Annotated in this window: 56 protein-coding genes (2 of these 56 cut by a window edge); 19 read left to right on the top strand and 37 right to left on the bottom strand. The window is 69.8% G+C overall.

What is annotated here, in order from left to right:
• Together FK267_RS12600 and FK267_RS12595 are read left to right on the top strand one after the other, a co-directional pair.
• Window positions 1-1,265, top strand: the final stretch of a protein-coding gene (locus FK267_RS12600) for an FtsK/SpoIIIE domain-containing protein (RefSeq protein ID WP_141407404.1). It extends 2,458 nt beyond the left edge of the window; 1,265 of the gene's 3,723 nt are visible here — the last part of the coding sequence; the start codon falls outside the window, past its left edge; its stop codon occupies window positions 1,263-1,265.
• Window positions 1,266-1,471: 206 nt separating this feature from the next.
• Entirely contained in the window at window positions 1,472-1,720 is a 249-nt protein-coding gene (locus tag FK267_RS12595; protein WP_003779481.1) for a WhiB family transcriptional regulator, read from the top strand.
• A gap of 98 nt (window positions 1,721-1,818) precedes the next feature.
• On the opposite strand, the gene FK267_RS12590 is transcribed toward FK267_RS12595, so the two are convergent.
• The gene (locus FK267_RS12590; protein ID WP_070511887.1) at window positions 1,819-3,294 is read right to left on the bottom strand and encodes a sensor histidine kinase; all 1,476 of its coding nucleotides are present in this window, start codon (window positions 3,292-3,294) and stop codon (window positions 1,819-1,821) included.
• 176 nt (window positions 3,295-3,470) lie between these two features.
• Here FK267_RS12590 and FK267_RS12585 point away from each other — a divergent pair, with 176 nt between their 5' ends.
• The 5 genes from FK267_RS12585 (at window position 3,471) to FK267_RS12565 (ending at window position 6,820) form a co-directional block, all read left to right on the top strand.
• Window positions 3,471-3,965, top strand: coding sequence for a DUF2505 domain-containing protein (locus tag FK267_RS12585; RefSeq protein WP_141407403.1), 495 nt, complete (start codon window positions 3,471-3,473; stop codon window positions 3,963-3,965).
• Between the two features lie 164 nt (window positions 3,966-4,129).
• Window positions 4,130-4,570, top strand: coding sequence for an OsmC family protein (locus FK267_RS12580; RefSeq protein ID WP_060956517.1), 441 nt, complete (start codon window positions 4,130-4,132; stop codon window positions 4,568-4,570).
• 74 nt (window positions 4,571-4,644) lie between these two features.
• Entirely contained in the window at window positions 4,645-5,343 is a 699-nt protein-coding gene (locus FK267_RS12575; RefSeq protein ID WP_009747504.1) for a hypothetical protein, read from the top strand.
• A complete protein-coding gene (locus tag FK267_RS12570; protein ID WP_141407402.1) occupies window positions 5,340-6,233 on the top strand; it encodes a thymidylate synthase in 894 nt (297 codons plus the stop codon). The genes FK267_RS12575 and FK267_RS12570 overlap by 4 nt, the downstream gene beginning before the upstream one ends.
• Entirely contained in the window at window positions 6,230-6,820 is a 591-nt protein-coding gene (locus FK267_RS12565) for a dihydrofolate reductase (protein ID WP_141407401.1), read from the top strand. Before FK267_RS12570 ends, FK267_RS12565 begins: the two co-directional genes overlap by 4 nt.
• 40 nt (window positions 6,821-6,860) lie before the next feature.
• On the opposite strand, the gene FK267_RS12560 is transcribed toward FK267_RS12565, so the two are convergent.
• The 10 genes from FK267_RS12560 to FK267_RS12515 form a co-directional block, all read right to left on the bottom strand.
• On the bottom strand, window positions 6,861-7,268 hold the full coding sequence (locus tag FK267_RS12560) for a winged helix-turn-helix transcriptional regulator (protein ID WP_141407400.1): 408 nt from the start codon (window positions 7,266-7,268) through the stop codon (window positions 6,861-6,863).
• Window positions 7,269-7,404: 136 nt separating this feature from the next.
• Complete coding sequence (locus FK267_RS12555) at window positions 7,405-8,028, bottom strand: NADPH-dependent F420 reductase (RefSeq protein WP_141407399.1); 624 nt, start codon at window positions 8,026-8,028, stop codon at window positions 7,405-7,407.
• Between the two features lie 158 nt (window positions 8,029-8,186).
• Window positions 8,187-9,197 (bottom strand): ABC transporter substrate-binding protein, encoded by a 1,011-nt coding sequence (locus FK267_RS12550; RefSeq protein WP_141407398.1) that lies wholly within the window; start codon window positions 9,195-9,197, stop codon window positions 8,187-8,189.
• Window positions 9,194-9,874 (bottom strand): ABC transporter permease, encoded by a 681-nt coding sequence (locus FK267_RS12545; RefSeq protein ID WP_141407397.1) that lies wholly within the window; start codon window positions 9,872-9,874, stop codon window positions 9,194-9,196. Before FK267_RS12545 ends, FK267_RS12550 begins: the two co-directional genes overlap by 4 nt.
• On the bottom strand, window positions 9,871-10,575 hold the full coding sequence (locus tag FK267_RS12540) for an ABC transporter permease (RefSeq protein WP_141407396.1): 705 nt from the start codon (window positions 10,573-10,575) through the stop codon (window positions 9,871-9,873). Before FK267_RS12540 ends, FK267_RS12545 begins: the two co-directional genes overlap by 4 nt.
• Window positions 10,572-11,441, bottom strand: a complete 870-nt coding sequence (locus FK267_RS12535; protein ID WP_141407395.1) for an ABC transporter ATP-binding protein — start codon at window positions 11,439-11,441, stop codon at window positions 10,572-10,574. The genes FK267_RS12540 and FK267_RS12535 overlap by 4 nt, the downstream gene beginning before the upstream one ends.
• Window positions 11,442-11,732: 291 nt before the next feature.
• Window positions 11,733-12,119, bottom strand: a complete 387-nt coding sequence (locus FK267_RS12530; protein ID WP_141407418.1) for a DUF1304 family protein — start codon at window positions 12,117-12,119, stop codon at window positions 11,733-11,735.
• Between the two features lie 103 nt (window positions 12,120-12,222).
• Window positions 12,223-14,052, bottom strand: coding sequence for a subtype A tannase (locus FK267_RS12525; protein ID WP_141407394.1), 1,830 nt, complete (start codon window positions 14,050-14,052; stop codon window positions 12,223-12,225).
• Window positions 14,053-14,283: 231 nt separating this feature from the next.
• Entirely contained in the window at window positions 14,284-15,720 is a 1,437-nt protein-coding gene (gene fumC, locus FK267_RS12520; protein ID WP_070511858.1) for a class II fumarate hydratase, read from the bottom strand.
• 95 nt (window positions 15,721-15,815) lie between these two features.
• Window positions 15,816-16,409 (bottom strand): TetR/AcrR family transcriptional regulator, encoded by a 594-nt coding sequence (locus FK267_RS12515; protein ID WP_075377737.1) that lies wholly within the window; start codon window positions 16,407-16,409, stop codon window positions 15,816-15,818.
• A gap of 84 nt (window positions 16,410-16,493) precedes the next feature.
• On the opposite strand from FK267_RS12515, the gene FK267_RS12510 reads away from it, so the two are divergent.
• On the top strand, window positions 16,494-16,874 hold the full coding sequence (locus FK267_RS12510; RefSeq protein WP_020991835.1) for a nuclear transport factor 2 family protein: 381 nt from the start codon (window positions 16,494-16,496) through the stop codon (window positions 16,872-16,874).
• Window positions 16,875-16,913: 39 nt separating this feature from the next.
• Here the strand turns inward: FK267_RS12510 and FK267_RS12505 are convergent, their stop codons facing one another.
• Window positions 16,914-17,798, bottom strand: a complete 885-nt coding sequence (locus FK267_RS12505) for a purine-nucleoside phosphorylase (RefSeq protein ID WP_141407393.1) — start codon at window positions 17,796-17,798, stop codon at window positions 16,914-16,916.
• On the bottom strand, window positions 17,795-19,243 hold the full coding sequence (locus FK267_RS12500) for a purine-cytosine permease family protein (protein WP_141407392.1): 1,449 nt from the start codon (window positions 19,241-19,243) through the stop codon (window positions 17,795-17,797). Before FK267_RS12500 ends, FK267_RS12505 begins: the two co-directional genes overlap by 4 nt.
• Before the next feature lie 263 nt (window positions 19,244-19,506).
• Between FK267_RS12500 and FK267_RS12495 the strand changes: the two genes are divergently transcribed.
• The gene (locus FK267_RS12495; RefSeq protein WP_020991836.1) at window positions 19,507-19,695 is read left to right on the top strand and encodes a CsbD family protein; all 189 of its coding nucleotides are present in this window, start codon (window positions 19,507-19,509) and stop codon (window positions 19,693-19,695) included.
• 74 nt (window positions 19,696-19,769) lie between these two features.
• Here FK267_RS12495 and FK267_RS12490 read toward each other — a convergent pair whose 3' ends face one another.
• The 3 genes from FK267_RS12490 to FK267_RS12480 form a co-directional block, all read right to left on the bottom strand.
• Window positions 19,770-20,981: an RCC1 domain-containing protein gene (locus tag FK267_RS12490; RefSeq protein ID WP_141407391.1), complete on the bottom strand. Its 1,212-nt coding sequence runs from the start codon at window positions 20,979-20,981 to the stop codon at window positions 19,770-19,772.
• Window positions 20,982-21,019: 38 nt separating this feature from the next.
• Window positions 21,020-21,670 carry a hypothetical protein gene (locus FK267_RS12485; protein WP_003789699.1) on the bottom strand — a complete coding sequence of 217 codons (651 nt, stop codon included), beginning with the start codon at window positions 21,668-21,670 and terminating at the stop codon, window positions 21,020-21,022.
• A gap of 167 nt (window positions 21,671-21,837) precedes the next feature.
• Window positions 21,838-22,518, bottom strand: a complete 681-nt coding sequence (locus tag FK267_RS12480; RefSeq protein ID WP_198498172.1) for a ferritin-like fold-containing protein — start codon at window positions 22,516-22,518, stop codon at window positions 21,838-21,840.
• A gap of 264 nt (window positions 22,519-22,782) precedes the next feature.
• Between FK267_RS12480 and FK267_RS12475 the strand changes: the two genes are divergently transcribed.
• Window positions 22,783-24,462 carry a DEAD/DEAH box helicase gene (locus FK267_RS12475; protein ID WP_141407389.1) on the top strand — a complete coding sequence of 560 codons (1,680 nt, stop codon included), beginning with the start codon at window positions 22,783-22,785 and terminating at the stop codon, window positions 24,460-24,462.
• Window positions 24,463-24,529: 67 nt separating this feature from the next.
• Here the strand turns inward: FK267_RS12475 and FK267_RS12470 are convergent, their stop codons facing one another.
• On the bottom strand, window positions 24,530-25,159 hold the full coding sequence (locus FK267_RS12470; protein WP_070511836.1) for a MarC family protein: 630 nt from the start codon (window positions 25,157-25,159) through the stop codon (window positions 24,530-24,532).
• 56 nt (window positions 25,160-25,215) lie between these two features.
• Window positions 25,216-26,061, bottom strand: coding sequence for a PHP domain-containing protein (locus FK267_RS12465; RefSeq protein ID WP_141407388.1), 846 nt, complete (start codon window positions 26,059-26,061; stop codon window positions 25,216-25,218).
• 57 nt (window positions 26,062-26,118) lie between these two features.
• On the opposite strand from FK267_RS12465, the gene FK267_RS12460 reads away from it, so the two are divergent.
• The 4 genes from FK267_RS12460 (at window position 26,119) to FK267_RS12445 (ending at window position 30,316) form a co-directional block, all read left to right on the top strand.
• Window positions 26,119-27,219, top strand: a complete 1,101-nt coding sequence (locus tag FK267_RS12460) for a Gfo/Idh/MocA family protein (RefSeq protein ID WP_141407387.1) — start codon at window positions 26,119-26,121, stop codon at window positions 27,217-27,219.
• Window positions 27,220-27,283: 64 nt separating this feature from the next.
• A complete protein-coding gene (locus tag FK267_RS12455) occupies window positions 27,284-28,909 on the top strand; it encodes an aminopeptidase P family protein (protein WP_141407386.1) in 1,626 nt (541 codons plus the stop codon).
• 64 nt (window positions 28,910-28,973) lie between these two features.
• The gene (locus FK267_RS12450) at window positions 28,974-29,345 is read left to right on the top strand and encodes an ArsR/SmtB family transcription factor (RefSeq protein WP_070511825.1); all 372 of its coding nucleotides are present in this window, start codon (window positions 28,974-28,976) and stop codon (window positions 29,343-29,345) included.
• Window positions 29,342-30,316, top strand: a complete 975-nt coding sequence (locus FK267_RS12445; protein WP_141407385.1) for a cation diffusion facilitator family transporter — start codon at window positions 29,342-29,344, stop codon at window positions 30,314-30,316. The genes FK267_RS12450 and FK267_RS12445 overlap by 4 nt, the downstream gene beginning before the upstream one ends.
• A gap of 6 nt (window positions 30,317-30,322) precedes the next feature.
• Here FK267_RS12445 and FK267_RS12440 read toward each other — a convergent pair whose 3' ends face one another.
• The gene (locus FK267_RS12440; RefSeq protein WP_070511819.1) at window positions 30,323-31,171 is read right to left on the bottom strand and encodes a sugar phosphate isomerase/epimerase family protein; all 849 of its coding nucleotides are present in this window, start codon (window positions 31,169-31,171) and stop codon (window positions 30,323-30,325) included.
• Between the two features lie 29 nt (window positions 31,172-31,200).
• Window positions 31,201-32,007, bottom strand: coding sequence for a YflT domain-containing protein (locus FK267_RS12435; RefSeq protein ID WP_141407384.1), 807 nt, complete (start codon window positions 32,005-32,007; stop codon window positions 31,201-31,203).
• Window positions 32,008-32,087: 80 nt separating this feature from the next.
• On the opposite strand from FK267_RS12435, the gene FK267_RS12430 reads away from it, so the two are divergent.
• The 3 genes from FK267_RS12430 (at window position 32,088) to FK267_RS12420 (ending at window position 35,157) form a co-directional block, all read left to right on the top strand.
• Entirely contained in the window at window positions 32,088-33,380 is a 1,293-nt protein-coding gene (locus FK267_RS12430; RefSeq protein WP_075377748.1) for a magnesium transporter MgtE N-terminal domain-containing protein, read from the top strand.
• Entirely contained in the window at window positions 33,373-33,945 is a 573-nt protein-coding gene (locus FK267_RS12425; RefSeq protein ID WP_141407383.1) for a DUF1003 domain-containing protein, read from the top strand. Before FK267_RS12430 ends, FK267_RS12425 begins: the two co-directional genes overlap by 8 nt.
• Before the next feature lie 69 nt (window positions 33,946-34,014).
• On the top strand, window positions 34,015-35,157 hold the full coding sequence (locus FK267_RS12420) for an Mrp/NBP35 family ATP-binding protein (protein WP_075375215.1): 1,143 nt from the start codon (window positions 34,015-34,017) through the stop codon (window positions 35,155-35,157).
• A gap of 93 nt (window positions 35,158-35,250) precedes the next feature.
• On the opposite strand, the gene FK267_RS12415 is transcribed toward FK267_RS12420, so the two are convergent.
• Entirely contained in the window at window positions 35,251-36,195 is a 945-nt protein-coding gene (locus FK267_RS12415; RefSeq protein WP_141407382.1) for a twin-arginine translocase TatA/TatE family subunit, read from the bottom strand.
• 159 nt (window positions 36,196-36,354) lie between these two features.
• On the opposite strand from FK267_RS12415, the gene FK267_RS12410 reads away from it, so the two are divergent.
• Entirely contained in the window at window positions 36,355-36,990 is a 636-nt protein-coding gene (locus FK267_RS12410; protein WP_009406302.1) for an O-methyltransferase, read from the top strand.
• Between the two features lie 148 nt (window positions 36,991-37,138).
• On the opposite strand, the gene FK267_RS12405 is transcribed toward FK267_RS12410, so the two are convergent.
• Both FK267_RS12405 and FK267_RS12400 read right to left on the bottom strand, forming a co-directional pair.
• Window positions 37,139-37,306, bottom strand: coding sequence for a DUF3117 domain-containing protein (locus tag FK267_RS12405; protein ID WP_009396029.1), 168 nt, complete (start codon window positions 37,304-37,306; stop codon window positions 37,139-37,141).
• A 105-nt stretch (window positions 37,307-37,411) separates the two neighbouring features.
• On the bottom strand, window positions 37,412-38,167 hold the full coding sequence (locus FK267_RS12400) for an LOG family protein (protein ID WP_070511805.1): 756 nt from the start codon (window positions 38,165-38,167) through the stop codon (window positions 37,412-37,414).
• A gap of 300 nt (window positions 38,168-38,467) precedes the next feature.
• Here FK267_RS12400 and FK267_RS12395 point away from each other — a divergent pair, with 300 nt between their 5' ends.
• Window positions 38,468-40,207 carry a phospho-sugar mutase gene (locus FK267_RS12395; RefSeq protein ID WP_075375217.1) on the top strand — a complete coding sequence of 580 codons (1,740 nt, stop codon included), beginning with the start codon at window positions 38,468-38,470 and terminating at the stop codon, window positions 40,205-40,207.
• Window positions 40,208-40,274: 67 nt separating this feature from the next.
• Here FK267_RS12395 and FK267_RS12390 read toward each other — a convergent pair whose 3' ends face one another.
• The 14 genes from FK267_RS12390 to FK267_RS12315 form a co-directional block, all read right to left on the bottom strand.
• The gene (locus FK267_RS12390) at window positions 40,275-41,165 is read right to left on the bottom strand and encodes a metal ABC transporter permease (protein WP_141407381.1); all 891 of its coding nucleotides are present in this window, start codon (window positions 41,163-41,165) and stop codon (window positions 40,275-40,277) included.
• Complete coding sequence (locus FK267_RS12385) at window positions 41,162-42,181, bottom strand: metal ABC transporter permease (protein WP_141407380.1); 1,020 nt, start codon at window positions 42,179-42,181, stop codon at window positions 41,162-41,164. Before FK267_RS12385 ends, FK267_RS12390 begins: the two co-directional genes overlap by 4 nt.
• Window positions 42,178-42,996, bottom strand: a complete 819-nt coding sequence (locus tag FK267_RS12380) for a metal ABC transporter ATP-binding protein (protein ID WP_141407379.1) — start codon at window positions 42,994-42,996, stop codon at window positions 42,178-42,180. Before FK267_RS12380 ends, FK267_RS12385 begins: the two co-directional genes overlap by 4 nt.
• Window positions 42,997-43,004: 8 nt before the next feature.
• Window positions 43,005-44,207, bottom strand: a complete 1,203-nt coding sequence (locus FK267_RS12375) for a metal ABC transporter substrate-binding protein (protein ID WP_141407378.1) — start codon at window positions 44,205-44,207, stop codon at window positions 43,005-43,007.
• Window positions 44,208-44,353: 146 nt separating this feature from the next.
• On the bottom strand, window positions 44,354-45,007 hold the full coding sequence (gene deoC, locus FK267_RS12370; protein WP_075377758.1) for a deoxyribose-phosphate aldolase: 654 nt from the start codon (window positions 45,005-45,007) through the stop codon (window positions 44,354-44,356).
• A 355-nt stretch (window positions 45,008-45,362) separates the two neighbouring features.
• Window positions 45,363-46,166, bottom strand: coding sequence for a hypothetical protein (locus FK267_RS12360; protein ID WP_141407376.1), 804 nt, complete (start codon window positions 46,164-46,166; stop codon window positions 45,363-45,365).
• The gene (locus FK267_RS12355) at window positions 46,163-47,521 is read right to left on the bottom strand and encodes a thymidine phosphorylase (RefSeq protein WP_141407375.1); all 1,359 of its coding nucleotides are present in this window, start codon (window positions 47,519-47,521) and stop codon (window positions 46,163-46,165) included. Before FK267_RS12355 ends, FK267_RS12360 begins: the two co-directional genes overlap by 4 nt.
• 24 nt (window positions 47,522-47,545) lie before the next feature.
• Complete coding sequence (locus FK267_RS12350; protein ID WP_003789641.1) at window positions 47,546-47,980, bottom strand: cytidine deaminase; 435 nt, start codon at window positions 47,978-47,980, stop codon at window positions 47,546-47,548.
• Window positions 47,977-49,269 carry an ABC transporter permease gene (locus tag FK267_RS12345; RefSeq protein ID WP_141407374.1) on the bottom strand — a complete coding sequence of 431 codons (1,293 nt, stop codon included), beginning with the start codon at window positions 49,267-49,269 and terminating at the stop codon, window positions 47,977-47,979. The genes FK267_RS12350 and FK267_RS12345 overlap by 4 nt, the downstream gene beginning before the upstream one ends.
• A gap of 3 nt (window positions 49,270-49,272) precedes the next feature.
• A complete protein-coding gene (locus FK267_RS12340; RefSeq protein ID WP_141407373.1) occupies window positions 49,273-50,592 on the bottom strand; it encodes an ABC transporter permease in 1,320 nt (439 codons plus the stop codon).
• A complete protein-coding gene (locus FK267_RS12335) occupies window positions 50,589-52,118 on the bottom strand; it encodes an ABC transporter ATP-binding protein (protein ID WP_141407372.1) in 1,530 nt (509 codons plus the stop codon). Before FK267_RS12335 ends, FK267_RS12340 begins: the two co-directional genes overlap by 4 nt.
• Window positions 52,119-52,175: 57 nt before the next feature.
• The gene (locus FK267_RS12330) at window positions 52,176-53,276 is read right to left on the bottom strand and encodes a BMP family lipoprotein (RefSeq protein ID WP_141407371.1); all 1,101 of its coding nucleotides are present in this window, start codon (window positions 53,274-53,276) and stop codon (window positions 52,176-52,178) included.
• Window positions 53,277-54,068: 792 nt separating this feature from the next.
• Window positions 54,069-55,310, bottom strand: coding sequence for a mannose-1-phosphate guanylyltransferase (locus FK267_RS12320; RefSeq protein WP_141407369.1), 1,242 nt, complete (start codon window positions 55,308-55,310; stop codon window positions 54,069-54,071).
• 66 nt (window positions 55,311-55,376) lie between these two features.
• On the bottom strand, window positions 55,377-55,935 hold the 3' portion of the coding sequence (locus FK267_RS12315; protein WP_075377767.1) for a YihY/virulence factor BrkB family protein. The gene runs 464 nt beyond the window's last position; only the last 559 of its 1,023 coding nucleotides appear in the window; its start codon lies beyond the right edge, outside the window; the stop codon is at window positions 55,377-55,379.

Below are 55,935 nucleotides of genomic sequence, written 5' to 3'. Positions count from 1 at the left end.
CAGGACTGTCCGGGTGCGAAGACGACCATCTTCTCCTGGCCGTGACCGACCTTCCTCGCCAGCAGAGCCTGGGGCTGTGGCACTGGCGGGTCACACGCCCGCTGCTGGTCCTCGGGGCCTCAAGGTCAGGGCGGTCCACAGTCATCGCCTCAGCCGCGACAGCGGCACTGGGCGCGGGCCGAGGGGTGCACCTGTGCGGTTTCGCTTCCCCGACCTTAGACGCCTCCGGCCAGGCCCCGGACGAGGCCTCACCCATGCGCGAGCTCCTCACCCACCCCGGGGTGGGCACGGTGGTCGGCACGGAGGACCCGCGACGCCTGGCCCGGCTGTGGGGACTCGCCGCCAGTGGGCACCTCGGCACGGACCTCCTGTGCCTTGATAACGTCGACGCGCTCGTCGTGACCATTGATGAGGTGCTGGGCCCCGGCCAGGGCAACGCCCTGCTGGAGGCCGTTATCCGCACCACGTCCGCAGCGGGCACTCCCCTGCTGCTGACCGCCCCTTTGGTCGCCTCCACCGCCCGGTGGGCCGGATCCATGGGCCTCAGGCTGGTTCTCGGTGCGGCCACCGGCACACAGGCCGCTCTCGCTGGTCTTCCACGCGGGGTGGTCACCGGCGGCGCCCCGGGGCGTGGTGTCATCCTGGACGGGGCGACGACGACCGCCTGCCAGATCCTGCTCCGTGAGAGCTGCCCGGGATCCGCCTGCGAGCGCAACGTCGGCCACGCGCTACGACTCGAGCCGCTGCCGACCCGGCTCACCTGGGAGGACGTCCCGGAGGGCACCTGGGCTGTGGGAGGAGACGCGGCGGCACCGGTCACGCTTCCGGCTCACACCAGCGTCCTGGTCGCCGGGCCTCCCGGCTCAGGACGCTCCACGGCACTGCGGGCTCTGGCCCAGGCGATGGCCTCCGACCCCCTCGTCGTTGACGACCTGGACCTGGCGGACATCGCCACCGCCACTCAGGTGGAGGCCGCGCTAGCGCGCTCCGAGGTGGTCCTGGCCTCCGCCTCGACGGAGAAGGTCGCCACGACCTTCCGCGGCGCGATCTCCACCATGCGTGAGCGTGAGGCACTCGTCGTGCTGTGGCCCGGTATGCGCCCTGCCGAGCAGGCCACCGGCATCTCCCTGCGGTCGGTCACCGACCCCAGAGCGATGACGCTGCCCGGTCGTGGGGCACTCGTCTATCGCGGAACGTGCCTGCCCATTCAGATCGTGCAACCCCGACCCGAAGACAATGATCGTCCTATTGAACACCCTGTTTAACAGGCATTCTCAATGAAGGAAAGTGGTGTTATCTCAACAGCTCAGCATCCTGTGAGGATCACGACAGGGTATCGGCACAGGTCTCATGATCGAGGTCTTGCCCACCGCCCCCCGTCGTGTGAAAGTTGTTCTCGGACGCGGCCGCCGTTCCCTGACAAGTTGGGTCGGCGCCAACCGCATGACCGATGACCTTGTAGGGGGCCCTTATGGACTGGCGCAGCCAAGCCGCATGTCTCACCGTTGACCCGGAGCTCTTCTTCCCCGTGGGGAACACCGGTCCCGCCATTGCCCAGATCGCCAAGGCAAAAGAGGTGTGCGGCCGCTGCGAGGTGGTGGACACCTGCCTGAAGTGGGCACTGGAGAACGGCCAGGACGCCGGCGTCTGGGGAGGCATGAGCGAGGACGAGCGCCGTTCTCTCAAGCGCCGGGCGGCCAGGGCCCGCCGGTCCTCCTGAAAACTGATCGAGTTCTTGACACTGCGGTGTTCGCACGGTTAATCGTGCGAACACCGTTTTGTTGATCCAGTGGTTCTCTACAGCGGGAAAAGGAAAGGTCAGGCTTCAGCCCTGGCAGCCCGCTGATGAAGGCGAGCATGAATGACGACGTCGGTGCCCCCTCCGCTCAGAGGCTCCCAATCAATGACCCCGCGCAGCTCTCCTCGCACGAGCGTGGTGACGATCCGTGTTCCCAGTCCGGTCATGAGGGTGTCCGGCGCCAGGCCCGCACCGTTGTCCATGACGTGGACCTCGAGCCGGTCCTCGTCACGGTGGGCCGTGACCGTCACGCGGCCGTCGCGGCCATCGAGGCCGTGCTCGACAGCGTTGGTCACGAGCTCGGCCAGCACCGTGGCCAGCGCCTGCGCCGTGTCAGCGTCGACCACCCCGAAGGAGCCCTCCAGCTTGGTGCTGACCTCGCCCGTGGGCGTGGCCACGACCGCGGCCATGCGCAGGATGGAGGAGAAGACCTCATCGAAGTCCACATGCTCATTGACGTTGTGGCTCAGGGCGTCGTGGACGGTGGCGATAGTGGTCACCCGGCGCTCGGCCTCGGACAGGGCCTGACGGGTCTCCTCGTTCGAGGCGCGGCGGGCCTGCATACGCAGCAGCGCCGAGACGGTCTGCAGGTTGTTCTTGACCCGGTGGTGGACCTCCCGGATGGTGGCGTCCTTATTGAGCAGAACCTGCTCACGCCGACGCACCTCGGTGACGTCACGTACCAGGAGCACCGCCCCGGAACGGCGCCCCTTGAGCGTCAGCGGGATGGAGCGCACAGACAGGAACACTCCCCCGACCTCGACCTCGGTGAGCCAGGCCTGCCTGCCCATGAGAACCACGGCCAGCGTCTCATCGACGGGGGTACGAGCAGGAATGATCGAGGTGACAGCCTCAGCCAGCAGGATCCCCTCCAGCTCGCCCTCAATCCCCAGGCGGTGGAAGCAGGAGCGCCCGTTGGGGCTGACGTAGACGATCCGCCCCTCCTCGTCCAGGCGCAGGACGCCGTCGGCCACGCGCGGCGTGCCGTGGCGGATCGTGGTGCCGGCCCCCTGGATGGGGAACTCGCCCGAGGCGGTCATCTGGCACAGGACCTCGGCGATCTCCTCCATCTCCCGCTCAACGATGCGCCCGCCCCGGATAACACCCACCGAGGTCTCCCGAGTCACGACGGCGATCGGCGTGCCGGCGTGAACAACCGGGATGTACTCCTCCTGGACCGCGGCGGTGCCGGTCCAGTAGGGCTCGGCGGCGTCCTGGATCTGGGCGGTGGACAGTGACTCCATGGCCATGGCCTCACGCGAGGCCGGCATGCGCCGCCCGACGACGTCCTCGAGGTGAACGGTGGTTCCCCCCGAGGGGCGGGTGTGGCCCGCGGCAATGAAGCGCCCCGCACGAGTACGCACCCACAGGACCAGGTCAGAGGTGGATAGGTCCGCAATCAACTGCCAGTCGGCCACCAGCTGGTGGATCCAGTCGAGGTCGGCCTCAGCGAGGTCGACTGCGTCTCTCAGGGCGCTAGGCAGAAGATTAGGCACCTCTCAAGGTTATCGGCAGTGAGCGGAACCGGCTCGTTGAGCCGGCTAATTGCCAAGCAGGACACATGTTCGGGATCTGAGCGATCCCGCATTCAACCGCACGAGCACGCCTTGGCTTCCGTCCCCGCGGAGGTCGGAACATGCCCCGGACCGGCGAAACATGACAGGATCGCACCATGAGGAAGACCATCACCATCACCTATCCCGCCACTCCGGCACGCACCGCGCAGATGCTCGCCGACCCCGCCTACCAGGAGGCACGGGTCTCGCGGGCCGGGCTCGACAACGCCTCGGTGGACGTCGCCCAGCGCGGCCAGGGCTTCGTGGCCACCATCGCCGGAAGCATCCAGCCCTCCCAGCTGCCCTCGGTCGCCTCGAGGTTCGTGCGCTCGGCGGTGTCCTTCTCCGTGGCCGAGTCCTGGGGCGAGCCGAAGGATGACGGCTCACGCTCCGGCGGCTACGACGTGACGATCAAGAACGCCCCGGTCAAGGTCAGCGCCACCTCCACCATGTCTCCCGCCGGTGAGGCCACCACCGTCACCGTCGACGTCGACCTCAAGGTCACCGTGCCGTTGGTCGGCAAGACCATCGAGGAGAAGGCGATGGGCATGGTGGGCCGAGTCGTGGCGGACGAGGAGCGCCGGGCCGCCGCCTGGTTGGCCGAGCACTGATTCGCGTTTCATCACGCCCCGATCACGCACGGATCACTAACTGTGCGCTGCGTCGCCCAGCGGCGTTATTCCCGTGCTGCGCCCTTGTCCGCCAGTGGCGCAGCACGGGGCTGTACGCCGATTCCACCGCCGAGTCTCGCCCGGTTTCATGGCACGATCAGGCCATGAGCACTTCCAACACAGCCGCCTCCGCCCCTAACGCCGTGTGGGCCGAGCGCGCGGGCACCCGCCAGTACATCGGTCGCAACTCCTCGGGCGCTGAGGTCCGCATCGGCATGGGCCCGGGCGAGTTCTCCCCCGGTGAGCTGATGAAGATCGCCCTGGCCACCTGCAACACCCTGTCCGCCGATCACCGTCTGGCCAAGGCCCTGGGCGAGGACTTCGAGGCCACCGTGGGCTGCTCGACCGTCAAGAACGACGCCGAGGAGCGCTACGAGTCTTTCCAGGTCGAGATCGTCACCGACCTGTCCTCGCTCGACGCCGAGCAGCGCGAGCTGCTCAGCCAGCGGGTGGCCGGCGCCGTCGACCGTCACTGCACCGTGGGCCACACCATCGAGCACGGCGCTTCCTACACCACGACGATCGTCGACCCCAACGAGGACTGAGCCCTCAAGCACTCCGGTCCTTGAACCGGCCGCGCTCCCCGAGGCCCCTGCGTCACTCAGGTAAGGAGACCACTGTGAACACCTCCCGCTCCGGGCGCTCCACAGCGCTGGAACGTGCCCTCGACAAGGCCATCGCCATCCCGGCCTCCCGCATCGAGGAGCGCGTCGCACGGATGCGCCGGGACCGCCCCGGGGCCGACGCCGCCGAACTCGTCGAGATGGCCGGCGCCCGCTTCCGGCGGGACGCAGGGTTGTCATCGGGGGCGGTCGGGGCCTCCGCGGCCATCCCGGCCATCAGTACGGGCGCGGCCGCTGCCCTGACGGTCGGCCAGAGCGCCGCATTCATCGCCTCGGCCGTCACCTACGTTCTGACTGTCGCGGAGATCCAGGGGGTCCACGTCGTCGACACCGAGCGCCGTCGGGCCCTGGTCCTCTCCGCCCTTCTGGGCAAGGAGGGATCCGAGGCGGTTCAGGGCCAGCTGGGTCTGTCCTCGATGTTCTGGGCGGCTCAGCTGCTCATGCAGATGCCCCTGCCGTCGGTGAAGTCGATCAACGCCCACCTCATCAAGCGGGTGGCCAAGCGCTCGGCCGCCAAGGGCGGAGCGCTGGCACTGGGGCGCCTCCTGCCCTTCGGGATCGGGGCCGCCATCGGCTGGAAGGGGGGCCGGGCACTGGCCAACCAGGTCATCGAGGGAGCGCAGGCGGCGCTGGGGCCCCAGCTCGCTCTGAGCGACTACGTCGACAGCTCCCACGTCGAGGTGATCGAAGCGTGAGCGGTATCGGCAGCGGCAGCGATCCCTCACCGTCAGCCGCTCAGTACCCGGCCCTGGCGCAGATGGGGCTCGTCCCCCCACCAGGTGTCGACGTCGCCTACGAGAACCTCCTGGCCGAGGTCCTGACCAACGGGACTGCGAAGTCCGACCGAACCGGCACCGGGACGCGTTCGCTCTTCGCCCGCCAGCTGCGCTACGACCTGTGCCGCGGCTTCCCGCGCATCACCACGAAGTTCGTGGCCATGAAGGCCGTCAAGGGTGAGCTGCTGTGGTTCTTGCGCGGGGAGACGAACGTGCGCTGGCTCCAGGAGCGGGGCATCACCATCTGGGACGAGTGGGCCGATGACTCCGGTGAGCTGGGACCGGTCTACGGCTCGCAGTGGCGCTCCTGGCCCACCCGGGACGGGGGCGCGATCGACCAGATCACCGGACTCATCGACACGCTGCGCACCGACCCGGACTCGCGGCGCATGCTGGTGTCGGCCTGGAACGTCTCCGAGCTGGGATCCATGGCGCTGGCCCCCTGCCACGCCTTCTTCCAGTGCTACGTGGCCGACGGCCGCCTGAGCCTGCAGATCTACCAGCGCAGCGCCGACCTGTTCCTGGGGGTGCCCTTCAACATCGCCTCTTACGCGCTGCTGGCCCACATGCTCGCCCAGCAGGCGGATCTGGAGCCCGGTGAGCTCATCTGGACCGGCGGGGACTGCCACATCTACGACAACCACGTCGAGCAGGTCCGCACCCAGCTCTCCCGGGTACCCAGCGCCCACCTCTTCCCCACGCTGCGCCTGGAGCGGGCCGAGTCCATCGACGCCTACGACATGGACGACATCGACGCCTCCCAGGGTTACGAGCACCACCCCACGATCAAGGCCCCGGTCGCGGTATGAGTGGCCTGGGGATGATCTGGGCTCAGGACGTCACCGGTGTCCTGGGGGCCGACGGCGGCATGCTGTGGCGCGTGCCGGCGGATTTCGCCCACTTCAAGGCCACGACCATGGGCTGCGGGCTGGTCATGGGGCGCACCACCTGGGACTCACTGGGAGGCCCCCTGCCCGGGCGGCGCAATGTGGTTCTCACCCGTGACCGCTCCTGGCGGGCCGAGGGGGCGGTCCGCGCCGGCTCGCTGCGCGAGGGGCTCTCGCTGGCGGCACGGGGCCTGGCCGCTGAGCTGGGGCACGATCCCCGTGAGGGGGATGCTGCGGGGCTGCCCCGCCTGTGGGTCATCGGTGGCGGGAGCGTCTACGAGCAGGCGCTGGCTGATGGCCTGCCTGATGTGCTCGTCGTCAGCGTCCTGGACCTGGATGCCACGCAGCGGGCCCGCGAGCGCGGCCTGCCCGACTCGGCGCTCGTGCGCGCGCCGGGGATCAGCACTCAGGAGTGGGCTATCGATCCGGCCCTCTCCGACCCGCGGGGGCAGTGGCGCCCCGCATCCGGGGACGCGCGCTGGCGCGTGGAGACCTGGCGGCACCTGTAGACGCGCTTGAAACGCCCTTGGTGAGCGTTTCAGCGGATGCTCAGTGCTCGGCGTCGTAGCGCGCCCGGGCCTGGCTGACAGCGCCGAGGTGCTCAGTGGCCCAGGCCTCGACGTGAGCCAGCGCCTCCGCCAGCCCCTTGCCTGAGTCGGTGAGCTCGTAGGTCACTCGCGGTGGGATCTCAGGGTATTGATGGCGCTCGATGAGTCCATCGCGCTCAAGGCCCCTGAGGGTCTGGGTGAGCATCTTGGTGGAGATACCGTCGACGCGGGTCGCTATCTCCTTGAAGCGTTGCGGCTGGTCCGCTTCGTGGAGCGCCCCGACGACGAGCACGGTCCACAGGTCGCCGAGCGACTTGAGCAGGCCGCGTGAGGGGCAGCTGCGGCTATAGGGGTTGGGAGCCATCTCCCCCGCCTGCTGCGTGCCGGTCGGCTGCTCAGTGTCGGCCACGTCGTCTCCTCGTGTGCTTGGTCGCTGATCCGTCGTCGGCCTCCCACGCGTGTGTGCGGCCGACGACGGGCGTAGGCGACAGGTTACCTGCGAACCGGGAGCCTTACTCGAGGCTCACTCGGGGCTCACTCGGGGCTCACTCTGACACGACGGCGAGGCCGCCGGTCCAACCGACCTGCTCCGTGACACCCAGGGCGATGTTCAGTGCCCCGAGTGCCTCCAGACGCTCTGCCCGCTTGAGCTCGCCGGCGTCGGCCCACGTCAGTCCGGCGGCCTCGACGAACGAGCGCAGGCTCGCCTTGGCCTCTGCGGAGTCGGAGGCGGCCAGGACAGTGGCCGGGCGGGCGCCGATGGTGCCGCTTGCCAGGACGGCGGCGAAGACGGTGTTGAAGGCCTTGACCACCTGGGCGTCCGGGAGCTTCGCTGCGAGCTCGGCGCTCGCGGAGCTGCCGGCCGGGACGAGAGAGTCGAGGGTGGTGAAGTCCAGGGGGTTGGTCGGGTCGACGACGACCTTGCCGGCGAATGCCTGTGCGCCGTAGGTGGCGATGACCTCGTCGATGGCGGCGTAGGGCAGGGCGAGGACGACGATGTCACCGGTCAGGGGTGAACCGATCTCGGCGACGTCGACGCCCGACAGGTCGGTGGCCTTGGAGGCGTCGCGCACCAGGACCTGAGTACTGGCACCGGCCTTGACCGCCAGACCCGCGACCGCCGATCCGATGTTGCCGGCGCCGATGATGGAGATGGAGGGGACAGACATGAGAGCTCCTTGAGCGTCAGTTGTTGAACGAACAACCAAACTCTCTCACGCGCACCCACTTTCCGAAAGAGAGTGACTGTATGCAAGAGATCAATAACTGTCGTCGCGCACCCTCCCCGCCATCACTGACAGGCCGGACACCTCGGTCCTTTCGCGGCTCAGAACAGCTTCTTGGAGGTGAGCCAGTCGGTGGCGATGGTCTTGGAGCTGAGCTTCTCGCCGGTGGAGCGCTGATTGAGGGAGCGCAGCTCGTCGGGGGTCAGCAGGGCCGAGACCCGGTTGATGGCGGTGGCCGCGATGGCCGGCAGTGAGGCGGAGACCAGCGGGGTGACGTTCTGCGGGAGGATGAGCATCTGGGGGTCGGACAGGATGACGAGGTTCTTGGCCCCGATGGCGGGATCGGAGGAGTAGATGTCGGCAACATCGACGGTGCCATCGGTGAGGGCCTTGACGGTCAGAGGCCCGCCGGAGTCCTCCACCGGCGTGACGGAGACGTCGACGCCGTAGACGGCCTTGAGGCCCTTGGGGCCGTAGGGGCGGGTGGTGAACTCCGAGTTCGCGGCGATCGTGACGGACCGCCCCAGCGAGGCCAGGTCGCCGATGGAGGTCAGGGAGTGGGCCTGGGCGGTGGCCTTGGTGACGGTCAGGGAGTCCTGGTCCGTCGCCTCGGCCGGGTTCAGGACGGTCAGCGAGTGCGGCAGAGTCCTCAGCAGGGTGTCCTGGATGGAGGCGGTATCGCCGGCGGCGCGGGAGGGGGCCGCGGTGGCAGTCGCGGTGGCGGTCGTGGCAGTCGGGCCGCCTGAGGCGGAGGTCTTGCTGTAGTACTCCAGCAGGTTGCCACCGTACTCGGGGATGACGTGGATCTTGCCGGCCTCGAGCTCGGGCAGGTAGACCTCCCGCTGGCCGATCTGGTACTGGCGGGTGACGCTCAGGCCCGTCTTCTCCATCATCTGGGCGTAGAGCTCGGCGATGATCTCGTTGGAGTAGTACTGCTGGCTGCCGATGATGATCGGGCCGCCGGAGTAGCCTCCTGAGGCTTGGTCGACGGCGAAGGGATCGGTGTCGGAGCAGGCGCTCAGGGCGAGCAGGCCTGTGGTCGCACCGACGCCGGCCAGCAGGCCGCGTCGCGTCAGCTGCTTGCCGGGGCGCGGGTGGGACGGTGCAGTCATGCTGATTCCTTCCGGTGCTGCCGGGCACCTGGGGGCGTGACCCCCCATTGGATGAGGGCAAAGATGGCCTCGGAGGCCAGGGCCAGGGAGATGACCAGGAGCGCCGAGGCCAGCATCATGACGTAGTCCTGGGTCTTGAGGCCCAGGAACATGAGTCGGCCGAGCCCACCGGCGCCGGTGTAGGCGGCCAGTGTGGCGGTGGAGATGACCTGGAGGCTGGCCGAGCGCAGCCCGCCGACGAGCAGCGGCGCCCCCAGGGGAATCTCGACCCGGCTCAGCACCTGCAGCTCACTCATGCCGCTGGCCCGGGCGCCGTCGACGGCCATGGCTGAGGCCGCCCGCACCCCGCTCATGGCTCCGGCCAGGACACTGGGCAGGGCCAGGATGACGAAGGCGATCATGGGGGCGCTCAGGCCGACCCCGAGAACGAGGCCGAACAGCGTGATGAGGCCGAGGGTGGGCAGGGAGCGGGCCGTACCGCTGAGCGGTTGCACCCAGGTGCGCCCGCGTCCGGTGTGCCCCACCCACCAGCCGGCGGGGACCCCGATGAGGGCGGCGATGAGGACACCGGCCAGGGAGTAGAGGACGTGCTGGACCAGCAGCGGGCCGATCCCCATGGCCCCGCTCCAGTGAGCGGGATCGGCGATGTAGGCCAGGGCGGCCAGAACGAACCTCACGCCTTGCCCTCCTGACTGTTCGCGGCGGCTGCGCAGGCTCCGGCAGGGACTGCCCCGGCGTCGCCGGCGCGCTTCCAGGTCCAGGGCAAGCACAGCCGCCCCAGCGCGAGGACGAGCCCGTCCAGGATGAGGGCCAGGGCCGCGGTGGCGACCAGCCCAGTGACGATCTCCGCGGTGATGCCGCGCTGGAAGCCATCGGTGAACAGCCAGCCGAGGCTGCGCACACCGAGGACCGCCCCGACAGTGGTCAGTGAGATCGTCGAGACCGTCACCACGCGCAGGCCGGTGAGGATGGCAGGGCCCGCCAGCGGCAGCTCGACGGTGAGGAAGCAGCGCAGGCGCCCCATGCCCATGGCGGTGGCGGCGTCCAGGACGCGGGCGTCAACAGCGTCGAGTGCGTCGGCGGTGGCCGGAACCAGGAGCGCCAGCCCGTAGAGGGTCAGGGCCACGATGACGTTGAGCGGGTCGCGGATGCCGGTGGCCAGGATGATGGGGAGGATGACGAACAGGGCCAGGGAGGGGACGGCGTAGAGCAGCGAGGAGCCGGTTACCAGCACGGCTCGCAACGGCCGGGCCACGCGGGCCAGCCGGGCGATGGGGATCGCCAGGACGAAGGAGGCGACGATCGCAGGAACCGCCTGGAGCAGGTGGGCCAGGAGGTGCCCGGCGATGGTGGGCAGGTTGGCCAGGACCCAACTCATGCCCGTTCCTCCGCCTCCGTGGAGGCATCGTCGGCCAGGCGCCCGACGGCGCGGCCGGCCCGGTCCAGGACGATCCGGGACTCGGCGACGTCCGTGAGCTGAAGCTGGCGGGCGGCGTCATCGAGGCCGAGGAAGCGGGCGACGAAGTCGTCGGCCGGGTCGGCCAGCAGCTGGGGACCGCTGCCACGCTGGGCGACCTGGGCGCCTTCACGCAGGAGGATGATCTCGTCACCCAGGGCCAGGGCCTCATCGACGTCGTGGGTGACGAAGATGATGGTCTTCCCCAGCTCGGCCTGGATGCGGACCATCTCGCGCTGAAGATCGCGGCGCACGAGCGGGTCGACGGCGCCGAAGGGCTCGTCCATGAGGAGCACCTCGGGATCGGCGGCCAGTGCCCGGGCCACACCGACCCGCTGGGCCTGGCCGCCGGAGAGCTGGTGGGGGTAGCGCCCGGCCAGGTCGCGGTCGAGGTCGAGCATGTCCATGAGCTCGAGGGCCCGGCACCGGGCGTCGTGGCGGTCGGCGCCTTGGAGGCGGGGTACGAGGGTGATGTTGTCGATGACGCGCCGGTGCGGCAGCAGCCCCGCGTTCTGCATGACGTAGCCGATGGAGCGACGCAGGGCCACGGCGTCACGGGTGGCGACGTCCTCGTCATCGATGAGGACCCGTCCGCTGGAGGGCTCCACCATGCGGTTGACCATGCGCAGCAGGGTCGTCTTGCCACAGCCGGACGATCCCAGCAGGACGGCGGTGGTGCCAGCCTCAATGCGGGCGGTGAAGGAGTCGACGGCGGGGGAACCTGATTCGGCGCCCCTCCCGGCCGGGTACGACTTGGTAACGGCATCGAAGGTAATGGTGCTGCTCATTGCGGGTGCCGGGTGTCCTCTCATGGCCTTAGGCGGCGCGGCCCGATGGCGTATTGCCACCGTACCAGCCACCATCTGCCGATCTGCCAGGTAGCAGCCTTTCCCAAGGCGATTGGTGCAGGATTGAAAGCAAACACCCAGGTGCTCACCATCGACACGTCGAAGGCATCGACGAGCTGCACCCACTCAACACCGCAGCGGTGCGCACCATTCCCGCACTGCGTGGCTGGGGCGCTCAGACCGCCAGGAACACGGCCTCATCGATTCATCATCCCGGTGTCTCATGCCGACTCAGCCCAGGAGCGTCACGATAGTGCAGCAGATAGCCAGCAGCGGGAGGATGCCTTGCTTGGCAGCTGCGCCACGGTGCGGCGCCGAGGCCAGGGCCAGGACCACGGCGGCCGCCAGCATGGCTCCAGTGCCAGCCAGGATGAGGGCGGTGCCGAGCGCCACGTGTCCCAGGGCCGCCAGGGCGACTCCAGCCAGCGCCTGGAGGGCCAGGAAGAGGTTGTAGAAGCCCTGGTTGAAGGCGTAGAAGGCGTGTGGCCTGGCCTCCTCGGGCGTGCCTCCGAAGGTCTTGCGGGCCAAGGGCCCCTCCCAGGCGATGGACTCCATGTAGAAGATGAGGACGTGGAGGGCGGCGGCCAGGACAGCGAGGACCATTGCGGCGGTCAGCATGAGCACTCGATTCATGAGACGGATGGAATCCGGCCCCTCAACCACCCCGACGGAGTCGTTATTCCCCGGATTCGCAGGGCGCAGTCTCCTGAGCCTACCGGGCTCAGGAGGCCGCCTGCTTGGTCACCCAGGCGATGAAGTTCTCCTCGCCGGTGCCGGTCAGCTCGGCCATCGTGTGCCCCTGCCCCCAGATGGTGGCGAAGTCGACGCTGCCGGCTCCGGCCTGCTGGAGCGCCAGGGCAAGGTTCACCTCGACGGTGGAGGCCGTGTCGCCCTGGGCGATGCCGGTGCGGATGCGCCAGGCCGGGGCGACGGTGGAGCTGCCCCGCCCCTTGGAGTCCTGGGTGAGGTAGTACAAGGGGTCGTACATCGCCACGCGCGTGACCATGTCGGTGCCGACCGAGTCCTTGGCACCCAGGTCCTTCTCGTAGGCGGCGACGCCGTAGTCCTTGTTCCAGCCGGACAACCCCGAGTACCTGGACTGCCCCTTGGAGATGACCTCCCGACTCAGGGAGGAGAAGTGCTGCTTGTTCTCTCCCGAGCCCATGACGAGGTTCTCGGTCTGGGCGCGGCCCACGCCGTCGAAGGCCCCCACGTCCTTGGAGGCGTTCTTCTGGGAGGTGACGAAGCCCTGCAGGCCGGTGATCGTCGCGGTCTTCTTGGAGGCGTCGTAAGCGACCCACTGCGAGGAGGAGTTGAGGAAGGCGATGTACTCCTCCACCGTCTTGTAGGTGGTGGACTCGGCGCTGCCCTGACTGCCGCCTCCGGGTTTCCCACCCTTGGGGGGCGTGCCGCCACCGTCGCTGGGTGGGGTTCCCGACGGCGCCCCGCCGCCACCGCTGGGCTCCATCCCCGCCATCTCGGTGGAGGAGGGCGTGTAGGGGAAGGTGGTGGCCGCCAGGAAGTCGTTGAGGGACTTCTGGATGACCGCCACGAGGTGGTCGTAGTAGGAGCCCGACAGGAAGGTGCCCTGGGAGGAGGACTCCAGGGTCAGCGGCTTGCCCTGGGAGTCGGTGAGCTTCAGCCCGTTGAGGTAGGTGGGGAAGGCGGCCGCGAGGTCCTGGGAGTAGGCCCGCGTCCAGGTGCCCTCGGCCCGGGTGTCGGAGGAGGCGAACTGCCCCATGTTCCACTCGTAGGCGGCGTTGGCGCTGTCCAGGCTGGTGATCGGGCACCAGCACATGGCTCCGGCGACGGCGTCGGACAGCGCCTTGCCGCTGGTGTCAGTGGTGGCGGCCCCCAGGACGGCCAGGTAGGGGGCGAACAGCTCACTGTCCCCCGAGGCTCCGGCGACGGCGCTCTGCGCCCCTCCCCCGCTGTGCCCGAAGACGTAGACCTTCGCGGCGTCGCCGGGCACGGCGGCGGAGTTGTAGCGCCGGTAGCGCACGGCGGCCTTGAGGTCGGCGACGCCCCAGGGCGCATTGCCGGAGTAGGTCTGGGAGTTGGAGTCCTTGCCGCGCAGACCGGCGAGGACGTAGATGAAGCCGGCCTCCATGTAGGCCTTGATGGTGTCGTAGGAGTACTCGGTGGGCGGCTTCTGGGCGGAGTATCCCGGGGTGTTGACCGGGAAGACGGTGGGTGCGGTGGCAGCGGTGAAGCTGCCGACGGCGCCCGAGGCGTTGACGGTGACCGTGTAGGTGCCGTTGCCGTTGTCCTTCCCAGTGAAGTAGGCACCGGGCACGTAGATGCCCAGGGTCTCGTAGTCCGAGGCCTGGGGCGTGGCCACGTAGCGCAGACCCAGCTGGTAGTAGACCTTGTTGTCGGCGTCGTAGCGCCAGGCGGCGCTGTCCAGGGCGAGCTTGGCATCGGTGGGAGCCTGCGAGGACGCCGTGGAGGATGCCTTCGCAGCGGATCCTGAGGTGGAGCAGGCCCCCAGGCCCAGGAGTCCCGCCGTGGCGGGCAGGGCGGCAAGGATGGTGCGTCGTGGCAGGTTCATCGTGGTTCCCTCCGGCACGCTCAGTCGCGTGCCTCGCTCGGGTGTCTGCGTACGTGGCTAGCACATCACCTTAAGGCACGGACGATCCCAGGACGGGGCTGTGCCGCTTCTGTGAGTCGGCATCCGCATGCTGGCGAGCAAGCCAGAATGTGGGCTCGGCTCGTACGACGACGGCGCCGCCTTCACGTGAAGGGCGACGCCGTCGTCAGCTATGAGGGACAGTCCTGAGGATCAGTCCTCAGCAGCACTGGGGTGAGTCATGTCCATGGGCACGACCCACTTGTCGAACTCCTCAGCGGTGACGAAGCCGAGCTCGAGGGCGGACTCGCGCAGGGACAGGCCCTTGTGGTGCGCGTTCTTGGCGATCTTGGAGGCCTTGTCGTAGCCGATGTGGCGGTTGAGGGCGGTGACCTGCATGAGGTTGGTCTCCAGGTTGGCCTTGATCCGCTCGGTGTTGGGCTCGATGCCGTAGGCGCAGTTGGTGTCGAAGGAGACGCAGGTGTCACCCAGGAGCTGGATGGACTCCAGAACGCACCAGGCCATAACCGGCTTGAAGACATTGAGCTGGAAGTTGCCCTGGGAGCCGGCGAAGCCGACGGTGGCGTCGTTGCCGAAGACCTTCGTGGCCACCATGGTCATGGCCTCGCACTGGGTGGGGTTGACCTTGCCGGGCATGATCGAGCTGCCGGGCTCGTTCTCGGGGATGATGAGCTCGCCGATGCCGTTGCGGGGGCCGGAGGCGTACCAGCGCACGTCGTTGGCGATCTTCATGAGAGCGTCGCCCAGGACGCGCAGGGCGCCGGAGACCTGAACCAGGGCGTCGTGGGCGCCCAGGGCGGCGAAGAGGTTGTCCGCCTGGGTGAACTCGATGCCGGTCTCCTCGGAGATCTTCTTGGCGCACAGGGCCCCGAACTTCGGGTGGGCGTTGAGGCCGGTGCCGACGGCGGTCCCGCCGATGGCGAGCTCACGGGCGCGGGAGTCGGCGTAGCGGATGCCGTCAAGGGCGAAGTCGATCTGGGCGACCCACCCGCTGATGACCTGCCCCAGGGTGATGGGGGTGGCGTCCTGCAGGTGGGTGCGGCCCACCATGACGACGTCGGCGTAGGCCTTGGCCTTGGCGTCCAGGGTGTCGCGCAGCTGCTGGACACGCGGATACATGGCGGCCAGCTCGTTGACGACGGCGATGTGCATGGCCGTGGGGAACGTGTCGTTGGAGGACTGGCCGCGGTTGACGTGGTCGTTGGGGTGAACCGGGGTCTTGGAGCCGCGCTCGCCACCGGCCAGCTCGATGGCGCGGTTGGAGATGACCTCATTGGAGTTCATGTTGGACTGGGTACCCGAGCCGGTCTGGAAGACCACGAGCGGGAACTCGGCGTCGAGGTCACCGGCGATGACCTCGTCGCCGGCCTTGGCGATGAGCTCGGCGATGTCGGCGGGCAGCTCGCCGAGCTCGGCGTTGGCCAGGGCGGCGGACTTCTTGAGGATCCCCAGGGCCTTAATCATGGGGCGGCCCCACACGAAGGTCTCGCGGCCGATGTCGAAGTTGTGCAGGCTCCGCTCGGTCTGGGCCCCCCAGTAGCGGTTGGCGTCCACCTCGATGGTGCCCATGGAGTCGGATTCGGTGCGGGTCGTGACAGCCTGGTTGGGCGTCTTTGCATCAGTTGTCATAGGTGCAAGGTTAGGCGCTCGTGCTCGCCGCCGTGCGGGGACGGGCGTCCCAGACACGTCTCAGATCGCTACCGGCCGACATCGCCGAAGGCGCATCACACGGGTCGCAGCTGCTCCAGGGCCAGGTCCAGCAGATCCGCAAGATGCTCATTGCCGTCAATGGTCCGGGGCTCATGGAGATGACCCGTGATCTGCAGGGCAGCGAGCCCATGAAGTAGAACCCAGACGACGGTGGCGATCTCACGGGTGGGGCCGGGTCGTAGTAGACCGGCTCCCTGGGCCTGGGCAACGAGCTCGCCGACGGCGGCCATGGCGTCGTCGGCGGCCTCCTCCAGCCCGGGGTCCGGCTCCGCAATCGGGGCGTCCCCGAAGACCAGCTGGTAGTGATGGGGGCACTCGACTGCGTAGTCGATGTAGGCCCAGCAACCGGCGCGCAGCCGCTGTCGCGCCCCCCGGTGCCGCTCCGCACCGTGACGAATCCGCTCTGCGATCTGCCGCAGGGTCCGTCCCGCCAGGGCACGCATGAGCGCAGCCTTGTCCGCGTAGTGACGATAGGGCGCCGAGCGAGACACGCCGGCAGCCTCACCAACGGCGCGCAGCGTCACCGATTCAGGTCCCCTGTCCTCGAGCAGCGTTGCAGCGGCGTCGAGGATGGCGGCGCGCGTCGGACCTGGATCACGAGGGCTCATGACCCAAGCCTACCCACATGTTGACACAGTCAACTTTCCGGTTATGCTGACATTGTCAACTTAATCTGAGGAGAGGAACGACTCATGACCGACACCACCCGTACCGGCGCCGACTTCGACGCGAGCTACCTGCGCACCTGGACTGAGCCCGACGCCGGTCAGCGCCGTGCACTCATCGAGCAGATGTGGGCCCCGCACGGGTCGCTGCACATCTCCTCACCCGCCTTGACCGTCACAGGAACAGCCGACATCGCTGAGCACATCAACCGCGTCCACAACGACCGCATTGCGGGTCAGGGCCTGACCTTCAGCTACGACCAGCGCATGGAGTCCGGCGACGCGCTATTGCTGCGCTGGTCAATGACCGCCCCAAGCGGCGACGTCGTCGGGCGCGGAGTCGACACCGTCTTCCGCGACGTCGACGGCAAGGTGACGCGTGCCTATATGTTCATGGGCGTGAACTGACCCGAGCGATCCCCTGCGACTCGCCTCGACGTCGGCAGCTCAGGACATCGCCGCCAGCACCGCCTCGGTGCCGGCGGCGATCGTCGTGTGCGCACCGGCCGCGAGTCGGACGACCTCGTCGGGATCGGTGGGCGCCTGGGCGAAGGACAGGTCGGAGACGACGCTCATGCCGGCCACGCGCACCCCGAGCTGGTGCAGGGCGATGGCTTCCAGGACGGTGGACATGCCGACACAGTCGGCACCGGCGGACTCCAGCATTCGCGTCTCCGCCATGGTCTGATACTCCGGCCCGCGCACAGCGGCATAGACGCCTGACCTCTCTGTGACACCGCGCAGGACGTCAGCGAGCTCGTCGTCCCACACACTGCGAACGTCAGTGAAGACCGGGCCGTCGAAGGGTGAGGAGCCGGTGAGGTTGAGGTGGTCGGTGATCGTCATGACCTCGCCGATGTGCCAGCTGCGCAGGCAGCCGCCGGCGTTGACCAGGACGGCCTCACGTACGCCGGCTGCGGCCGCGATACGGGACAGGGCGACCACGGGTCCGGGCCCGTGCCCCTCGTAGAGGTGGGTCCGTCCGCGGGCCACGAGGACGCGCCGACCTCCCCCGACCTCCTGTCCGGTCACCTTCCGGCCACGAGCGACGACATAGGAGTCGAGGCGGTCCTCATGTCCCGGCGCGACCGGGACCATGACCCCGGGCAAGTCGGACAGGCGCATGCTCGCAGCCGGCTCACCCCAGGACGCCAAGGCGTCAGCGGCGCCGGATCCCAGGACCACCAGGAGGTCGTGGCGAGGCGCGCCGGTGCGTCGGGCGATCTGGTGGGCGCCCTCCACGGCCGGGCCCGGGCCTTCTGCGCCGGCAGAGGCGCTCAGGGCCTCCAGACGCTCAGGCTCGAGGGCGAAGCCTGTGGCCTTGTCGTTCACGAACGGGCCTCCTGGCGGGTCACCCGGCCTCGGCCGAGGACGAGGTGCCCGAGCACACCGATGAGCAGAGCGGCCAGCACACCGAGGTTGGCTCCGGCCCAGGCCCCGTCGCGGCCCCCGAGAGGCCCGAGCAGGTAGCCCTGCCAGGACAACCAGGAGGCGGCCGAGTTGACGACCAGCCCCCAGCCGACGACGGAACCGGCAGCCACGAGGGCGATGGCCTCCCAGTTGACTGAGCCGTAGACGCCGTCGGGTGTGAAGAGGGCCTCCTCGTCGTAGTCGCGCTTGCGCAGAATGACCTCGGCGACCATGACTCCGGCCCAGGCGGCGATGACGACTCCCAGGGTGGTGAGGAACCCTTGGAAGGGGCCGAGGAAGTCATCGGCACCGAAGATGACGGCGATGGTGCCCACGGTCATGATGGTGGCGTCGATGGAGGTGGCCACGTGTCGGCGCACGGGCAGGCCGGTTGCCAGGAGCGACAGGCCCGAGGAGTACAGGTCCATGATGATGCCGCCAGCCAGCCCCAGGATGGCGACGACCGCGAAGGGGATGAGGAACCATGTGGGCAGGATCGTGGTCAGGGCGCCGATGGGGTCGGTGTTGATGGCCTGGCCGAGCTCGGCGTCGGAGCCCACCAGGAGGATGCCGAAGAAGACGAGCACCACGCAGGGCAATGCCGATCCCAGCGTGGTCCAGCCGATGACGCCGGCCGTCGAGGCCTTGCGGGGCAGGTAGCGGGAGTAGTCGGCGGCGGCATTGACCCAACCGAGGCCGAAGCCGGTGGCCACCATGACCAGGGCTCCGATGAAGGCCGCGGGGCCACCCGACGGCAGGGCCAGGAGTGTGCGGAAGCTGATCTGAGGAGCGACGAGGACAAGGTAGATGACGGTGAGGACACCGGTGGCCCAGGTGATCCAGGTCTGGACCCTCATGATCGCCTCGAAGCCGAGGATGCCAGCGCTGGCGGCCAGGCCGACGGTGAGCAGGAAGCCCAAGATCTGGGCGCCGACCTGGTTGTGCCAGCCCAGGGCCTGGAACACCGTCGCAGAGGCCAAGGTGGCGGAAACGCACAGGACGGTCTCCCAGCCGACCGTGAGGATCCAGGACAGGGCCGCGGACAGGCGGTTGCCGTTGTAACCGAAGGCCGCTCGGGACAGTGCCAGGGTGGGGGCGCTGCCTCGTTTGCCCAGGACGGCCACGACGCCGCACAGGAGGAAGGAGACGATGACACCGACGCTGCCCGCGACGACCGCCTGCCAGAAGGACAGTCCGAATCCGAGGACCCAGGCACCCCAGGACAGTCCCAGCACGGAGATGTTGGCCGCGAACCAGGGCATGAAGAGATCGCTCGGCCGTCCCTTGCGATCGGACTCGGAGATGACGTCAAGACCGGCGTTCTCGACGCGGGTGGCGGCGGGGACGTCCGCGGGTGCACTGCTCATGGGCGATCGACCTCGGTGTCGGTATCAGGAGGCTCTCGAACGAGAGCTGCCTGAAGTCTACGGGCACTGAGATGCGGCGAACGACGCCGGAGAGAGGAAACGATCCACCACACCCTCAGTAACATAGGATATGTCACACGTTCTAGGTGGCCTCCATAGAAACTCTCACTGAATATCGGGTGTCGTCTCAGATGTACGCCTGTATAGTCGAGCCATCCTCCACGTCTCCACCTCGTGGAGACTCACTACGGAAAGGAACTCTCATGAGCGACAACGGAACCTTCGACAGGATCGCCGGCAAGGCCAAGGAGGCCGCAGGCAAGGTCACTGGCAACAAGGAGACCGAGACCGAGGGCAAGCTCCAGCAGGCGGAGGGCAAGATCAAGGAGGTCGCCGAGGACGCCAAGGACGCCATCAAGGGTGCGGTGAACCACCTCAAGGGCGACAAGTAAGCGTCGTCGGAACATACGTCGAGCGCCCAGCCTCCTGAAGGAGGCTGGGCGCTACTGCGTTGCCGATACCGGCGTCAGCTGTTCGCAGGGATCAGGGTCGGCGCCACGTTGACCACGCTCTGCGAGGGGTCGGCCTGCCCCCAGGAGTTGTTCCCCCAGGTCCAGGTCCCCTTGTCAACCGTGGCCCACGTGTCATAGCCGGAGGTGCCGATCTGGGTGGCCCCGTCGATCTTGTCCACCTTCACCAGCCCTGATGGGGTGTCGGAGACAGATCCGTTGACCTGTCCGTAGCGGTTGGAGCCGAAGCACCAGACCGTGCCCTTGGCGAGCGCACAGGTGTGCTCGTAACCGGAGACGAGCGCGGTGGGAGCGGCCGGCAGCTTGCCGACCTCCACGGCCTGGTTCACCAGCGCCTCATCAGTCTTCTTGCCGAGCTGGCCGACCTCGTTGGCGCCCCAGGCGTAGACCTTGCCCGAGTCGTCCACGGCCACGGCGAAGCCCTTGCCCACGCTCAGCGCCGACACCTTGACCTTCTCCAGGCCGGGCACCGCCGTCGGCGAGACACGTGCGCCCTGAGTGTTGGCCTGGGCGTCAGCGCCCCAGCAGGAGACTCCGGTGCCGCCCGAGGAGCAGACGAAGGAACCACTGCCGGCGCGAAGGGTCGCAGGCTTGTTGGCAGCGGGGGCCGCCGCAGCGGGAGACGACGGAGCCTCCGCGCTCTTGCCGGGCCACAGCCAGTGCCCTCCCAGGGCACCCCCGACCAGCCCGAGGGCGAGCACACTGACCGCTACGACTGGGAGGACCCAACCGCGACGCGGAGCACTGCTCGGGTACTGGGAGACATCGCTCTGCGGCGCCTCCGTCTCGGTCACCGCGGGCAACGGCTGAAGCCGGTAACCCTGCGGCTGAGGCTGCGTCGGTGTCGCCATCTGCGGCTGGGGCGGCGCGACCGCAGCCGGCTGCTGAGCAGGCTGAGTCGACTGAGCCGCCCCGTAGTCCACAGTGCCGCCACGAGCGCCGTCGCCCCCGAATACGCCATCAAAGGCCGCGGGCTGTGCAGGCGCCCCGTACACGGGCGCGGGCTCTTGAACGGGCACCTGCTGCTGAGCAGGCGGGTACCCGGCTGGCTGCTGAGGGGAATATCCGGCAGATGCTGCGATCTGTTCGAGCTGCGCACGCTGCTCGGGCGTCCAGGCGTGTCCGGCGGCAAGGGCCTCCTGAGCACGCTCAGGACTGCCGCCGATGAACCACAGCACCCTGTCCCCGTCGAGCATCCGGTCATCCATGGGCCAGACCTCTCCTCAACGTCAAGGACCGATGTGTGTCAGTAGGTCAGCCTACGGCGAGCCATGAGCATGGCGGCGCCTGTCGCACCGGTGCCCAGCACCATCCAAGCGGCGGTCGTTCCCGCTCCGGTCTGAGCGAGGGTGGAGCGACCTGCGGTGGCGGTGCCCTGCTGGCCAGAGGCAGCCTGCTCGCGGGGTGCAGCGGCCTGCTCACCGGGAGCCTCCGCGGCGCCCTGGGGGGCGCTCTCCTCGGCCGCCGCAGGGGCGCCTCCCTCAGAGGACTGCTCGGGGGCCGGGGCCTGCTGCTCGGGAGCAGCCTGGGAACCGGCAGGATCGCCCTGCTGCTGGTCGCCCTGGTTCGGCTGGGACTGCTCAGCCGGAGCCTCCGGCTTGTTCTCCTGCTGCGCCGCGGCGTTGTTGGCACCCGGAGCCTGAGGGGCCGCCTTGCCCGCGTCCTCCGCGGGGGCGGGAGCAGGCTCGGGGGCGGGGGCAGGCTGCTTGTCGCCATCGGGCTTGGGAGCGGCCGGGGAGGGGGTGTCGGGCTGGGGAGCGTCGGCCTTCGCGCCACCGGACTGCGGCGCCACCTGCTCGGCGGCAGGAGCGGGGTCCGTCTCGGCAGCAGCCGCACCGACCGGGACGACGGACAGGGCGACGGCCGCGGACGCGGCCATCCATACGCTTCGCTTCATGGGAACTCCTTCAGGATGTGAGAGCCACGACTCTCACATCGGGTGATGAGGATGTGGATGCGGACACCTTACCCAACGCAGCCCGGGTCCTGTCACGCCACCGACACGGGCACTACTCCACTGTTGGGCACTTCACATCTTAGCCGCTCGGACGTGCTGAGAGACGGTCAGACCCTCAGGCCCAGCCCTCTCATGCGCGAGACCGCCCCCTGGGTCAGCACCGAGTGGAGCTGCTCCTGAGCCATCTGCCCGAGGAGCTCGGGGAACTGCCCCAGGAGCCTCTGGAAGGTTCCGATCTCCTCACCGATGACGCGCCGACCCCACAGCCCCAGCCGGGCGGCCAGCTGTGGGTCGGCCGCAATGACCTCCTCCAGCTCGGCGATGGCGTAGGTGCTGATCGGGTCCTGGCTGAGCTCGTGGACGAGCCCTCTGCGCAAGGGATCCTCCAACGACTCGCTCAGCGCCATCCCGAAGTCGATGAGCAGCCCGAAGGTGATGTAGGTCTTGAGCAGGCGCTCGGCCCAGTCCAGTGGCCGCAGCCGCTCGTCGAAGTCGCCCAGCACGTCGGTGAAGCGCTCGGCCGCCCCCAGGGCGTCGATGCCGTGGGTCGCGGCCAGCTCCACGACCCGGTCGAAGGAGGCGACCTCCCAGGCGCTCATGCGCAGCAGGTCGACCCGGGCCGTCATCCGCGGAGCCCGGTCGGCATCCTTGGCGTAGCGGGTGCAGGCCGCCGTCCGGGAGATCGCGACGACTCCGACGACCGACAGCTCGTGAGGACCGACCTGCATCGGGGTGGAGGCGCTGCTGGGCTGAGGTGACGGAGTCGGCATCTGGGACATGGCCACCATCGTATCCGGGTCTTGTCGTGCGTGAAGCACAGCCGTGACATCGACCACGCCGACGGCGCACCTCCCCATCCAGACAGGCCATCATCATGTTTTCCCGCTACGCTGACGGCGTCCACGGTTGCCCGGTCGTCAGATGGACTCAGATATGACTCGCGATCGGCTGCCAGATCCGACGGCGCCAACGCCCACGCAGCGCACCCAACTGTGCGCGCGAGCGACAGCCGCGCCGGAGCGGTTCAACCCGATCAGAAGACAAGGAACCTCGTGAGCAACGAGCAGCACGGGGCCGACGCTGTCGAGCCCGACCACAACTCCACAGACGACCAGACCACCATCGAGGGTGCCGACGCCGCTGCCGGCGCCACGACCGCCCCGTCCGGGATCATCGAGACGGCCGGCGCCCACGCCCCCGTCCTGGACGAGGCCACTCCTGACATCACCGACGAGGGCGACCAGACCGACCTGAGCCGCAAGACCTTCGCCGACTTCGGTGTCGAGCCGGAGATCTGCGAGGCCCTGGACGCCAAGGGCATCACCCACCCCTTCCCCATCCAGGCCCTCACCCTGCCGGTGGCCCTGGAGGGACAGGACATCATCGGTCAGGCCAAGACCGGCACCGGCAAGACCCTGGGCTTCGGCATCCCTCTGCTCATGGACACTCTGGGCCCCGGGGAGGAGGGCTGGGACGAGGATCCCGCCTCCGGCAGCCCCCAGGCCCTGGTCATCCTGCCCACCCGCGAGCTGGCCAAGCAGGTCGCCGAGGAGCTGTCCACGGCTGCCGCCAAGCGCACCGTGCGCATCGTCCAGGTCTACGGCGGGCGCGCCTACGAGCCCCAGATCGAGGACCTCGAGCGGGGAGCCGAGGTCGTCGTGGGAACGCCCGGCCGCCTCATCGACCTCATGGAGCGCGGCGTGCTGGACCTGGCTCACGTCACCACCGTCGTCTTGGACGAGGCCGACGAGATGCTGGACCTGGGATTCCTGCCCGACGTGGAGAAGATCCTGGCCCGCACCCGCGCCGACCGGCACACGATGCTCTTCAGCGCCACCATGCCCGGGGCCGTGGTCGCCCTGGCGCGCCGCTACATGACCCGCCCCACCCACATTCGCGCCCAGGACCCGGGCGACGAGGGCATGACCGTTCAGACGGTCCAGCAGGTCGTCTACCGCACCCACTCGATGAACAAGGTGGAGGTCGTCTCCCGGATCCTCCAGGCCGAGGGGCGCGGGCGCACCATCATCTTCGCGCGCACCAAGCGCACGGCGGCGCGGGTGGCTGACGACCTGCGCGCCCGCGGTTTCGCCACCGGGGCCCTGCACGGCGACCTCGGCCAGGGGGCCCGCGAGCAGGCCCTGCGCGCCTTCCGCAACAACAAGGTGGACGTGCTGGTGGCCACCGACGTGGCCGCCCGGGGCATCGACGTCGACGACGTCACCCACGTCATCAACTACCAGTGCCCCGAGGACGAGAAGATCTACGTCCACCGCATCGGGCGCACCGGACGCGCCGGCAACTCCGGCACGGCAGTCACCTTCGTGGACTGGGACGACGTGCCGCGCTGGCGGATCATCGCCAAGGCTCTGGGCCTGCCCATCGAGGAGCCGGTGGAGACCTACCACACCAGCGAGCACCTGTTCTCCGACCTGTCGATCCCGGAGAAGGTCACCGGCCGCCTGCCCCGTCACAAGCGCACCCTGGAGGGGCTCGACGCCGAGGAGATCGAGGACCTGGGTGAGACCGGCAAGCGTGGGCGCAGCAAGCAGTCGGGCCGACAGGGCGGGCGCTCGGAGCGCGGCCGGGGCCGCGGCGGCAGGGGCGCCAAGGACTCCAAGCGCGGTGAGCGTTCCCGGCGCTCCGCCGACGGCGAGGCCAAGCCCCGGCGCAAGCGCACCCGTAAGCGCACGCGCGGCGGCCGCCCGGTTGACGGGACCACCGGCGAGTAGGACTGACAAGCAGCGGCTGAGACTCACGTGGGTCTCAGCCGCTGTCCGACTCCGGAGCGGACCCGGCTCAGAGGCGAGTCTCCAGGAAGGCGAAGACGCCGTCGGCCATGATTTGGACGGCGATGGCCGCCAGGAGCAGCCCCATGACCCGAGTGAGGATCCGGATGCCGGAGGTGCCCAGCACCCGGTTGAGCCCCAGGGAGAAGCGCAGCGAGACCCAGATGGCGATGTGCGTGCCGATGATCGCGGCCGTCACGGAGACCCACCCGGCCACCCCGCCTCCGGTGGTGTCCACGGCGACCATCGCCGCGACAATGGCTCCCGGCCCGGCCAGCAGAGGCGTGCCCAGGGGCACGAGGGCGGCGTTGGCGGTGACGGCGTCAGGATCGGGGCTCTCATCGACCTTGTCGGTCAGCAGCTCCAGGGCCACCAGGAGCAGCAGCAGTCCGCCGGCCACCTGGAGGGAGGGCACGGAGATCCCCAGGAACTTCAGGATGTAGCGTCCGAAGACTGCGAAGAGCACGATGACGGCGAAGGAGACGACCGTGGCCTGGCGTGCAGAGGCGGCGCGCTCAGGGGGTGTCTGCCGCGAGGTCAGGGACAGGAAGATCGGGATGGCGCCCAACGGGTCCTGGATGACCAGGAGCGTGGTGAAGGTCGTGGCGAAGACCGTGGTGTCGAAGACGGACTGCAGCATGGGGCGTTTCTATCACCGCCGCTCGGCGGGAGTCGGGTGCCGTGGCCGGTCGGCCCTCAGGGGCGGACGAGGTCGAGGGCGCCCTCGTCAAGGATCTGTTCCAGCAGCTCGGGCGGCATGAGGTTCTCCCCCAGGCGATTGGGCTTACCGGTGCCGTGGTAGTCCGAGGCCCCCGACAGCCCCAGGCCCAGGCGCTGGGCCAGGAGGCGAACCTGCTCGCGCTGCTCGGGGTCCTGGTCGCGATGGTTCATCTCCAGGGCCGCCAGGCCGGCCTCGGCCATCTGGGCGAAGGTCTCATCGGGCACGAGGCGGCGCTGGCGGGAGGCGGCGCGCGGGTGGGCCGCCACCGGGACCCCACCGGCGGCGCGCACCAGGCGGCAGGCCTCCACCGGGTCCAGCGCCCAGTGGTGCACGTAGTAGGGCGAGGAGGTGGCCAGCGGCCCGGCGAAGGCGGCGTTGCGATCGGGGAAGGAGCCGGCCGCCACGAGGGCGTCGGCGATGTGGGGCCGGCCGATCGTGTGGGAGTCGGCCGACTGGGTCAGGACGTCCTCCCAGGTGACCGGGTAGTCCTGACTGAGGCGTTCGACCATCCGTTGCGCCCGATTGTCGCGCGAGCGGCGGGCGCGGGCGAAGGCGGCCTCCAGCCCGGCGTCGTCGGCCCGGTGCAGGTAGGACAGCAGGTGGAGGGTGACCCCGTCGGCGGCGCAGGAGATCTCGGTGCCGCGCAGCAGGGCGACGCCGGCGAACGGGACGGCCCGGGCCGCCTCCTGCCAGCCGGACATCGTGTCGTGGTCGGTCAGACCGACGACGTCGAGGCCGGCCCCGGCCGCCTTCGTCATGAGCTCGGCAGGCGAGTCGGTGCCGTCGGAGCAGGCCGAGTGGGTGTGGGGGTCGATGCGCACCGGGACAGTGTAGGTAAGTGCAGGCAGCGCGCAGGGAGGCGTGGAAGACTGGACGGCATGAGCGAGCCGAGCCGTATGAGCAGTACTGCGCCCACCACGCGGCGTACCGACGACGCCCCGGTCCGCTTCGGGGTGATCGGGGCCGGTTTCATCGCCCGCTGGTTCGCCGAGGCCGTTGCCCGCGAGCCGGGTGCACAGATCGTGGCCGTCACCTCCGCCCACCGCGAGCGCGCCGCCGCCTTCGCCACCGAGCACGGGATTGCGCATGCCTATGCCTCGCTTGAGGAGATGCTCGCCGCGCACGGCCCGGGCTCGCCCGACCCGATCGACGTCATCCATGTGGGTTCCCCCAACTCCCTGCACGCGCAGCACGCGATCGCGGCCCTGGAGGCAGGTTTTCACGTGGTGGTGGAGAAGCCCTTCGCTCTGACGCGCTCGCAGGCCGAGGCGATGGTGAAGGCGGCACGGGCGGCCGACCGCTTCCTCATGGAGGGGTGGCTGTCCGCCTTCGAGCCCGGGGTGGCTCGGCTGCGCGAACAGCTGCCGCGGCTGGGGCGGCTGCACCGGGTGGTGCTGTCAAAGGAGCAGTTCTCCTCGCGGATGGAGGTCTACCGCTCCGGTGGCCTGCCGCCGGCCTTCGATCCGGCTCTGGGCGGCGGCTCCCTCATGGATCTGGGCATCTACCCGGTCAGCCTGGCCATTCACCTCTTCGGTGAGCCGGAGCGGGTGACGGCCACGGGGACGCTGTTGGAGTGCGGTGTGGACGCACGGGGCACGGTGGTCCTGTCCTACGACTGCGGTGAGCACGCCGGGCTGGAGGTCGTCTGCCTGCACTCCAAGACCTCCCCGGGGATGGAGTCGAGCTTCGCCGGGGACCATGACGTGCTGAGCATTGACGACTGCCAGTGGCCCCGGCGCATTGGGCTGCGCGGCCCGACGGCGGCGACGGGCACGGGTGAGGACCTGTCGGTCGAGCGCGGCGCTGAGGCGCCCGGTCACCAGCTCGCCTACGAGCTGGCCGAGGTGTGCCGCCTGGTACGGGCCGGAGCGCGCCAGTCCGATCTGCACCCGTTGAGCCGCTCCGTGGCGGCGGTCGGGGTTCTGCAGGAGGCCCGTCGCCAGGTGGGGGTGCGCTTCCCGGCCGATGAGCAGGACTGAGCCGTCCCCGATTCTGAGCCCCCACCGAGCGCAGGTTGGGGCCCAACAGTGGGATGATGCCCCTATGACACCGACTTCTCCCGCAGACAACCACCCGTCCGACGAGTCCCCCGCCTCCTCGCAGGAGGCCCCCCAGTCCTTGGCGGCGCGAGGCTCCAACCGGTCCCGCCAGCCCGAGAACCAGGCCTTCCGTGACTTCATCGGCTCGGGGTGGGGGCCGCGTCCCGAGGGTCTGCCCGCCCGCAGCGAGGCGGCTCCCTGGGCGGCCGCCCGCCGTGAGGCCCTCGGCAGGCTCTTCCCCGGCGAGCGTCTGGTGCTCCCCGCGGGCGCGCTCAAGGTGCGCAACAACGACTGCGACTACCGGTTCAGGCCCCACAGCGCCTTCGCCCACCTGGCCGGAACCGGCACGGACTTCGAGCCGGATGCCGTGCTCGTCCTGGACCCCCTCACCGAGCCGAGTCAGGACGCCGGTTCCCCGGACGGCTCCGATGACACCGACGACGTCGCCCCGACGCATGAGGCAGTCCTCTACTTCCGGCCCCGGGCCTCGCGATCCAGCCAAGAGTTCTACGGCGACCCCCGCTACGGCGAGCTGTGGGTGGGGGTGCGGCCCTCCCTGGAGGAGGTCGAGGCCTCCACCGGCATGCGCTGCGCCCACATCGACTCCCTTCCCGACGCGCTGGCCAAGGATGCCGGTCCCGACGCGGTGCAGCTGCGCGTCGTCGCCGAGGCCGATGAGTCCGTCACCGCTCTGGTGACCACCACGCGGGAGAAGGTCGGGCTGCAGACCGGCCAGGGCGCCGCGGAGGTCGACGCCGGTCTGGCCGAGGCCGCCAGCGAGCTGCGCCTGATCAAGGACCCCTGGGAGATCGACCAGCTGCGTGCCGCCGTCGCCGCCACCAAGGCCGGCTTCGACGACCTCATCCGCTCCATCCCCCGGGCCCGCGGCCACTGGCGCGGTGAGCGGGTCCTGGAAGGGGCCTTCGGGGCCAAGGCCCGCGAGGAGGGCAACGGCCTGGGCTATGACACGATCGCCGCGGCCGGCAACCACGCCAACACCCTGCACTGGATCAACAACGACGGCGCCGTCGAGCCCGGCCAGCTGGTCCTGGTGGACGCCGGCGTCGAGGTCGACTCCCTCTACACCGCTGACGTCACTCGCACGATCCCGGTCGATGGTCGCTTCACCGAGGCTCAGCGCCGGATCTACCAGGCGGTTCTCGACGCCGCCGACGCCGCCTTCGCCCGTGCGGGCACGCCGGGCTGCCGCTTCAAGGACGTCCACGCCGCCGCCATGGAGGTGATCGCCGCCCGCCTGGAGGAGTGGGGGATGCTGCCCGAGGGCGTCAGCGCCGCCGACTCCCTGGCCCCCGAGGGCCAGTACCACCGGCGCTGGATGGTGCACGGCACCAGCCACCACCTGGGCCTGGATGTCCACGACTGCGCCCAGGCGCGCCGCGAGATGTACATGGAGGCCGAGCTCAAGCCGGGCATGTGCTTCACCATCGAGCCGGGACTGTACTTCCGCGAGGACGACCTGCTGGTGCCCACCGAGATGCGTGGCACGGGCGTGCGCATCGAGGACGACGTCGTGGTGCGCGAGGACGGCAGCGTGGAGCGTCTCACTCAGGACGTGCCCCGCACCGTGGAGGAGGTCGAGGCCTGGGTGAGCGGGCTCATCGCCGACTGACTGCCGACTGACTGCTCGGTCACCTCCCTTGCCGCTCATCGTTATTCGTAGATAGCATCGCCGTATGACGATGAAACATGGGCTGCTGCCCGAGGACCGCCCCCAGGACCACGGCGCTGTGCGCGAGGCCTCCACCGTGGCCTCCCTGCTCGATGTCCTGGGGGACGCCACCCGCCTGGCGATCCTGCGCCACCTCCACGGCGGCGAACACCGGGTGGTGGAGCTGACCGAGCACCTGGGCCTGGCCCAGTCGACCGTCTCCCAGCACCTGGCGATCCTGCGCAGCGCCGGTCTCATCTCCAGCCACTCCCACGGACGGGCCAACGTCAGCCGGATCGAGAATCCCGAGGCCATCGAGCAGGTCCTGGCCGCTGCCGAGTCCTTGGCCGCCATCATCTCCGCGGACGGAGCGAGCCGGAGCAAGGAGCCGCAGTGAGCACCCCAGCCGGTCACGAGCCCGACACCCATTCCCACCACCACTCCCACGGTCACTCGCACAACCACGGCGCCGGGGCCTCACGCGGTCGGCTCCTGGTCGCCCTGTGCCTGTCGACCACGGTCCTGGTGGCCGAGATCGTCACCGCCCTTGTCACCGGATCGCTGGCGCTGCTGGCCGACGCCGGGCACATGCTCACCGACGTCGCCGGCCTGGCCATGGCCCTGACGGCCGCCCAGCTGTCCACGCGTCCGGCCACGGACCGCTCCACCTGGGGCATGCGTCGCGCCGAGGTCATCGGGGCCGCGCTCCAGGCGGGCATGCTCGCCGTCGTCGGGCTCTTCGTGGCCTTCAAGGCGGTTCACAACCTGCTGGTAGCCCCGCAGGTCGAGGCCTCGGGCATGCTCGTCATGGGTGTCATCGGTCTGGCCGCCAACGTCATCGCGCTGCTGGTCCTCTCTGGCGGCCGGGGGCATGACGGACACGGCGAGAACCTCAACATGAGGGCCGCTCTGCTGGAGGTCCTCAATGACGCCCTGGGATCAGTGGGCGTCATCATCGCTGCCGCCGTCGTGGCCCGCACCGGCTGGACGCGGGCCGACGCCGTGGCCTCCTTGCTCATCGCCGTCCTCATCCTGCCCCGGGCGGTGACGCTGCTGCGCTCGGCCCTGGCGGTGCTCATGGACTTCACTCCCCGGGAGCTGGACCTGGCGCAGGTGCGCTCGCACATGCTCGGCATCGACCACGTCGAGGAGGTCCACGACCTGCATGCCTGGACCGTCGCCTCGGGCATGCCGGTGCTGACCGCGCACGTCGTCGTGCGCGACGAGTGCCTGCGCGACGGTCACACCGAGGAGATCCTCGACCGGCTCCAGAACTGCGTGGCCGAGCACTTCCCGGTCAGGATCCAGCATGCGACCCTCCAGCTCGAGCCCGTCTCGCACCTCGAGCACGAGGCCGCCTACTGCTAGGCCGGGTCAGGAACGGCGGTAGCGTTTGCGGGTCGGCTCGGGAATGTGAGCCGGCTCCCCACCTTCCAGGTGCTCACGGGCGAAGGCCAGCGCGCTGGCGAGGCCCTCGAGACGCTGGGCGGCCGTCATGGACCGGGTGGTCACCTCGACGACGACCTGTCCTCCACCGGCCTCGAAGCCGGTGGCCACTAGGTGCTTGAGGACCCCGGCGCAGTCCTGGTTGCCCTGCCCGGGCAGCAGGTGGTCGTCCAGGGGCCCGGGCACGCCGTCGGTCAGGTGCAGGTGGCGCAGCGTGGGCCCCAGCGCGCGGGCCATGGCCAGGGCGTCGGAGCCGGAGGTGGCGGCGTGGGAGATGTCCAGCGTCACTGACTTGTAGCCCTGCCCCACCGGGTCCCAGGTGGGCGAGTAGGCCTGGAAGTCGCGCGTGGAGTGGGCGTGGCGGGGCCGCCAGGTGAACATGTTCTCCACCGCCAGGTGGATGCCCGTGGTCGCCTCGCGCTGCGCGACCCCGGCGATGAAGGAGCGCGCGTAGCGGGTCTGCCAGAAGAAGGGCGGGTGCAGCACCACCGTGGGCGCCTCGAGGTAGTGGGCCAGCTCGATGGAGCGGTCCACCTTGTCCCACGGATCGGCGCCGAAGACCCCACGGGTCACCAGCAGCGTGGGGGCATGGACCGCCAGCACCGGCTGGTCGTGCTTCTCCACCAGGGCCGCCAGCCGGGTGGCGTCCTGGGATGCCTTCTCGCTCCAGACCATGATCTCGACGCCGTCGTAGCCCAGCTCCTGGGCGATGGCGAAGGTGTCGGGAACACTGCCGGGAACCACGCAGGCGGTCGACAGCCCCACCGGAATGCTCATTGTCGCGCTCCCTCGTCCCTCAGTGCCGCTCAGCCCTTGTCACCGGAGCCGGTCTCATCGCCGGACTCCTGCGACGACGCCGGGGCCCCCGGCTCCTTGCGACCCTCCGATCGCGAGGGACGCAGGAAGGGGTCGTAGTCCTCGGCAACGGCCGGGGCGCCGGAGGCGGAGCCGGCCGAGGCGGTGGGGGTCCGCTCAGGAGCGTCACTGCCGGGCTGCGGCAGGCGCACCCCGAAGCGGGGCTGCTCGTCGGGGCGCGAGCCGAAGGCGGTGGGCCCGGGGGCCTCCTGTCGCGCACGACGCCGCTCCTGGGAGCGCCGCAGCGCGCCCGCCCCACGCGCGAGGTTGCCCGGGACGTCGGCCAGAGCCTGGCTGGCCTCGTGAATCTCCCGGGCGGCGAGGATCGAGTAGCGCGAGGCCACGACCTGACTGATGGAGGTGAAGTCGCGCCGCCCCCGGGTCAGGGCGTAGCTGAAGAGCTGGAAGATGATCCCCCACAGCACCCCCAGCAGGACACAGGCCCAGAAGTTGAGCCTGGGACCGCTGCTGGCGGCCACCGACATGATGATGCCGAAGAACACCCCGATCCACAGGCCGTTGAGAGCCCCCGACATCGCCGCCCTCCCCCAGCTCATACGCCCGGTGATGCGCTCGACCTGACGCAGGTCGGTTCCGATGATCGCCAGGTGCTGCACCGGGAAGCCCTGGTCCGACAGAGCGTCGACCGCCCTCTGCGCCTCGGGGTAGGTCGCGAAGGAGGCCACCTCCTCCCCCTGGGGCATGACACCACCACTGGACGAGGTCAGGGAGGACAACGGGCTCGGATTGGCACTCATGGGGGCTATCGTCGCACGCGCGGGCACGCGGTACGGACCCTTCGACAGGCAATCACGCCTCAGGCGCATAGGCTTGGCTTGTGGAGAACACCAGGACGCGCACGACCAGCAGGGTTTTTGTGGCCCGCCTCATCGGCACCTCCGTCTTCGATCCCTTGGGCGATGAGGTGGGCAAGGTCCATGACGTCGTCGTCCTGCTGCAGATGCGCGGAGAACCCAGGGCCGTCGGCTTCGTCATCGAGGTCTCCAGCCGGCGCCGCGTCTTTCTGCCCCTGTCGAGGATCACCGCCATCGAGCCCGGAGCCGTCATCACCACGGGCCTGATGAACATCCGCCGCTTCACCCAGCGCCACGTGGAGACCCTGGTCGTCGGCGAGCTGCTGGACCGGGTGGTCACCATGCGCGACGGCTCGGGCAACGTCACGGTGCGCGACGTGGCCATCGAGCGCGACCGCGGCATGGACTGGAAGGTGACCCGCCTGTTCGTCCAGCGGGCCTCCTCAGGCCCTCTGGGTCTGCGCCGCGGGGAGACCTTCACGGTGCGCCCCGACGAGGTCAGCGGCCTGGCCGCCAGCGCCGACCAGCAGGGCGCCACCGCACTACTGGCCACTCTGGAGGACCTCAAGCCCGCCGACCTGGCCGACGTCATGCGCGACCTGCCCCAGGACAGCCAGATGCGCGTGGCCGCAGAGCTGACCGATGAGCGCCTGGCCGACGTCCTGGAGGAGCTCGGCAACGAGGACGCCGTCGCCCTCCTGTCCCGCTTGGAGGCCGGGCGCGCCGCCCACGTCCTGGACGCCATGCAGCCCGACGACGCCGCCGACCTGGTCGCCGACCTCCCCCAGCTCAAGGCCGCCGAGCTGCTGGGCCTCATGGAGCCCGAGGAGGCCGAGGACGTGCGCCGCCTCATGGCCTACGACGAGTACACCGCCGGCGGCCTGATGACCACCGAGCCGATCATCCTGCCCCCCGAGTCGACGGTGGCGACCTTCCTGGCTCAGTCCCGCAAGGCCGAGGTCCCTCCCGCCCTGGCCGCCGTCGGCTTCGTGTGCCGCCCGCCCCTGGAGTCCCCCACCGGCAAGTTCGTGGGCATGATCCACTTCCAGCGGGCCCTGCGCGAGCGCCCTCAGCGCATGGTCGGCTCCATCGTGGACACCGACGTCGACTCCGTGCGCCCCGAGGACTCCATCGGTACCGTCACCCGCCTGCTGGCCACCTACAACCTGACGGCCCTGCCGGTCCTCGATGACGCCGGGCGCCTGCTGGGCGCCGTCAGTGTCGACGACGTCCTGGACCACCTCATGCCCGACGACTGGCGCGTGGCCGACGAGGCCGTCACCGACGAGACGATCGAGAGGGGCGCCAATGCCTGATCAGCTCGACCAGCCCTTGCCCGACAGCCGCCTGCGGTGGCTGCGCAGGACGCATCCGGCCCACGCCTCGCGCTCGGACGGCTTCGGCCGCTTCGCCGAGGCCACCGCCCGCTTCATGGGCTCGCCCAAGTTCGTGCTCTACATGTCGATCTTCGTCGCTGTGTGGATCGTGGCGAACCTCATCCTGGCCAAGATGCAGAAGGCCTGGGACGCCTACCCCTTCATCCTGCTCAACCTGGCCTTCTCCACCCAGGCCTCCTACTCGGCCCCCCTCATCATGCTGGCCCAGAACCGGCAGGACGACCGCGACCGCGTCACCGCCGAGCAGGACCGCCAGCGCGCCCAGCGCAACCTGGAGGACACCGAGTTCCTCACCCGGGAGATCGCCGCCCTGCGCCTGGCCATGAACGACGTCGCCACCCGCGACTTCGTGCGCAGCGAACTTCGCGACATGCTCAGCGAGATCCTCGCCGAGGAGCGCCTCACCCGTGAGGAGATCGCCGAGTTCCAGGACAGCGGCGATGACGAGCCCGACACCATCCCTGAGCAGCGCACCGCTCAGTGAGGGGCACCCGGCCCTCACGTGGGACTCGCCACCTGTCGTGGCGCTCGACGGCACCCCTAGGATGGGCCCATGACGCAACCGACTCATGACGCCGTCATGGAGGCGCTGGCCAGGGTCATCGACCCCGAGCTGCACCGCCCCATCACCGACCTGGGAATGGTCTCCTCCGTTGACATCGCCGAGGACGGCGTGGTCAGCGTCGAGGTGCTCCTGACCGTGGCCGGGTGCCCCTTGAAGGACACGATCACCGCCGACACCCGACGCGAGGTCAGCACCGTCGAGGGTGTCACCGAGGTGCAGGTGAGCCTGGGCGTCATGAACGATGAGCAGAAGGCCGAGCTGCGGCGCCGCCTGCGCGGTGGGGCCGCCGAACCGGTGGTTCCCTTCACCCAGCCGGGCAACCTCACCCGGGTCTACGCCGTCACCTCCGGCAAGGGAGGGGTCGGCAAGTCCTCGGTGACTGCGAACCTCGCCGCCGCCATGGCCGCCCAGGGCCTGAGCGTGGGCGTGGTGGATGCCGACATCTACGGCTTCTCCATCCCCCGCATGCTGGGGGTGGAGCGGGTGCCCACCCAGCTCGACGGCATGATCGTGCCGCCTGTGGCCCACGGGGTAAAGGTCATCTCCATCGGCATGTTCGTGGAGGACAAGCAACCGGTTGTGTGGCGCGGCCCCATGCTGCACCGCGCCGTCCAGCAGTTCCTGTCCGATGTGTTCTGGGGCGACCTGGACGTCCTGCTGCTGGACCTGCCGCCCGGCACCGGCGACGTGACGATCTCCGTGGCCCAGCTGCTCCCGAACGCCGAGATTCTCGTGGTCACCACCCCGCAGACGGCCGCCGCCGAGGTCGCCGAGCGCACCGGCCTCATCGCCACCCAGACGCACCAGAAGGTGGTGGGCGTCATCGAGAACATGTCCTACATGCCCCAGCCCGACGGCTCACGCCTGGAGATCTTCGGCTCCGGCGGGGGCGAGATCGTCAGCGCCTCCCTGAGCGAGACCCTCGGCTACGAGGTGCCGCTGCTGGCCCAGCTGCCACTGGACATCCGCCTGCGCGAGGGCTCCGACACCGGACTGCCGGCCACCGTGGCCCAGGACGGCAAGCCGGCCGCCGACGCCCCCGCAGCCCTGGAGCTGTCCGCTGTGGCCCAGCGCCTGACTCACCGCTCCCGCGGCCTGGCCGGCAAGAGCCTGGGGGTCACCCCGGCCTGATGCCGGCCCCGCCGGCTCTCTTACCGAGTCCGGCATTGGTCACATCGCCCGACGGCTCTTTCGCCCGGCTCGATGGGGCGAAGCTCGTACGGGTCAGAAGTCGACGGCGATGCGCGCAGCCTCGGCGCGGGTACGGGCGGCGGCGTTGGCGGCGCGCACGATGTCGCGCGGGGACAGAGGACGCACGCGGGTACGGGAGTCATCACCCGCCGCGGTGGCGTCCCCTGCATCCTCGCCGGAGGCAGCGGCCTGCGGCTCGACCAGGCTTGTCGGGACCTCGACCGGCTCCGGCTCGGCCGGACGCTCGGACTGCTCCGGCTGCTCAGTGCCCTCCGTGTCCTCGGCCTCCCCGGACTGCTCGGGCTCTGTCTTCTCCGGCTCAGTCTCTTCAGCCCCGTCGGCCGACTCGACCAACTCGACCGACTCGACTGACCCAGCCTCAGTCTCGGCCTCGGCGTCATCCTCGACGTCGTCCGCCTGCTGGAGCACTCCCCGCGGCGGAGCGGCAGCTGCCTGCTCAGCGCTCTGCGGGCTCTCAGCGTTCTCGACACCCTCAGTGCTCTCGGAGTTCTCGGAGCCCTCGGTGCTCCCGCTGCTCTCAGCCTTCTCGGCATCCTTCTCGGCCAGCCGCTCGTCGCGCTTGGCCTCGATCTGCTTGCTCAGCGACGTGGCCCGATCCTTCTTGACCACGTCGTTGACAGCCTGTGCGGCGTCGTCGGACATCTCCTTGGCGGCTGAGCCGACGGAGCGGAAGGGGTGGGCGAGATCCTCGCGGATGGCGTCGATGTCCTCCCCCAGGGCGTCGCGCACGATCTTGCGCGGGTCGTACTGGCGCGGATCGAGGCTGGACAGGTCCAGGTCGGCCATCTCGGGGCCGACCTCCTCAGCGATCTGGCTGCGCGCGTTGTCCAGGAACACCCGGAGCTGACGCACCATCTGCGTGAGCTTGCGGGTGTACTCGGGCAAGCGCTGCGGCCCCACCACGATCACCGCCACCAGGATGATGACGAGGAACTCAGATCCGTTGATGCCGAACACGCCGCTCAGTATAGGGAGTCCCACCGGTCCGAATCCGCCTCGGTTCGCCTACCGGCGGACTCACCCGGGCGAGCGCCCTTCCGCCTATCAGGCCGAACACCTGGAACAATGTGGCTTGAGGGGTGCGCCTGGCACCCCGCAGCAGAAGAAAGGCTCACAGTGAGTGCGGACAAGACGCTGAGCTGGTCCTACACGGAGGACTTCACCGCGGAGGACGAGGCCACCGCCCAGGCCCGCATACGCGGGCTCGAGCTCGGCATCACCCCGGTGTCCTCGGGGACCGGAGCCGCGCTGCGGATGCTGGCCGCCTCAGTGGGAGCCAAGTCCGTGGCCGAAGTCGGCACCGGCACCGGCGTCTCGGGCCTGTGGCTGCTGGGCGGCATGGGCACTGACGGGGTCCTCACCACGATCGATGTCGAGCCCGAGCTCCAGCGCGAGGCGCGTCGCGCCTTCGACGGGGCCGGCTATCCCTCCTCACGCACCCGCATCATCCAGGGGCGGGCCTCGGACGTCATGCCCCGGATGGCGGCCCGCTCCTACGACATGGTGGTGCTCGACGTCGCCCCGGAGGAGGCGATCCTCCTGGCCTCCAACGCCCTGCGAATGCTGCGCCCCGGCGGGGTCCTGGCCGTCACTCGGGCCCTGTGGAACGACCACGTGGCCGACCCGGCCCGCCGTGACGTCACCACCGTGGCAGCCCGCGAGCTCGGCAAGGCGCTGCGGGCCTCCCGCGCGCTGCTGACCACGCTGCTGCCCGTCGGAGACGGCCTGCTCGTCTCCGTGCGCCAGACCTGACTGTTCACCGCCCAACCGGCCGGAACGACGAAGAGGGCCGGACCCGCATTGGGTCCGGCCCTCTCTCGCGAGGCTGGATGACTCGGCCACCGGCTCCTCGACGCCGAGGTCCCAGTGGTACCCGGCTGCCCCCGGGCGCCAGGATCGGTCAGATCTTGGCGTTGGCCAGGGCCTCTCCGAGTGCCTTGACCTCATCGGCCGTGATCTCGAGGACGAGTCGACCACCACCCTCAAGCGGAACCCGCATGATGATAGCGCGGCCTTCCTTGACGACTTCGAGGGGGCCGTCTCCGGTCCGGGGCTTCATGGCAGCCATGTGCTCACCTTTCGTCAGTGCTGCGCGGGCACATCGCCGCGCGACCTGTCATATTCTACGACATTCAAGGTGCAAGGTTCGAGGACGGGCCCGCCATGACGCGATTCACGCCCCCGCCCGGCCGTCGCGCAGCCTGCGGGCCGCACTGACCACGTAGTCCACGGCCGCCTCAGCGTCATCGACGACGTGCAGCAGGTCGGGGTCGCTCGCAGCGATCATGCCGCGCTCGATCATCGAGGTGCGCAGCCACTCCAGCAGCCCACCCCAGTAGCCGCTGTCCACCAGGACGATGGGGAAGGAGGAGATCTTCTGAGTCTGGACCAGGGTGAGTGCCTCGAAGAGCTCGTCGAGGGTCCCCATTCCGCCGGGCATGACGACGAATCCGTCGGAGTACTTGACGAACATGGTCTTGCGGGCGAAGAAGTAGCGGAAGTTGACCCCGAGGTCGACGTACTCGTTCATGCCCTGCTCGTGGGGCAGCTCGATACCCAGCCCCACTGAGGTGCCGCCGGCCTCGTGGCAGCCGCGGTTGGCGGCCTCCATCATGCCCGGGCCGCCTCCGGTGATGACGGCGTAACCGGCGCGTGCCAGCCCCGCCCCCACCTCCATGGCCACCCGGTAGGTGGGATCCTCGGGCTTGGTGCGGGCTGACCCGAAGACGCTGATGGCCGGCCCCAGCTCCGCCAGGGCCCCGAAGCCCTCGACGAACTCCGCCTGGATGCGCATGACCCGCCACGGGTCGGCGTGGAGCCAGTCGGCGTCGGCGTCACTGCTCAGCAATCGCGCGTCGGTGGTCTGGGTGGGGATCTGGGTGCCGCGCAGCACCACTGGTCCCTTGCGGTAGGACTGACGTGAACTCATGCGGTCATGATCCCCTAATCCCGCCGAGACGGCGACGTATTCAGTGCGCAGAAGAAGAGGGGACGTGAGGGACAAAAGTCCCAGAAATTCATCCCCGCCACCCACACCTTTCTCACCAGCATCTCATCTCTCAGAACTCTCAAAACAAACCCGAATTATACCGCCAATTTAATTCAAGACATCTTATCTTCAGGGGCTCTCCGTCACCCTGGTGACTGAATTCTCCTTGTGTTTGGAAACACCAGTGAGGAGCGTCATTGTGAGCGTTTCCAGAAGTTATCGCGCGGTACCGTCGCAGATATGACCCGAGGCCCTGAAGATGTGTACGACGACGTTGCCGTGGACGCGTGGATCCAGGACGATCCGGACCCCGTCACCCGCGCCGAACTCACTGAGCTGCTGAGCGCCGCGCGTTCTCATGGCGAGCAGGCCCAGGCGGCTCGCAGGGCACTCAGCGACGCCTTCAGCGGCACCCTCGCCTTCGGCACGGCCGGCCTGCGAGGTCGTCTGGGCGGGGGCCCCAACCGGATGAACCGGGTCGTCGTCATCCGCGCCGCGGCGGGGTTGTCCGCTTACCTCAAGGACCGTCTCGGTGAGGGCTTCAGCGTCGTCATCGGCTACGACGCCCGCCACAACTCCGAGCAGTTCGCCCTCGATACGGCCGCGGTCGTCACCGGCGCGGGCGGTCGGGCCATTCTCTTCGAGTCGCACTGCCCGACCCCGGTACTCGCCTTCGCGCTGCGGCGCCTGGAGGCCGACGCCGGCGTCATGGTGACGGCCTCGCACAACCCTCCCCAGGACAACGGCTACAAGGTCTACCTGGGCGGGCGGGCCGTGACCGACTCAGGTCAGGGGGCCCAGATCGTTCCCCCCTATGACAGCCAGATCGCTGCGGCGATCGACGCCGTCGGCCCGGTCAGTTCCGTGCCCCGCCCGCAGTCGGGCTGGGAGACGGTCGACCCGGAGATCCGGGAGGAGTACATCGAGCGGGCCGCTCAGGCGGCTCGGATGACGGCCCCCGCCCCGGTGAAGATCGTGTTGACGGCGATGCACGGCGTGGGTGGGGCCACCTGCCGTGAGGTGCTCGCGCGAGCCGGGTTCACCGACGTCGTCGAGGTGGCTGAGCAGTTCGAGCCGGATCCGGACTTCCCGACGGTCGCCTTCCCCAACCCGGAGGAGCCCGGGGCGCTCGACCTGGCGCTGGACAAGGCCCGTCAGGTCGATGCGGACCTGGTGATCGCCAACGATCCCGATGCGGATCGTTGCTCGGCGGCGATCCCGGACGAGAACGCTCCCGGCGGCTGGCGTCAGCTGACGGGCGATGAGGTCGGCGCGCTCCTGGGTGAGCAGGCCGCCGAGCTGGCCGCTTTCGCCGGCAACGGGGTCCTGGCCTGTTCCGTGGTCTCCTCCCGCCTGCTGCGCCGGATCGCCCAGTCCCACGGCTTGGGCTTCCGCCGCACCCTGACGGGTTTCAAGTGGATCAGCCGTGAGCCGGGCCTGGTCTTCGGCTACGAGGAGGCCCTGGGCTACTGCGTCGATCCTGCCGCGGTGCGGGACAAGGACGGCATCTCCGCCTCCGTGCGGTTGGCGGTGCTGACCTCCGTGCTCAAGCAGCAGGGCCGGACCCTGCAGGATCTGCTCGACCGGCTCGCGCGGGAGCACGGGCTGCACGCCACGAGCCCGTTGAGCATGCGAGTCGAGGATCTTGACATCATCACCAGCACCATGGAGCGTCTGCGTTCGGGCGGGGCACCGGCCAAGCTCGCCGGTTCCCCGATCACCAAGACGGTGGATCTGCTCGACGGCATCTCGGACGGCAACGGCGGCACCCTTCCCCCCACGAACGGCCTGGTGTGGGTGACGGCCTCGGATGACCGGGTGGTCGTGCGACCCTCAGGGACCGAGCCCAAGCTCAAGTGCTACTGCGAGGTGATTCTGCCGACGAATGACACTCCGGTGGCCCAGGTTCGGGAGGCGGCCGCTGAGCGCCTGGAGGCCATCAAGGCCGACCTGCGCGGCATTCTGGGGATCGCTGCCTGAGGAAACCCCACCCACTACAGGCCTGGCTCCGGCGTCGCCGGGGCACCCGCGCAGGATCGGCGCGGGCTCAGCCCCGGCGTAGCAGCGGCACTCGCACCCAGGCTCCGCGCGTCGCGGCCCAGTGGAGCAGGGCTGAGACCAGGTAGACCACTCCACAGGCCACGGCGATGACTCCGCCTGCGGACAGGCTCAGCTGCACTGCGATCAACAGCCCGGCCAGGGACGTCGCCGCACCGAGAATCGGGGCGCCGATCAGCAGCCGGCTCATGGTGCGCGTCCACGGCGCCAGCGCGGCCGCGGGCGCGGCGATGAGCGCGATGGGCAGAATCGTGCCGACGGCGGGAACGAGCATCACGATGGTCAGGGTAATCATGACCATGACGGTCCCCTCGGCCCAGGCGGGCTTCAGACCGCTGGCGCAGTATCCCAGCGGGTCGAAGCTGTAGAAGGTGAGGAACCGCCCGATCACCGCGAGCAGGAGGACCGTCAGCGCCAGGACGGCGCCGACGGCAATGACATCGACGCGATTGACGTTGAGCACGGAACCGGCCAGGAAGGAGTCCACCTTGATCGGCAGCGGGGCGAACCACTTGTTGAGGAAGTAGCCCAGGGCGAATCCGAAGGTGAGGACAACGCCGGCGGCCGACTGGGAGGAGATCCCGGGAACCTGGGACAGTCGCCGCATGAGCCAGATCATCGGCAGGCACATGAAGGCGGCTCCCACCAGCACCAGCGCGGACAGGAGGGTGAAGTCGGCGCGCTGGCCAAGGACCGCCCGCGAGAACCAGGCGGCGGTGACCACACCGACGATCGCTCCGGGGAAGGTCGCGTGAGTGAGTGACTCGGTGAAGAAGATCCGGCGATGAACCAGCGCGAGCGCCCCCACGAGCCCGGCCAGGAGCCCCATGAGAACGACCTCGATGATGGGCAGCAGGAGGATGTCGAACCCGATTCTCATACCCGGCTCCTCTTGGCCATCGGGGTCACGCCTCTCCCCGAGCCCTCCGTCGTCGAGGTCGTCGCCACCGTTGCGGGCTGCGCCGAGCGAGCCCGGTGGCGGATCCTGTGAAGCCGTTCGCGCGCGGTGGCCAGGCAGACGGCGAGCAGGAGGATCCCGGTCATCACCAGGGCCACGGTGGCCTGCGGTGAGATCGGCTTGTCGGAGGTCCCGGGTAGGGCCATGAGCAGCATGCCCAGGTATCCCCCACCCACACCCACGGCGATGGCGACCAGGACCATGGTGCGTACCCGGGAGGCAAGAACGCGCGCCGTCGCACCGGGGATGACGAGATAGCCGATGACCAGGAGGATCCCCACCGCCGTCGAGGCGGAGACGACCGCGGCCGCGATGGCGGTGTTGAGGACCAGGTCGAGCGCGAGCAGCCTCAGCCCGGAGGCGCGGGCGCCGGTGCGGTCGAAGGCGTAGGCCACCTGCTCCTTCCAGGTCGCCACAATGAGCAGCAGTGCGACGGCGCACACGATGAGCGCCTGGGCGAGGCGCTCATCAGTGACCTCCAGGAGTCGGCCGAACATGAGGGCCTCGAGCTGGCCGGACATGTCGCCCTTGGCCAGGGACAGGATGAGCCCGACGGAGAAGAAGCTGGTGAGGACGACGGCGGTGCCGGCCTCGGAGGCCTCCCCCCGATGCGAACGGTGCGAGACGATGGTCAGCACCACGGCCGCGGCGACGGCGACAACGGAGGCCGCCGGAATGATCGCGTCGATCCCCCAGTAGACGGCGCCGGCGACGATCCCGGGGAAGACGGCATGGACCATGGCCTCGGCACTGAACTCGGCGCTGCGCAGGTTGACGATGACACCGATGACGCCGGCGACGACGCCCAGAAGCACCACCATCACCAGGGGGCGGAAGAGGAAGGGGGCCTCGGCTAGGCCGGTGAGCCCGGGGACGTTGAGGACCGCCAGGCGCAGCTGCTCGAGGGCCTGGCTGAAGAGCGTCATCGCCTCACTCATGACGGCTCCTGCGTGCCCGCGCCGAAACGGAGCCCCAGCAGCCGGGTGGTGCCGTGGCCGCCGTAGGCCTCGTCGATGTAGCGGGCCACGAGCACGTCGTCGCGAGGGCCGAAGGCGATCTGCCGTCCGGCCAGGAGGGCCGCCTGCTCGCAAGTCTCCTGGGCCAGGACGAGGTCGTGGGTGGAGATGACCAGGGAGATGCCCTGGTCCTTGAGGGAGGTGATGATGGACAGCAGGGCCTCGCGGTTGGGCTGGTCCAGGCCGTTGAAGGGCTCATCGAGGAGGATGAGGCGGGGCCGGGCGGCCACGCAGCGCGCCACGAGGACGCGCTGCTGCTGGCCGCCGGACAGGGTGCCGAAGCGCCGTTCGGCGCGGTCGGCCAGCCCCACGCTCTCGAGGGCCTCCAGCGCCCGACGACGGGCCTCGGCACCGGGGCGCCGCAGGATGCCGAGCTGGGAGTACATGCCCATCTGGACCACCTCCCGCACGGTGACGGGGAAGGTGGGGTCGAGGTCGCTGAGCTGAGGAACGTATCCGACGGACCCCTGTGGCGCTCTGCCCGGTGCCGCCCCGTTGACACGCACCCGGCCCCTGCTGACGGTCACCATGCCGAGCAGCGCCCGCATGAGTGTCGTCTTGCCCGAGCCGTTGGGACCCACGAGGGCGAGGGCCTGCCCGGCCGGGACCCGACCAGTGACACCGGTGAGCACGGTGGAGGATCCGTAGGAGAAGGAGGCGTCCTCCAGGGTGACGACCGGTTCGGAAGTGGTGGTCGGGGAGGTCATTGCGGGAGCGCGATCACGGGGGTCTGTCATACGGTTCCTCACTTGACGTCAGAGGCCTTCGGGGTCCACTGGGCGAGGTCGGCGGGAATCTCGGTGACCGTGCCGCCCCAGGCCTTGGTGAGGTTGGAGACGTTGTGAAGGATGGAGCCGATGTAGGTCTCGCCGTCGGATCCTGGGGTCCCCAGGGAGTCGCCATAGAGGGCCTCGTCACCGATGACCGCCTTGACTCCGGCGACCTCGGCGACCTTCTGGATGGACTTGGGGTTGTTGGAGTTCTCAGCGAAGATGGCCACGGCCCCGGAGGACTTGACCTTGTCCGCGGTCTGCTGGATCTTGTCGGCGGTGGCGTCCTGCTGGGCGTTGAAGTCGGACAGGGCGGCCCCCTCGAACTTCACGCCGAACTCCTTGCTGAAGTAGCCGAAGGCGTCGTGGCTGGTGAACAGGACCCGCTTGTCCTGGGGTACCGAGTTGAGGGAGCCGGCGGCCCATTCGTCGAGCTTCTTGAGCTTGGCGACGTAGGCGTCCACGTGGCTGCGGAAGACGCCGGCCTGGTCGGGGGCGGCCTTCTCCAGGGCGGCACCGATGTTGGTGACCTGGACGATCGCGTTCTTCGGTGAGGTCCACACGTGCGGGTCGAAGCGGAACTCGGGCTCGCTCTCGCCCTCCTCCGGTGGGAAGGGCCACTTGGCGACCTCGACCTTGGCGCTGCCCCGGTCGACCTTGTAGGGCTTGGCCTCTTCCTTCTTCTTCTGGGCGGCCAGGTCGTCGACGTCGGCGGCCCCGGCGACCCCGGAGGTGACCACCATGGTGCCCTTGAAGCCGGTGGAGTCGACGGCGGAGTCCAGGAAGTGCTCCAGGTCGACGCCGGAGATGAAGAAGAGATCCGCCTCGGACAGGGCCTTGGACTGGGCCGTCGTCATGTCGTGCTCATGCGCTGAGGCGTTGGGGGCCAGCAGGCAGGTGAGCTTGAGGTGGGACTTGGCCTTGGCGGCGTCGGCTCCGAAGTGCTGGGTCTTGCCGTCCGCTCCGGTACGGTCGAAGGAGAGGTCACTGGAGGCGTCTCCGGTGGCGAGCTGGGTGATGTAGTCGCAGATCTGCGTCGTGGAGGCGACCGCCTTGACCGTCCCCGAGGCGTCGGCCGAGGTCGAGCTGTGACCACAGGCAGCCAGGGCGGGAGCGGACAGAGCGAGGCAGGCAAGCGCCACGACGCTGCGGCGACTTATACTGGGCATGGTTCTCATAGAGCCGAGTATAGTTTCGGAGACCCGAAACTTGGCAAGTTGAGGCGATCCTTCCTGCTGCATACCGAAGGGGACGACGACGGGCCCGGCTGCAGTGCCGGGCCCGTCCGTGAGGTGCGGTGACGTGCGACGACGCACGGTTCCCTTCAGTCCTCCAGCCCCTCCAGGACGGCGGCGCTGGCGGACAGGCCCAGGCGGCTGGCACCGGCCTCGACCATGGCCAGAGCGTCGGCGGCGGTGCGGATGCCGCCAGAGGCCTTGACGCCGAGACGCTCTCCCACCGTGGCGCGCATGAGGGCGACGGCGTGGGTGGAGGCGCCGCCGGCGGGGTGGAAGCCGGTGGAGGTCTTGACGAAGTCGGCCCCGGCGGCCTCGGCAGCGCGGCAGGTGGAGACGATCTCCTCATCGGTGAGGGCGGCGGACTCAATGATGACCTTGAGGAGGGCGCCCCGGCAGGCCTCGCGCACGCCGCGGATGTCGGCCTCGACGGCGTCGGCGTCACCCTCCTTGACGAGGCGGAGATTGACGACCATGTCGATCTCCTCGGCGCCCTTGGCCAGGGCGTCGGCGGCCTCGGCGGCCTTGACGGAGGTGGCGTGGGCGCCGGAGGGGAAGCCGCAGACGGTGGCCACGTGCAGGTCGTCGGGTACCTCCAGCGGCAGGAGGCTCGGGGAGACGCACACGCTGTAGGTGTTCAGGTCCGCGGCCTCGGCGATGAGCGCGTCGACCTGGGCGGTGGTGGCCTCGGGCTTGAGGAGGGTATGGTCGATGAGGCGGGCGATCCGGGCGCGCGTGGTCATGGGGGTCCTTCCTGGTGGGCAGTCACGACATCATGTCCCGACCCGTTTCATCCAGGCAACGTCGACGCGGCCCGACGGAGGACGCGAAGCGCCCACGCCTGCAGGGCGAGAGGGATGAGGAGAACTGCCGGGAGCCATAATCCGCGCAGGCCGTACAGGCCAATACTGAAGGGAACGGACAGGATCGTCACTGCCCCAAGGACTCCGACAGCAAGGATCATGATCGCCAGGGCTCGCTGAGTGTCTCGGGAATCCACATCATGGCCAGCAGTCGTCATCAGGCACCACCCTCACCGGAACGTAGATCGGTGTGTCTGGTTCTCAACCTCTCGGGCTATAAGAATACTCGCCATGGTTAGTTCTCGGGCGCGATGACGGCGAGGATGCGGGGCCAGTTGCCGAGCTCGCGAGGGCCGGGGCGGTGCGGATCGCGCGAGGCGATCAGATCGAGGGGGCGCACGGCGCCGCTGGAGGGCTCGTAGATGTGCGCGCTTCCCTCACCGGGGTCCTCCTGCCCGATGGTCCGCCAGGGCAGGGCCAGGACGTAGTGGCGGGGCACGGCCGGGGTGCGTGCCAGGGACGTGCGCAGCCTCGCCCTCGCCGTGGGCTCACCCTCGACGTCGGTGTCGAGGACGAGCGGGCCGCCGGTGACCAGGATGACCGGGAGTCCGCCTGCCAGCGCCTCACGGATCGAGGCGACCTCACTGCCCCAGGCGGGCCCGTGGTCGCTCACCCACCTCACCGTGTAACGACGGCGCCCGCCACCCGGGGTGCAGGCGCTCGCGATCTCGGTCATCTGCCGAGCCATGGACCAGGGCGTGGAACCGAGCGCCTTCGGCCAGGGCAGGCCCCCGAGGCCACGGACATTCATGGCCCGCTGGATCCGCACCTGCTGGCGGGACAGGACGGAGACCAACTGTTTGCCCTCCCGGCCGGATGGCGAGGCGGTCATCTCCTGGGCGAGGTCGTCCGTCACCGCTGCGCGCTCGCCGGACGCCAGGAGCAGGCGAGCGGCCAGGAGGCAGGTGGGCCCGCAGGTGGTGCCGTCGGTCTGGGTCAGGGTGATGGCCTGGCCCGCCTGGGTGAGGCGGCCCACCCGCAGCCGGGAGTTGACGGCGCGGGCAACGATGATCGGCTCCACCGGCCGGGGCGTGGTCATCCGACGCGCTCCAGGATGACGCCATGCTCCCGGCGGGCTACGGCGTCGGCCGCTTCCGGCGATCCGGCCTCGGAGATGACGATGCCGCCGGCGAGCGCCTCCCGGGCGCGGGTGAAGCGCTCGGGGGTGGCGGTGTGCAGGGTGAGCAGTGGTTGACCGGCGCGCACCTCGTCGCCCGGTTTGGCGTGCATGGTGACGCCGGCGACGGCCTGGACCGGGTCCTCCTTGCGGGCCCGCCCGGCCCCGAGGCGCCAGGCGGCCACCCCGACCGCGAGGGCGTCCAAGGTGGTCAGGACCCCGTCGGCCGGGGTGGTAACGGTCTCGGTCTCCGGGGCGAGAGGCAGGGGCGCGTCCGGGTCACCTCCCTGGCGGGAGATCATGTCGCGCCAGATGTCCATGGCGCGTCCGTCGGCCAGGGCGGCGCGGGCCTGGTCCTCCTCGACGGGTCTGCCGGCGGCGGCGCACATCTCCAGGGCCAGGGCCACGGTGAGGTCGACAATGTCGGCCGGTCCCCCGCCGGCGAGCACCTCGAGGGACTCGGCGACCTCGAGGGCGTTGCCTGCGGTGCGCCCGAGCGGGGTGGACATGTCGGTGAGCAGGGCGCGGGTGGTCATGCCGGCGTCGGTGCCCAGGGCCACCATGGTGGAGGCGAGCTCGCGGGCCTGGCCCAACTCCTTCATGAAGGCGCCGGAGCCGACCTTGACGTCCAGGACGAGGGCGCCGGTCCCCTCGGCGATCTTCTTGGACATGATCGAGGATGCGATGAGGGGGACGCAGGAGACGGTGGCGGTGGTGTCGCGCAGGGCGTAGAGGCGCTTGTCGGCGGGGGCCAGTCCCGCCCCGGCGGCGCAGATGACGGCGCCGGGGCCGTCGGCGCCGAGCATCGCCGCGATCTCCTCGCCCGTGAGCTCGGCCCGCCAGCCGGGGATGGACTCCAGCTTGTCCAGGGTCCCGCCGGTGTGCCCGAGCCCGCGTCCGGACAGCTGGGGGACGCTCACTCCGAAGACGGCCACGAGCGGCGCCAGCGGCAGGGTGATCTTGTCCCCCACTCCCCCGGTGGAGTGCTTGTCCGCTGTGGGGCGGGTCAGGCCGGAGAAGTCCATGCGCTCCCCGGAGGCGATCATGGCGTCGGTCCAGCGGGCGATCTCGGCCCGGCTCATGCCGCGCAGGTAGATGGCCATGGCCAGGGCACTCATCTGCTCCTCGGCGACGGCGCCGCGGGTGTAGGCGTCCACGACCCAGTCGATCTGGGCGTCGGTCAGGGTGGCGCCGTCGCGCTTGGCGGCGATGACGTCGACGGCGTCGAAGGGCTCGACGGAGGGCGTGGCGGGGACGGTCACGGGGTTCTCCTTCATCTGTGGCTGCTGGTCAGCCGGCCCTCAGCTCTGCGGGCCGACGACGCGTTCGACGTCGTCGGCGCAGAAACGGTCGGGCAGGACCTCGTCGATGCTCATCATCCCCGAGGGCATGGCCAGCACCATACCGTCGGCGGCGTGTTCGCTCAGGAGCTGGCGGCAGCGCCCGCATGGAGCCAGGGCCCGGCCGTGGGCGTCCACGCAGGCGAAGGCGACCAGGCGCCCTCCTCCGGTGCGGGTGAGCTCGGAGACGAGGCCGCACTCGGCGCACAGGGTGACGCCGTAGCCGGCGTTCTCCACGTTGCATCCCGAGACGAGTCGGCCGTCGTCGACCAGGGCGGCGGCACCGACCTTGAAGCGGGAGTAGGGGGCGTAGGCGTGGGTCATGGCCTCCACGGCGAGCTCGTGGAGGGCCCGCCAGTGGGCGTCGGTCAGTTCGGTGGGCACGATGCTGCTCACGGGTAGGGCACCCCCTCGGCGGCCGGCGCACGCACCTTGCCCACGAATCCGGCCACCGCCAGGATCGTGACGATGTAGGGGATCATGGAGATGATGTCCGGTGAGACCGAGCTGCCGATGACCGGCAGGGTCTGGGCCACGGAGGTGGCGAAGCCGAAGAGCAGGGCAGCCCCCAGTGAGCCCAGGGGCCGCCAGGCGCCCAGGATCATGGCGGCCAGGGCGATGTAGCCGTTGCCGGCGGTCATGTCGTTCTCGAAGGACAGGCCCGAGCCGACGGTGAAGAAGGCCCCTCCCAGTCCCGCGAGCGCCCCGGCCAGGGCCAGGTTGGCCACGCGGGTGCGCATGACGTTGATGCCGACGGTGTCGGCGGCCTTGGGGTGCTCACCGCAGGCCCGCAGCCTCAGCCCCCACCGGGAGCGGAAGAGCATGACGGACAGGACTGCCACGGCCGCGTACATGAGGTAGACGAGGATCGTCTGGCGGAAGAGGACCGGCCCGATGATCGGGATCCGGGACAGCAGCGGGACCGCCAGGGTGGGCAGGCGCAGGGCCCGGTTGAGGCTGGGGCTGGAGGACAGGAAGGTGGAGAACAGGAAGCCGGTGAGCCCGGAGACCAGGACGTTGAGGACGACGCCGACGACGATCTGGTTGACCCGGTAGCGCAGGCCGAACAGGGCCAGCAGGAGGGCCACGAGGACTCCGGCCACGGGGGCGGCCAGGATCCCCACCCAGGGGTTGGAGCAGGCCGAGGCGACGACGGCCCCCAGGAAGGCCCCGCCCAGGAGCTGGCCCTCGATGGCGATGTTGATGGTGCCCGAGCGCTCCCCGATGATCCCGGCCAGTGAGCCGTAGACGAGGGGGACGCTCAGTCCCAGCGCGGAGGACAGGATGGTCACCAGGGGGATGACGCCGCGGCTTCCGGCCCCTGCCCAGGCCAGGAAGGCCAGGACGAATCCGATGCCGATGAGGATGACGGCCCAGGTGGGGATCCTGCGGCGGCGCCGGGCCCGGTCGAAGGCGACGGCGGTGGCCGCCGCGACGATCCCGGCGGCGGTGAGGATGACCAGGCGCGCGTTGAGCTCGGGGGCACCGAGCCGGAAGAGGTCGGAGGAGGCGGTCAGGTCGAAGGTTGTCGAGCCGCGGGCCCCCAGAGCCATGAGCCCCTGCAGGAGGAGCACGACGACGCCAGTGATCGGGATCTTCAGATCCATGGGCGCCGCCGTCACGGGCGCGGAGGCATCCGGTGCGGTCGCGGCGTGAGAGTCGGCAGAAGCGGTTGATGCGCTCATGGCTCAGGCCTCCTTCGCGGCGGGAGCGGCCGGGGCTGCGGCCGGCACTGAGGCGGGGGACGGGGCGGTGCCGCCGAGGGGGTCGCGGCGCTCCGGGAGCCGGAAGATGGCCCGGATCAGGGGCGGCGCGGCGATGAACAGCACGATCGTGGACTGCAGGACCAGGACGATCTTGATGTGGGTGCCCGGGGCGGCCTGCATGGCGGTGCCCCCGGCGCGCAGCGCCCCGAAGAGCAGGCCGGCCAGCACGGTCCCCAGGGGGCGGGAGCGGCCCAGGAGCGCCACCGTGATGGCGTCGAAGCCGATGGTGCCCACGACGGACTCGTCCATGCTCTTCTGGGTGCCCAGGACCGGCGCGGTGGCGGCCAGCCCGCACAGGGCGCCGGAGATCATCATGACCAGGCTCGTCACCCAGGGCACGCTCATGCCTGCGGTGCGGGCGGCGTCGGCGTTGAGGCCGGTGGCCCGCAGCTGGAAGCCGAGGCGGGAGCGCTCCATGAGCCACCACACGGCCACGGCGACCAGCAGGGCCAGGAGGAAACCGGCGTGGAGGCGGAAGGAGTCGCCGGCCAGTGAGGGGTACTGGGCGGCATCCGCCACGGTCAGGGACTTGCGGTTGCCGGTCTCTCCCTCCCCGTTGAAGGCCTTGAGGCTGAGCACCTGGGAGAGCAGGTGGGCGGCGATGGAGTTGAGCATGATCGTCACGATCACCTCGTTGGCGCCGGTGCGGGCCTTGAGGACGCCGGCGATGCCGCCCCACACCAGTCCTCCCAGGGCGGCCCCGACGACGGCCAGCAGCAGGTGGGCCACCGGGGGCAGGTTCCAGGCGATGCCCACGTAGCAGGCAGTGATCGCACCGAGGATCATCTGCCCCTGGCCGCCGATGTTGAACAGGCCGGCTCGGAAGGCCACTGCCATGCCGAGCCCGGCGATGATGAGCGGGGTGGCGTTGGTCAGGGTGTCGGTGATGGGGCGGATCATGCGCACGCCCGTCGTGGCGCGCCAGTCGAAGACGGCACCGCGCAGCAGGGAGCTGTAGGCCTCGCTCAGGGTGGAGGCCGTGGCGTGGAGGAAGTCGCCGGGACGGTTGAGCAGGTAGGTGGCGGTGTAGCGCACCTCGGAGTCGGCCGCGAGGATGAGGATCGAGCTGAGGATCAGGGCGGTCAGGACCGCGAGCAGCCCGACGACGGCCGGTGAGGAGGCGACCTGCCGCAACAGGGCGCCCTGGCCGCTCGGGCCGTGCTTGGTCTGCTCCTCGGCGTGGTCCTCGGACGGGGGCGTCGGGCTCGCTTCGGTGCTGGAGCCGGTGGTGGGGGTGCTCATCGTGTCTGCTCCTGAGGGTCGAGGGCCTGCTCGGCGGGGGTGCCGGCCATCATGAGGCCCAGGGCGTCGCGGGCGGTGTCGGCCGGGACGGTGCCGACGATCCGTCCGCGGTACATGACGGCGATCCGATCGGCCAGGGCGTAGATCTCGTCGAGCTCGGAGGAGATGATGAGGACGGCGGTGCCGGTGTCGCGCTCGGCGACGATGCGCCGGTGGACGAACTCGATGGAGCCCACGTCCAGGCCGCGGGTGGGCTGGGAGGCGACGAGGACCTTGAGGGGCCGGGAGAGCTCGCGGGCGAGGATGGCCTTCTGCTGGTTGCCTCCCGAGAGGGTGGAGATGGCGTCGCCGACGTCGGTGACGCGCACGTCGAACTCCTCGCGCATCCGGTGGGCGGCGTGGCGCACGCGCGTCGGGGACAGTGACGGGCCCCGCCCCAGGGAGGGGTCGTCGTAGCGGTCCAGGACCATGTTCTCGGCGACGGAGAGCTCGGCGACCATGCCGTCGGTGGTGCGGTCCTCGGGCACGAAGCCCAGTCCGGCTCGCAGGCGGCGGCGCACCGTGTGGCGGGTGACGTCCTGGCCGTCAAAGGCGATGGAGCCGGTGGTGGGCGTCCGTAGCCCGAGGATGACCTCGCTCAGCTCGGTCTGGCCGTTGCCCTGGACCCCGGCGATGGCGAGGATCTCGCCGGCGCGCACGTGCAGGTCGATGTCCTCAAGGAGGGTGGTGCCGTCCTCGATGAGGCTGATGCCCTCCAGAGTGAGTCCATCGTCCCCGGGGTCGGCCGGGGGCTTGTCGACGGTCAAGGAGACGTCGTGGCCGACCATGAGGCCGGCGAGCTCGGCGGCCGAGGCGGTGGGCTCGGCGGTGCCCACGACGCGGCCGCGGCGGATGACGGTGATGGTGTCGGCGACCTCGCGGATCTCGCGCAGCTTGTGGGTGATGAAGACGATGGAGGTGCCCGAGGCCTTGAGCTCGCGCATGATGGTGATGAGCTCGTCGGTCTCCTGCGGGGTGAGCACGGCGGAGGGCTCGTCGAGGATGAGGACCTTGGCGTCTCTGGCCAGGGCCTTGATGATCTCCACGCGCTGCTGGACGCCCACGGGCAGGTCCTCGATGAGGGCGTGGGGGTCGACGTCGAAGCCGAAGCGGCGGGAGATCTCGGTGACCTTGGCGGCGGCGGCGCCGGTGTTGAGGAGCCCCAGTGACCCGACCGGCTCGTAGCCCAGGGCGACGGACTCGGCCACGGTGAAGACGGGCACGAGCATGAAGTGCTGGTGGACCATGCCGATGCCTGCGGCCACGGCGTCGCCCGGCCCGGAGAAGGTGACGGGCTGGTCGTCGATGAGGATCTCTCCGGCGTCGGGCTGGTGGAGGCCGTAGAGGACGTTCATGAGCGTGGACTTGCCCGCGCCGTTCTCGCCCAGGAGGGCGTGGATCTGGCCGGGTTCGACGGTTACGTCGATATGGTCGTTGGCCACGAGCGGCCCGAAGGCCTTCGTGATCCCGCGCAGCTCAAGCTTCACAACAGGCTCGCTTCCGGGTGGCGGTGGAGGCTCGGGGCGCCGGCCCCGGCCGGGCGGTCAGGAGGGGTCGTAGGGGGTGGAGACGTCGAGGGACCCGTCGATGATCTGGCCTCGCAGCTCCTCGAGCCTGGCCTTGACCGGCGCCGGCACCCGGGAGTCGAAGTCGTGGAAGGGTGCGGCGGCCACCCCGTTGTTCTTGAGGGTTCCGATGTAGGGCTCGGAGGAGAATCTCCCCTCGGAGGCGTTCTTGACGGTGTCGAAGACCGAGTTGCCGATCTCCTTGACCACGGAGGTCATGATGATGCTGCCGTCACCGGAGGAGGTGTAGCCGTCGGAGTCGACCCAGATGACGGCGTTGGTGCCCCCGGCGTCGTTCTTCTGGCGCACGGAGGACAGCGTGCCCTGGCCGACGGGGCCGGCCACCGGCATGATGATGTCCGCCCCCTGGGAGATGAACTGCTCGGTGATGGCCTGGCCCTTGGCGGCGTCGGTGAAGTTGCCGACGAAGGAGCCGCCCTTGCCGGTGGTGGTGTCCCAGCCCTTGACCTGGACCTGGGCGCCGGTGTCCTGGTTGTAGCGGGCCACGCCCTTGGCGAAGCCGTCCATGAAGATCTGGACGGTGGGCAGGGGCTTGCCGCCGTAGGTGCCCACGACCCCGGTGCGGGAGGTGCCGGCGGCGGCGTACCCGGCCAGGTAGGCGGCCTCGGCCGTCTTGAACAGCAGCGGCTTGGTGTTGGGCAGGGTGGCGGGCTTGCCGTCGGCGCCGATGAAGGAGGCGTCGATGAGGGCGAACTGGATGTCGGGGTTGGCCTTGGCCGACTCGGTCAGGTCGGCGGCGATGTTGAAGCCGACGCCGATGACGAGCTTGCAGTTCTGCTGGATGAGCGCGTAGATGTTGGTGGCGTAGTCGGCCGAGTTCTCCGACTGCACGGCAATGGTCTTGACTCCCAGTTCCTTGCCGGCCCGGTCCAGGCCCTTCTTGCCGGACTCGTTGAAGGAGTGGTCGTCGAATCCGCCCTCGTCGGAGAGCATGCAGGCGGTGAAGTTCTTGGCTCCCTCCAGGTTGCGGGAGGGCCGCTGGGCCGGTGGCGTCCCGCAGGCGGCCAGCGCCAGGGCCACGGCCGCGCCAAGCGTCATCGCGGAGCAGGCCTTCTTCATGGAAACCTCCGTGGTTCTCGCGTGCGACGGGGGACACATTCGAGTGTCAAGGATAGGCGAGAACCTCTCATTGTCACACCATCCGTTCCACCGGGATGGCCTCGTGATCGTCGTGGTTTCGATGAGGGGCCCGACGCCGGAGGACTGTCTTCTTCCGGCGTCGGGCCCTCAAAGGGCCGGCTGACCGACCCCGATTGCCGCTGCGTGCCCTACCGACAGGGGCGGCGAGGCTGCTCGCGGCAGATCGGGTGGCGTCCGGCGTCGTCTGGTCGCAATGCACGAGGCCCGGGTGCTACTGGAGGAAGGATGGGGGTACTCCAGGTAGGGAGGGCCTTCGTGCAGTACGCACAAGCCTTGGCCAGTACATCCCGACCCTCGTGGAGTAGGGGCGGCTCTCACAAGCCCCGGGCCGGAGCCGACGTCGGACCACAACCTCCAGGCCTCGATCAGGAGCCGAGCAGGGCCAGTGGGGTCGAACCTGGGGTGAGGGCGTCGGGCTGCGCCGCGAGAACCCCGCTGAGCCGACGCCGAAGGCAGCCCAGTGTCCACAGCGCTGACATTAGCGAACCCGCCACGGAAGCGGCCGGTGAGGATCGTTGGAATTCCGCGGTTTGTCCTCGGCGTGCGGCGCCAGAGCGGAGCTAATGTCAGCGCCATGGACATTGGCGAGACGCCGGACCTCTTCCATCGACCCACCATTGCCTTCGGGGCGGCCAGCCATACCCGGAATCACGCCCGCGTGGGCGTTTCAGAAGTCGAGGGGACAAGACGGTCCCCGGTGCAGTGGTTCGGCTAGAGCAGGTCCTCTCGGCCGGCCGCCTTGAGGGCGTCGACGACGCTCTTGACGTCCTGGGCGTGCTCGGGGGTGGTGACCAGGAGGGCGTCGGGCGTATCGACGACGACGGCACCCGGCACTCCCAGGAGCACCACCGTGCGTCCGGAGGTGGAGGCGATGAGGGCGCCGTCGGAGTCAAGGGCCCGGATTTCTGCGCGGGGGGTCGCGGGGGCGGCGTCGCCGGCGGCGCCGGTAGAGCCGCCGGTGTCGTCGAGCACTCCGGCACCGGTGGCCGGCCCCTGGGTGCGCGGCGGGACGAGCTCGGTCAGGGCGTCGAATCCGCCGACGTCGTTCCAGCCCATGGAGACCGGCACAGTGGCCACTCCCCCGGCGGCGGCCACCGGCTCGGCGATGGCGTGGTCGATGGCGATCTTCTCCAGGGCGGGCCAGCGCTCGGCCAGGACCTCCTCGCGCTCGGGGGCGTCCCAGACGGCGGCGATGGCCTCGATGCCCTGGGCCAGCTGGGGCCTGAGCTCGGCGAGGTGGTCCAGGAGGACGCCGGCGCGGACCACGAACATGCCTGCGTTCCAGCGGTAGTCGCCGGTGGCCAGGTAGGCGGCGGCGGTGTCGGCGTCGGGCTTCTCGGTGAAGCCCAGGACCCGGCGTCCGTCGGGGGCCCCGGGCACCTCGGTGGGGTCGCCGGCGTGGATGTAGCCGAAGGCGGTCGAGGGGCCGGTGGCCTCGATCCCGATGGTGACCACCCAGCCCTGCTCGGCCAGACGGGCGGCCTGGCGAACGGCGTCGGCGAAGGCGGCCCGGTCGGCCACGGTGTGGTCGGCGGCGAAGGAGCCGACGACGGCGTCTCGCCCGTGGCGGTGGGCGATGACGGCGGCGGCCAGGCCGATGGCCGCCATGGAGTCGCGCGGGGAGGGCTCGGCCAGGAGGTTGTCGCGCGGGATGCCCGGGAGCTGGTCGGCCACGGCGGCGATGTGGGCGACACCGGTGACGACCGTGGTGGTGGCAGTCAGGGGGGTGAGGCGCTCGACGGTGTCCTGCAGGAGGCTGCGGCCGGTCCCGGTGAGGTCGAGGAGGAATTTGGGGCGCCGGCGTCGGCTGAGCGGCCACAGCCGGGTGCCCGCGCCGCCGGCGGGGATGATGGCGTGGACGGCCGGGGCTGAGCCGCCGCAGGGAGCCGAGCCGCTGAGATCTGCGACCCGAGTGGAGCCGCCGGGGTTGCCAGGAGTGTCAGTCACCGCCACAGGCTATCGTCCCGGTCCGCTGTCTGTTCACCAGGTCGGGCTCAAGGCAGCGCCGGGACCCGCCCCTCAGGGGATCGGCACCGGGGGGACGTAGTCGGGGTGCGCCGTCGGGTCCGCCTCAAGGCTGCCGGTGATGGACTGGCGGGGCCAGGCCAGGGTCTCGGGCACGGAGAGGGTCACGTAGTTGGGGCGCTCGTGGGCGTGGACCTCGTCGGGGTGGTCGACGTCGCGGGGCAGCGGCGGGTTGGCCATCCAGGCCGCCACGAGCAGCACGACGCGGCTGGTCAGGTGCAGCCACAGGATGAGGACGGCGATGGCCGCGAAGGAGGCCAGCAGCGGGTTGCGCGTCACCGAGCCGACCGCCCCGGTCCCCACCTGGCGCAGCACGCCCAGGGCGAAGGCGCCCAGCATGCAGCCCTGCAGCAGGTCGCGTCGGGGAGGGCGGATGCCGCACATGGTGATGAGGAGCGCCAGGACACCGGTGTCGATGAGGAAGGAGAGCAGGAGCGTCATCACCCACGCCCCGGTTCCGGTCAGCGACTGCGGCAGGCCCAGGGAGCGGCCGACACTGCCCGACAGTGTCGTCGTCACCACCGAGGCCACGGCCGTCACCAGCACTCCGGCC

Origin of the sequence: Actinomyces oris (assembly GCF_006546825.1) — a bacterium.
GTDB lineage: Bacteria > Actinomycetota > Actinomycetes > Actinomycetales > Actinomycetaceae > Actinomyces > Actinomyces oris.
The sequence above is the reverse complement of the archived record's forward strand: the minus strand, read 5'-3'. Positions and strand labels throughout refer to the sequence as shown.

What these genes read in the sequence shown, in the direction of transcription:
- FK267_RS12595 (WP_003779481.1), top strand. Translation starts at nt 1,472, where the DNA reads ATGGACTGGCGCAGCCAAGCCGCATGTCTCACCGTTGACCCGGAGCTC.
- FK267_RS12585 (WP_141407403.1), top strand. Translation starts at nt 3,471, where the DNA reads ATGAGGAAGACCATCACCATCACCTATCCCGCCACTCCGGCACGCACC.
- FK267_RS12580 (WP_060956517.1), top strand. Translation starts at nt 4,130, where the DNA reads ATGAGCACTTCCAACACAGCCGCCTCCGCCCCTAACGCCGTGTGGGCC.
- FK267_RS12565 (WP_141407401.1), top strand. Translation starts at nt 6,230, where the DNA reads ATGAGTGGCCTGGGGATGATCTGGGCTCAGGACGTCACCGGTGTCCTG.
- FK267_RS12555 (WP_141407399.1), bottom strand. Translation starts at nt 8,028, where the DNA reads ATGTCTGTCCCCTCCATCTCCATCATCGGCGCCGGCAACATCGGATCG.
- FK267_RS12550 (WP_141407398.1), bottom strand. Translation starts at nt 9,197, where the DNA reads ATGACTGCACCGTCCCACCCGCGCCCCGGCAAGCAGCTGACGCGACGC.
- FK267_RS12540 (WP_141407396.1), bottom strand. Translation starts at nt 10,575, where the DNA reads ATGAGTTGGGTCCTGGCCAACCTGCCCACCATCGCCGGGCACCTCCTG.
- FK267_RS12535 (WP_141407395.1), bottom strand. Translation starts at nt 11,441, where the DNA reads ATGAGCAGCACCATTACCTTCGATGCCGTTACCAAGTCGTACCCGGCC.
- FK267_RS12530 (WP_141407418.1), bottom strand. Translation starts at nt 12,119, where the DNA reads ATGCTGACCGCCGCAATGGTCCTCGCTGTCCTGGCCGCCGCCCTCCAC.
- FK267_RS12525 (WP_141407394.1), bottom strand. Translation starts at nt 14,052, where the DNA reads ATGAACCTGCCACGACGCACCATCCTTGCCGCCCTGCCCGCCACGGCG.
- fumC (WP_070511858.1), bottom strand. Translation starts at nt 15,720, where the DNA reads ATGACAACTGATGCAAAGACGCCCAACCAGGCTGTCACGACCCGCACC.
- FK267_RS12515 (WP_075377737.1), bottom strand. Translation starts at nt 16,409, where the DNA reads ATGAGCCCTCGTGATCCAGGTCCGACGCGCGCCGCCATCCTCGACGCC.
- FK267_RS12510 (WP_020991835.1), top strand. Translation starts at nt 16,494, where the DNA reads ATGACCGACACCACCCGTACCGGCGCCGACTTCGACGCGAGCTACCTG.
- FK267_RS12500 (WP_141407392.1), bottom strand. Translation starts at nt 19,243, where the DNA reads ATGAGCAGTGCACCCGCGGACGTCCCCGCCGCCACCCGCGTCGAGAAC.
- FK267_RS12495 (WP_020991836.1), top strand. Translation starts at nt 19,507, where the DNA reads ATGAGCGACAACGGAACCTTCGACAGGATCGCCGGCAAGGCCAAGGAG.
- FK267_RS12490 (WP_141407391.1), bottom strand. Translation starts at nt 20,981, where the DNA reads ATGGATGACCGGATGCTCGACGGGGACAGGGTGCTGTGGTTCATCGGC.
- FK267_RS12485 (WP_003789699.1), bottom strand. Translation starts at nt 21,670, where the DNA reads ATGAAGCGAAGCGTATGGATGGCCGCGTCCGCGGCCGTCGCCCTGTCC.
- FK267_RS12480 (WP_198498172.1), bottom strand. Translation starts at nt 22,518, where the DNA reads ATGGTGGCCATGTCCCAGATGCCGACTCCGTCACCTCAGCCCAGCAGC.
- FK267_RS12470 (WP_070511836.1), bottom strand. Translation starts at nt 25,159, where the DNA reads ATGCTGCAGTCCGTCTTCGACACCACGGTCTTCGCCACGACCTTCACC.
- FK267_RS12460 (WP_141407387.1), top strand. Translation starts at nt 26,119, where the DNA reads ATGAGCGAGCCGAGCCGTATGAGCAGTACTGCGCCCACCACGCGGCGT.
- FK267_RS12455 (WP_141407386.1), top strand. Translation starts at nt 27,284, where the DNA reads ATGACACCGACTTCTCCCGCAGACAACCACCCGTCCGACGAGTCCCCC.
- FK267_RS12450 (WP_070511825.1), top strand. Translation starts at nt 28,974, where the DNA reads ATGACGATGAAACATGGGCTGCTGCCCGAGGACCGCCCCCAGGACCAC.
- FK267_RS12440 (WP_070511819.1), bottom strand. Translation starts at nt 31,171, where the DNA reads ATGAGCATTCCGGTGGGGCTGTCGACCGCCTGCGTGGTTCCCGGCAGT.
- FK267_RS12435 (WP_141407384.1), bottom strand. Translation starts at nt 32,007, where the DNA reads ATGAGTGCCAATCCGAGCCCGTTGTCCTCCCTGACCTCGTCCAGTGGT.
- FK267_RS12425 (WP_141407383.1), top strand. Translation starts at nt 33,373, where the DNA reads ATGCCTGATCAGCTCGACCAGCCCTTGCCCGACAGCCGCCTGCGGTGG.
- FK267_RS12420 (WP_075375215.1), top strand. Translation starts at nt 34,015, where the DNA reads ATGACGCAACCGACTCATGACGCCGTCATGGAGGCGCTGGCCAGGGTC.
- FK267_RS12405 (WP_009396029.1), bottom strand. Translation starts at nt 37,306, where the DNA reads ATGGCTGCCATGAAGCCCCGGACCGGAGACGGCCCCCTCGAAGTCGTC.
- FK267_RS12400 (WP_070511805.1), bottom strand. Translation starts at nt 38,167, where the DNA reads ATGAGTTCACGTCAGTCCTACCGCAAGGGACCAGTGGTGCTGCGCGGC.
- FK267_RS12395 (WP_075375217.1), top strand. Translation starts at nt 38,468, where the DNA reads ATGACCCGAGGCCCTGAAGATGTGTACGACGACGTTGCCGTGGACGCG.
- FK267_RS12390 (WP_141407381.1), bottom strand. Translation starts at nt 41,165, where the DNA reads ATGAGAATCGGGTTCGACATCCTCCTGCTGCCCATCATCGAGGTCGTT.
- FK267_RS12385 (WP_141407380.1), bottom strand. Translation starts at nt 42,181, where the DNA reads ATGAGTGAGGCGATGACGCTCTTCAGCCAGGCCCTCGAGCAGCTGCGC.
- FK267_RS12380 (WP_141407379.1), bottom strand. Translation starts at nt 42,996, where the DNA reads ATGACAGACCCCCGTGATCGCGCTCCCGCAATGACCTCCCCGACCACC.
- FK267_RS12375 (WP_141407378.1), bottom strand. Translation starts at nt 44,207, where the DNA reads ATGAGAACCATGCCCAGTATAAGTCGCCGCAGCGTCGTGGCGCTTGCC.
- deoC (WP_075377758.1), bottom strand. Translation starts at nt 45,007, where the DNA reads ATGACCACGCGCGCCCGGATCGCCCGCCTCATCGACCATACCCTCCTC.
- FK267_RS12360 (WP_141407376.1), bottom strand. Translation starts at nt 46,166, where the DNA reads ATGACCACGCCCCGGCCGGTGGAGCCGATCATCGTTGCCCGCGCCGTC.
- FK267_RS12355 (WP_141407375.1), bottom strand. Translation starts at nt 47,521, where the DNA reads ATGAAGGAGAACCCCGTGACCGTCCCCGCCACGCCCTCCGTCGAGCCC.
- FK267_RS12345 (WP_141407374.1), bottom strand. Translation starts at nt 49,269, where the DNA reads ATGAGCGCATCAACCGCTTCTGCCGACTCTCACGCCGCGACCGCACCG.
- FK267_RS12340 (WP_141407373.1), bottom strand. Translation starts at nt 50,592, where the DNA reads ATGAGCACCCCCACCACCGGCTCCAGCACCGAAGCGAGCCCGACGCCC.
- FK267_RS12330 (WP_141407371.1), bottom strand. Translation starts at nt 53,276, where the DNA reads ATGAAGAAGGCCTGCTCCGCGATGACGCTTGGCGCGGCCGTGGCCCTG.